We start from the raw sequence: 57,671 nt of genomic DNA, 5'->3' as shown, positions 1-57,671 counted from the left end.
CACCACCGACTGGTTCCGCACCGACGGCGAGGGCGGTAAGGAAGGCGACTTCGGACTCAACCGCTGGGCCGGGGAACGCTTCCGCAGCGAGTTCCTCTCCCGCGGGGACTCCCGCGATCCGCTGGTCTCCTATCGTGCCTACCGCGGTCGCGACCCGGAGATCGCCCCGCTGCTTCAGCGCCGGGGACTGAACTAGATCGTGGCCTCGGCGGTGGACGCGCCTCAGGGTCGAGCCGGTATCCTTGCCCACATGACGAACGATCCGCGGTCAGCGCTCAACCGACTCATTGCCGCCCTCGAGGCGCACCTGGACGCCGCCGCGACGGGCGATGAGGCCTCCCCGGCCGTCGTTGCGGCGGAGGACGCGCTTCAGGACGCCTTCTTCACCTATGACGACGCTCTGTTCACCGCCTACGGCATAGAACTGCCCTTCGACGCCTTCGACTCCGAGGAGGACGACGAAGCGGAGGACGATGAGGACGAGGGCGTCGACGACGACTACGACGATGAAGACGTGGACGAGGACGACTACGACGACTACGACGACCGTGAGGTCGACGAGGACGACTACGAGGGCTGACCGGCGCGGCGGGGCAGACGCTCAAAAGCGCTCGGGGTAGCCGACCTCGGGGGCCGTCACCTCGTCCAGGGCATGGCGGATCTGCACCGGCAGGACCAGATCCTCAGCCGCCAGGGCGCCGCGCAGCTGGCCCGGGGTGCGGGCCCCCACGATGGTGGAGGCGATTCCCTCGGCGTCGCGCGCCCAGGACAGGGCGACCTCCACCGGTTTGCGGTCCAGGCCCACGGCGGCCGTAGCCACCGCCTCCACGACGCCCTGATGCCGCTCACCCAGGTAGGGCGCCACGTAGGAGCGCAGGTGCGGGGAGGCACCACGGGAGTCCGGGGGAGTGGTGGCCCGGTACTTGCCGGTCAGCACTCCGCGTCCCAGCGGCGCGTAGCCGATGACGCCGAAGCCGAGCCCGCCCGCCGCCGGCACCAGCTCCCGCTCGATCCCGCGGGCCAGCAGCGAGTGCTCCACCTCCGCCGCGGCCATGCCGGGTCCGCCCGCCTCGCGCAGCAGGTCGGCTATGTGCACGCTCGCCCAGGCCGGATGATTCGACACGCCCACATATCGGGCGCGGCCGGAGGCCACCGCGGTGCGCAGGGCGTCGGCGGTCTCCTCCAGCGGAGTAGTCGCGTCCGGGACCTGCACCAGCCACAGGTCCAGGTGGTCCGTGCCCAGGCGTGCCAGCGAGTCGTCGAGGGTGTCCAGCAGGGTGCCGCGGGAGGCGTCGGCCGCCGTTGAACGCTCACCTGTGCGCCAGGTGCGCACACCGGCCTTGGACGCCAGCACCACGTCACGTCGGTCCACCGTCCCGGCCAGCAGGCCTCCGATGACCTCCTCCGAGGCGCCCTCGCAGTAGGAGGCGGCCGTGTCCAGCAGGGTGCCGCCGGCGTCGAGGAAGATCTCCAGCTGATCCTTGGCCTCGATCTCATCGGTGTCCCGGCCCCAGGTCATGGTGCCCAGCCCGATCGCTGAGACGCGCAGCCCGGTGCGCCCGAGCCTCCTGTGTTCCATGGGCCAACCGTATGGCCTGGACCGCGCCGGGCGGCGCAGGCCGACGACGGCGCGCCCCGCCTCCCGCGCCGTCGGCCGACGAGGCGGGAGGCGGGGCGGCGTGCGACTACTTGCGGACGGTGATGCTCCAGGAGGCCTCACCGGTCTTGGTGAACTCGGTGACGGTGTAGCCGTTGTCAGCCGCCCAGGCGGGCAGGGACTGGGTGCCTTGGGTGCAGTCGAAGGCAATGACCAGCTCGTCTCCGTCGGTCAGGTCGGCCATAGCCTCCTCTGCCTCCATGACGGGGAACGGGCAGACCAGGCCCTCGGTCTCCAACACGGTGCGCATATTCATGTTCCTTTCTGCGAGTGGGATGGGATGACCAGGGTGCGGGCTCAGCTCGCCACCAGCGCGCCCGCGGATTCTCCTGCGTGCTCAGGTGCCGGTGAGGCCGCGGTTGCACGTGCGGCGCGGCGCCGGTTGCGGGGCCGGATGAGGGTGACGTATGCGCTCGCGCCCACGCCTAGAACCTGGAAGACGAGCGCGGTCCAGCCCTGCCAGGACAACAGGGAGGTCTGCACCAGGGCATTGCCGATGGAGCAGCCTCCGGCCCAGGCGGCGCCCACGCCCATGAGCACGCCGCCGGCGATAGAGCGGCGGATAACGGTGGCGGAGGGGACGCGGACGCGGAACTCTCCCGCCGCACGGGCGCTGAGGTGGGAGCCGATGAGAATGCCGAGTACCAGCAGCACGCCCCAGTCGAGCCGGTCGTAATCGCCGGTGACCAGGAGGCCGACGAGGTTCGACGACGGCGTGGTGATCCCCAGCCCGTCCGGCCGTCCGCTCGCCCAGGAGGCCGGCCAGGCGATGATCGCCACCAGCCCGACCAGCGCGCCGGTGACCAGCGGATTCCAGGCGCGCTCGAACAACAGGTGGTTCAATCCCGTGCGCTGAGGAGTCAGCTGCAGGGGCGCGGGCTTGGCGGCGGCAAGACGGCGTTGCCACCGCACCAGGAGGGCAACGGCTGCCGCCAGCACGAGCACGCCGGTCCAGTCGGGCAGGCCGACGGTGGCCGGGAGGGTGGTCAGCTCGGTGGTCCACAGGCCCTTGACCCACGTAGTCACCGGCGCCAGGACGCCGGTCTTGGAGGCCGCCGCCGTGAGGGCGTAGGCGACGAGCGCGAACCAGGAGCCCACCAGGCCCTCCCCGGCCCGGTAATAGGTGCCGGTCGCGCAGCCTCCGGCCAGTACGATGCCGACGCCGAAGAGCAGGGAGCCGACCGCCGTCGCCACGACCGACAGCGTGGGCACCTCCGGTGCGATGGTGCCGGTCGCCGTGAGCATGACGACGCCGACGGCTTGCACGGCTACGGCCAGCAGGAAGGCAGTCATCCACCGCCAGGAGCCGGAGACCCACAGGTCTCGGAACGCGCCGGTGATGCAGAAGCGGCCGCGTTGGAGCACAAGCCCGAGGAGGCCGCCGACGATTAGTCCGGTGAGAATCATTGGAAGTCCTTGGTCCGACCGCCGAGGGCGGTCTGGTGGTAAAGGACGCAGGTGGGGCGACTGCTTCGGCGTAATGCGCCGTCGGCCACAGGCGTAACCCTCCCGCGACTGTGGGGAAAGGGGCTGAGGCCTGACCAGGGGTGCCTACCGGCGCGTGCCGCGGCGTCGGCGGGCCGGGGGAAGAAGCAGGGTATGCGTATTCGAGTGCTGCCTCACTGAGCCCTGGCCAGGTCGAGCATGCAGCAACACGCTCCGCGCCGGGCGCGAAGGTTGCGGGCTGCGATCTGGGAGCTCATGAGATTCATCTTCCGTGCAGGGGATTGCGATTGACGGCGGCCGCCGACTGTTAATGGGGGCCGTGGCCGAGATGCTAGGCGCGGTCGGCGACTGCGCGCCAAGGGCGTATCACTTTGCGAGACTGCCCGGTCGGGATCGCGCCTACGCCGCGGGTGCGCGCCTGGCGGTGAGCAGCCGTTCGACGCCGTCGGCGGGCAGTTCGGGAGTGGTCCCGCCGAATACCGGGCACTGGGCGTGGTAGGCGCACCAGTCGCACAGGCGGGAACGGCGCGGGGCGAATTCGCCCGCGGCGGCGCAGTCCTCCACCTCGTCCCAGATGCGAGCCAGCTTGGTCTCGGTGGTCTCCAGCTCGGGAAGCCGCGGATCGTGGGTGAGGGTGCGGCCATCCTTCAGGTAGACGAGCTGCAGGCGTGATGGGGCCCGTCCGCGCAGACGCCAGAGCACCAGGGCGTAGAAGCGCATCTGGAACAGCGCCTCCTCCTGGAACCGCGGGCCCGGGGAGCGCCCGGTCTTGTAGTCGACCACGCGCATGGCGCCGTTAGGGGCCACGTCCAGGCGGTCTACGAAGCCGCGCAGCAGCAGCCCGTCGCGCGTCTCCGCCTGCACGAACAGCTCCCGCTCGGCCGGCTCCAGCCGCGTGGGGTTCTCCAGCTGGAAATAGGCGCCGACCAGTTCGCGGGCCTCATTCAGCCAGGGGTCGACCTGGGCGGGGTCCGCGAACAGGGCCATCACTGCGGGGTTCTTCTCCCGGTGCGCCTCCCACTGGCCGGGCAGCATCGCGAGCGCGGCCTCGCGGGTGCGCTCGCGGGCCGGCAGGTCGTAGAGCCGCTCCAGGATCGCGTGCACGAGCGTTCCCTTATGGGTGGCCAGGGAGCCGGGCTCCGGGATACGGTCCACGGTGCGCAGGCGGAACAACAGCGGGCACTGCATGAAGTCCTTGGCCCGCGACGGCGACAGCGCGGTGCGCCCCGAGCCGCGACGGTTGCCGCACCCTCCGGGACCCGTGGCACGGGCGGAGTCACCAGGGCCCGTGGGGCGCACGCCGTCGGCGGGCGGTACGGCATCGACCTTGGTCGTCACGGCGGGTGCGGCGTCGGGCCGGCTGGGGTGCTCACTCATGTGGGCGAACCTACCGCCGCCCGGCGACATGAATGGGACTTGGACGGTTGGCCGTCCACAGCCACCGCCTCGCCCCCTGTCGTGAGCCGCCCCTGTGGACACCGGAACAGACCCCGACATGAACCTATTGACAGGACAAACTGTGGGACCTACGCTTTTTGTCACAGAATCGTCTACGCAAAGGAGCGGCTATGGACGAGGTGGTGTTGGAGGCGCGTTCGATCGCCAAGTCCTTCACGGGGGCCAAGGTCCTGGACGACGTGTCCCTCGACTTGCGCAGCGGCGAGGTGCACGCACTGATGGGGGAGAACGGTGCCGGGAAGTCGACCCTGATGCGGATCCTCATCGGCGTCCTGCGAGCCGACGCCGGTCAGGTGCTGATAGACGGCCGCCCGGTGCGCATCGGCTCGCCCCGCCAGGCGATGGACCTGGGAATCGCCATGATCCACCAGGAGCTCAACCCGGTGCTGGACATGCGCGTGTACGAGAACATCTTCATCGGTCGTGAACCGCGCAACTCCCTGGGGCTGGTGGACCTGCGGCGCATGCGTCGGGAGGCAGTCGAGCTGCTGAAGTCCATGGAGGCCGAACTGCCGGTCGATGCCTACATGCGCGAACTGTCCGTCGCACAGTGCCAGCAGGTCGAGATCGCCAAAGCGCTGTCCGCCCAGGCGCGGGTCGTCATCATGGATGAGCCAACCTCCGCGATCACCGAGGATGACGCCGAGAACCTGTTCGCACAGATCCGGCGTCTGCGAGACGCAGGGGTCGGCATCATCTACATCTCCCACAAGATGGAGGAGATCTTCCGCATTGCCGATCGCATAACGGTGCTGCGCGACGGCAGGCACGTAACCACCGGCGATGCGTCCGAATTCGACGATGCCGCCTTGATCAGGTACATGGTTGGTCGCAGTATCGACGACGTCTTCCCCAAGCGGGAGGTGTCTGTGGGGGAGCCCGTCTTGGAGGTGCGCCATTGGAGCGTACCGAGCCGGGTGCACGACGTCAGCCTGACGCTGCACCGCGGCGAGATCCTCGGCATTGGCGGGCTCGTGGGCGCGGGCCGATCCGAGTTGGTGGAGTCGCTGTTCGGATTCGGGCGGCACTCGGGCGGCACGGTGCTGCGCGACGGTCTTCAGGTGCACCTGAAGCGGCCCGCCGACGCCATCGGGCACGGCATGGCCCTGATCACCGAGGACCGCAAGCGCACCGGCCTGAACCTGGGTGGCACGGTGCTGGAGAACGTGACACTGCCCTCCCTGGAAAGGCTGTTCCCCGGCGGCCTCATATCTCCCCGGAGGGAACGGCGAACGGTGAGTCATTACATGCAGTCGCTGCAAGTCAAGGCGACCTCACCGAACCAGTACGTCGTGGAACTGTCCGGCGGCAACCAGCAGAAGGTCGTACTGGCCAAATGGATGCTGATGCAGCCCGATGTAGTCATCTTCGACGAGCCCACCCGCGGCATCGACGTTGGCGCCAAACGCGACATCTACGAGCTGATCGGCGACCTGGTTGAACAGGGCAGGGCGGTCATCCTCATCTCCTCCGAGATGGGGGAGCTGATTGGGCTCAGCGATCGAATCATGGTGCTGGCAGAGGGCCGCTGCACTGGAATGCTGGAACGCTCCGAATTCTCACAGGAGGCGATCATGGAGCTCGCCTCGCGATTCGAAGGATGAATCATGAATGCTGTTATGCAAAGGCTCAGAGGCTGGTCCGTCCGCGACGCGGGGATCCTGGTCGTATTCATGGCCCTGGTCTTCGCGTTGTGGCTGGTGTCTCCCGGGCACCACTTCCTCAGCGTGAACAATGTGCTGCTGATCCTGGTCCAGACCACGATCAACGGCATACTCGCAATGGGGATGATGTACGTCATCATCTCCGGGGAGATCGACCTGTCGGTCGGCTCTACCATCGCGCTGGCCGGAGTGGTCGCCGCCATGCTGGCGCACCCCGGTGAGTATCCGGTCGTGGTGCCGATCCTCGCGGCTCTGACAGTGGGCGCGCTGGTGGGACTGCTCAACGGAGTGGGCGTCGCCTATGGCGCGATCCCCTCATTCATCGTCACCCTGGGCACCATGACCGCGGTACGTGGGCTTGCGCTGATCGTCTCGGGCGGTGCCCCCGTCTTCAACGTGTCAGCCACTTTCGAGGCCGTCGCCAGCGCGAAGATCGGGCGCTTCCCGGTGATGGCGATCTATCTGGTGGTCATCTTCGCAATATGCGCCTTTGTACTGAGCCGGACTGTATACGGCCGGCGCGTCTACGCCGTGGGCGGCAATCCGGTCGCTGCCGAGGTCTCCGGCGTCGACGTCAAGCGATCCAAGGTGTCGGTCTTCGTCATCGCCGGCCTGCTGGCGGGCTTCTGCGGGGTATTGCTCGCCTCGCGTACGATCAGCGGCTCGCCCACGGCGGGCGACTCATACGAGCTGGATGCAATCGCCGCCGTCGTTATCGGGGGCGTGTCCATGTCCGGCGGGCGCGGTCGGGCCTCCGGGGTGCTCATCGGGGCACTGATGATTGCGGTGATCGCCAACGGGCTCGACATCCTCGGGATCGATGCCAACTTCCAGCGGCTGGTCAAGGGCGCCATCATCGTGGCGGCGGTGCTCCTGGACGTCAAGGCGCGGCGGCGTAGCTGAGCCGCCCGGTATCACACTGCGAACAGGAGAAGAACTATGAAGCGCGTAGTAGCCGTTCTCGGTGCGCTGATGGTGGCCGCGTCCATGGTCTCGGCCTGCACACTCGGCGCGACCGACGGACGCTTGCGGATCGCACTGGTGATGAGTCATATGACCAACTCGTTCACCACGACGGTAGCCAACTCGGCCGTAGCCGAGGGCGAGGAGCTCGGTATCACGGTGACCGTTTTTGACGGCAACAGCGACGCAGCCACGCAGATCAGCCAGATCGAGTCCGCCGTCGCACAGGGGTACGACGGCATCCTGGTCGAACCCGTTTCCAAGGAGGGCATCGCGCCGGGGCTCAAGGCGGCCAATGAGGCGGAGATTCCGATCGCTACCATCGTGCAGCAGGCCGAGCAGCAGGAACGGGCCGCCTCCTACATCGGCGGGGATGACACCGCTGCGGGCAAACTGCAGATGGAGAAGGTCATTGAGGCGATCGGTGAGGAGGGTGCGATCGCCGTCCTGTACGGCCCCATGGGATCGGACGGGCAGTTGCAGCGCAAAGCGGGCTACGACGCGGTGCTGGCGGAGCATCCGGGCGTGAGCGTGGTCCTGGAGCAGACCGCCAACTGGGACACTGCCCAGGCACTCACCGTCACTGAGAACTGGCTGTCCACCGGCACCCGTATCGATGCGATTGTCGCGCAGAACGACTCGATGGCGTTGGGCGCACTCAAGGCACTGACCAATGCTGGCGAACAGGGTGACGTGCATGTGTCCGGCGTTGACGCCACGGACGACGGCGTTGCATCCATCCGCAACGGTGGCATGGCCGGCACTGTCTCCCAGGACACGGCCGGCATCGGACGACTCGCGGTCGACACCATGGACAAGCTAATTAAGGGCGAGACGGTCGAGGCCGTCAACTACACCGAGGCGGTATGGATCACGGCCGACAACATCGACACGCTCGACTCAGACGGCTGACCGCGAATTAGGGGCTGGATCAGCAACCGACTTCTGTGAAGGTGCGAGTCGTTTACGCAGCGCCCGCCGATAGGGTCGGCGCATGACCGCACCTGTCGCCCGACGCCGTTCGGACTCCTGGACGCTGTTCACGCTCGGCGGCGCGCCCGTCGTCGTCGCCCCCACCTCGCTCCTGCTGGGCCTGCTCATCGCCGGCAGCTGGTACCCGGTGGTCTCCTCCGCACTTGCCGGCCATGGGGCCATCACCGTGCTCGGCACGGTCGCCGCCACGGTCTTGGGCGTGGGGGTGAGTGTCCTGATGCACGAACTCGCCCACGGCGCGGCCGGCACGCTGCTGGGGCGCCGGCCGGTGCGCTACGAGCTGTACCTGTGGGGCGGGCGCACCAGCTTCGGCCCCTCCAGCCGGTGGCGCCCCTGGAAGGACGTGATCACCTCCCTGGCCGGACCGGCCGCGAACCTGACGCTGTGGGCCGTCGGGCACGGCCTGCTGGACCGGATCGAGTCCGCACCCGTGTTCGTTGCGGCGTGGGCGCTGACCTGGGTCAACCTCGCCCTGGCCGTCTTCAACGCCCTGCCGGGCCTGCCGCTCGACGGCGGACACGCGCTGGCCGCACTGGTCGAGCAGCTGACCGGCCGGCGCGTTCTTGGTCAGCGTTTGGCCGCCGTCGGTGGGCTGATCGTGGTCGGCGGCGTCGCCTGGCGCTGGATTCTGGCGCCGCTGCTGGCTGGCAGGCAGCCAGACACTTTCAGCCTGTTCTTGGCGGTCATGATCGCCGGGCCCATCGCCACCACCTCTTGGCGAGTCCTCGGCCTGGGCCGAGGCACCCGCGCCGCCGCCCGACTCGACCTGCGCACCCTGACCCGTCCGGTTGCCGTCGTCCCCGCTGACACGCCCCTGACCGCCGCGCGTGAGCAGCTCGACGCCGGAGCCGGGCTTGTACTCGTCGCTGAAGGCTCCCGGATCCTGGGCACGCTCGACGCCCCCGCCCTAGCCGAGCTGGAGCGTTCCGGCCTGCCCGACGCCGCCGCGGTAGCGGTCAGCCAGGTATGCACCGTGCTGCCGGCGGCCGCCGTCACGACCCGGGCCACCGGGCAGCCGGCTGCAGATGCCCTGGCGCGGGCGCGCACGGTCTCTCGGTGGCTGGTGCTGGTGGAAGGGGGACGCGTCGCCGGCGCCGTCCCCACCGGGGCCCGCTGAGCCCGGGAGGGGGACTGCGCGGGCATTGGCGCGTTGAGGCATGGGGTGCGGGCCTTGGGGAGGTGGCGTTGGGTACGCCCCTTCGGTGTCTGCTACGCCGGTTAGACCTGTGCTGTAGGCTCCAGAGCCCTTTAACAGACAACTAACCGGCGTACTAGAGCCCTAACCGGCGTAGTAGACGACCCCGGGCACGGGCACACCGCCGGCCCCACCTCGCAGCCCAAGCACGCGTGCGGAGCACCCGGCCAAAACCTACGGCGCTGCGCGCTGCCACGAACGCCGCCAGCACCCGACCCAATCGCAGGCAACATCGCCGCATCCTCAAACACGAAGCGCCGCTTATGCTGCTGCCATGACCGACGTCGATCCAGTTGCCCGCGACGCCAACGACCGCTACTTCGCCGACAACCGCGCCAACTGGGACGATCGCGCGGTGCTGCATGAGGCCAGCGGCTACGGCATTGCAGAACTGCTCGCCTCCCCGACCGCTATCACGGCTGAAATAGCCCCAGACCGCGAGCGCCTGGGCGACCTGAGCGGCATGGACGTCGTCCACCTCCAATGCCACCTCGGCCTGGACACGGTGAGCCTGATCCGGCTGGGCGCCCACCGGGTGGTGGGGCTGGACCTGTCGGGCGAGTCGCTGCGCCGTGCCCGGTCCATCGCCGGGAGAGCCGGCGCCGACATCGAGTTCGTACAGGCAAACGTCTACGACGCCCGGCGGGCGCTGGCGGGGGACTTCGACCTCGTCTACACCTCCCTGGGGGTGCTGTGCTGGCTGCCGGACGTGGCGGCCTGGGCCCGCGTCATCGCCTCACTGCTGCGACCGGCGGGTCGCCTGGTACTGCGTGACGACCACCCGATCCTGCAGGCAGTGGGGGATGACACCACTCATGGTTTGACGCTCCACGAGCCGTACTTCCAGCGCACCGACCCCATGACCTGGGAGGACGAGGGCTCCTATATCGAGGCCGCCGACGGTGCTCCCGTCGTCACCCACCCGGTCAGTCACCAGTGGAACCACGGCGTCGGCGAGATCCTCACCGCCCTGCTCGATGCCGGCCTGGTGCTAGACGAGGTGACCGAGACCCGCTACTCCGCCTGGTGCCGCTGGCCCGAGCTCATGGAGCGCTGCCCGCAGGGCTACCGCTTCATTGATCCGGCGCTGCGTGACATGCTGCCGCTGCAGCTCGCCGTCGTCGCCCACCGGCCGAACTGAGTCAGTGACCCCGGTGGCGTTGCTTGGCCCGGCGACGGCGCTGCTCGTAGCGCTCCTGCTCGCGGCGACGCCGGTAGGCGGCCGACGCCCGGGAGCGCGCGGTGCCCTGCTCCTCGCGTGCCCGCGCCAGCGCCTCCTGCGACGCCGTCGACGGCGCGTGCCGGGACGCCTGCTGGGCCGCCTCGCGGGCGGCGCGCTCGGGATTGACGCGCCGCGTCCCGTTCCGAGAGGCGGCCTCGACTCCGGGGCCGGCCAGGGCCGCATCGATCAGCTCGCCGCCGTGCGCGAGCAGCCAGGCGTACAGCTCGGCGTCGCTGGGCAGGGCGCCGAGCACCTGGCGGGTGGCGTAGAGGCGGCCGCCGGTGGCGATGGTCAGGACCAGTACCCAGAACTGGCCGTCGAAGTAGACGCTGCTCTCCGCCGACGTGTGATGGGTGGGTTGGGACATGAGGACTCCTACGGGTGCGAATACGCACCCGGTGCAACTGGAGTCCTTGGCCCCGCGGCGGCTGGGCACGTGCCCGAATCGTCGCAGGACCGCGGTGACGAGCGCCTGATTGTGCGGGCCCCGTGGGGGAGCGGCGCCATCCGGACTTCCTCCGGACCGTGCAATTCGTGCAACCGGGTCGGCGCCCGCGGTGGCAGGCGCCGGTGACAGCGTAACGCCACCGTCGCCGGGGCTCACTACACTCGGGCCCGATGAGCAAGCAGACCAATCCCACCGTGCAGCCGCGCGTGGCCACTCAGCAGGTGCTGGGGCAGGCCGGGCGCCGCGGCCCCTTCCGCTACGGCGAACGCGTGCAGGTCACCGACTCCAAGGGACGCAAGCACACCTTCGTGCTCGACCCCGGCGGCTTCTTCCAGTCCCAGCGCGGCAGCTTCTACCACCGCGACGTGGTCGGCCGCGACGAGGGCACGGTCATCACCACCGAGTCCGGGCACGAGCTGCTGCTGCTGCGCCCCCTGCTGGCCGACTACGTGCTGTCCATGCCGCGCGGTGCCCAGGTCGTCTACCCCAAGGACGCCGGCCAGGTGGTCGCCTTCGCGGACATCTTCCCCGGTGCTCGCGTGCTGGAGGCCGGCGTCGGCTCCGGCGCCCTGACCATGAGCCTGCTGTCCGCGATTGGGGAGGAAGGCCACCTGCTGTCCATCGAGCGGCGCCAGGACTTCGCCGCGATCGCCGCCTCCAACGTGGACGCCTGGTTCGGTCGGCACCACCCCGCCTGGGAGCTGCGCACCGGCGACTTCGCCGACGTCGTGGCCGCACACGTTGCGGACGCGAGCGTGGACCGCGTGGTGCTGGACATGCTCGCCCCCTGGGAGAACATCACCGCCGCCGCCCGCGCGCTGGTGCCCGGGGGCGTATTCCTCGCCTACGTGGCCACAGTCCCACAGCTGTCGCGCACGGTGGAGGCACTGCGCCAGTCGGGATGCTTCACCGAGCCCGAGTCCTGGGAGTCTGCGGTACGCGGCTGGCACGTGGACGGGCTGGCGGTACGACCCGACCACCGCATGGTCGCCCACACCGGCTTCCTGGTCTCCGCGCGCCGCCTCGCCGCTGATTCCGCCCCGCTGACCCGCAAGCGCCCGCCGGCCCGCGGCGCCTACGACGACGCCGGCTACTGGACGCAACAGGACGTGGGGGAGCGCACCAGCACCGACCGCAAGGTCCGCCGGGTGCTGCGCGACTGCCGGGCCAAGCAGCCCGAGGACGCCACCCCGGTTGAGCCGGGCCTGCCCGGCCCGCAGGAGCAGGAATATGAGTGAATCCCAGCCCCTGGGCATGCCTGCCCGCGACTTCACCAGCCACCAGCTGCGCGAGGCACGCGCGGAGGCCGTCAGCCTCTCGGCCAAGAACGAGCGCCTTGTGACGGCCTTGAACGCTGCCCGCGAGCGTATCGCCGAGCTCGGCACGCAGCTCGACGCCGTCACCCGCCCGCCGGTAACCCTGGGACTACTCACCGGCCTGCCCGGCCCCGCCGAGGCCGAGGTGTCCCTGGGCGGACGCCACCTGCGGCTGGGGCTGCACCCCGATCTGCAGGCGGCCGAACTGAGCGTGGGACAGCGCGTGGCCGTCAACGACCAGATGCTGGTGGTCGACGCCCTGCCCGCCCCCGACACCGGGGAGGCGGTCACCCTGGACGAGGTGCTGGCCGATGCCGCCGCTGACGCCAATGCCGAGGCCACGGCTGCGCCCGCCGCACGCGCCCTGGTCACCACCGGCTCCGGTGCCACCCGGGTGGTGCGCCTGGCCGGGCACCTGGACGCCGCCGCGCTGCGTCCCGGCGACACCCTGGCCGCCGACCTGCGTGCCGACCTGGTGACCGCCCGCATCGCCCGCACCAGTGTCCAGCAGCTGGTGGTCGCCGAGACCCCGGACGTGTCCTGGGACGACATCGGCGGCCTGGGCCCGCAGATCCAGCAGATCCGGGACTCCCTCGAACTGCCCTTCGCCCACCCCGACCTGTACCGCAGCTACGGGCTGCAGGCCCCCAAGGGCATGCTCCTGTACGGCCCGCCCGGCTGCGGCAAGACCCTGATCGCCAAGGCCGTGGCCACCTCCCTGGCCCGCTCCACGGGCGCCGGCGCGCGCGACGCCGCCTTCCTGAACATCAAGGGGCCGGAGCTGCTGAGCAAGTTCGTCGGTGAGACCGAGCGACAGATCCGCGCCATCTTCGACCAGGCCCGCAAGGTCGCCGCCGAGGACCGGCCGGTGGTCATCTTCTTCGACGAGATGGAGGCCCTGTTCCGCACCCGCGGCAGCGGTGTCTCCTCCGACGTGGAGACCATGATCGTCCCGCAGGTGCTAACCGAGATAGACGGCGTGGAGTCGCTCAACAACGTGGTCATCATCGGCGCCTCCAACCGGGAGGACATGATCGACCCGGCGATCCTGCGGCCCGGCCGTTTCGACGTCAAGATCCGCATCGACCGTCCCGACGCCGAAGGTGCTGCGGAGGTCCTCGGCAAGCACCTGCGCTCCGACCTGCCCCTGGACCCGACGGAACTGGCGGCGGCCGGAGGCGACCGGGAGGCCGCCGCCACGGCCATGCGGCGCGCAGCCGTCGCCGACCTGTACGCCCGCACCCCCGACAAGGCCGTCCTGGAGGTCATCTACGCCTCCGGCGAGCGCGAGACGCTGCACCTGGCCGACTTCGTCTCCGGCGCCATGCTGGCCGCCATCGTGGCCCGTGCCAAGACCGCCGCCATCAAGGACGAGCTCGCCGGCGGGGACGGCGGCCTGTCCACTCGCCGGCTGCTGGAGGCGGTCGCCGTCGAGGCCCGCCAGAACGAGGAGATCACCGCCGCCGGACCGGAGTCCGTAAGCCGCGTCGTCGGCCACCGCGGCGAGCCCATCCGCGCGGTGCACCGCCTCCAGCCGACGCCGACGGCCCCCGCCCGTGCGGCAACCGCCCCGGCCGCCGACAAGGAGCAGGCATGAGCGCATCACCGCAGCCCGAGACAGCCGAAGCAACCGCACGGGCCTCTCACCGCGGGGCGACCGGCACCGGTCATTTCGCCCCGCTGCGGCGCCCGGTCGGACTGGAGACCGAGTTCGGGGTGCTGCAGCCCGGAAACCCCTACGCCAACTCGGTGGTCATGGCCAGCCGGATCGTCGCCGCCTACGGCGCCATTGCACGCCCCGACGCCGGCACCCGGGAGGCCGTCCGTTGGGACTACGAGGGTGAGGACCCGCTCGCGGACCTGCGCGGCGGCCGCCTGGAGCGCGCTGCCGCCCACCCCAGCCAGCTCACCGACGACCCCGCCCGGCCCGCCCCCTCCGGGGACGTCCCACCGGCCCCGTGGGGCAGCCGGCCGCGCCCCAGCGCCGCCGAGGCCGCCCTGCCGCAGGCCAGCACCGCCGTGCTGACCAACGGCGCCCGCCTGTACGTCGACCACGCCCACCCCGAGTACTCCTCCCCGGAGGTGCTCACCCCCCACGACGCCCTCGTGTGGGATCGCGCCGGCGAAGTGATCGCCCGCCGTGCCATGGCCGCCCTCGACCCGGAGGACGGGGAGATCGTCCTGTACAAGAACAATGTCGACGGCAAGGGCGCCGCCTACGGCTCCCACGAGAACTACCTGGTGCGCCGCGAGCTGCCCTTCGAGACCCTGGCCGCCGCCCTGATCCCGTTCTTGGTGACCCGGCCCGTGTTCGCCGGGGCCGGGCGGGTCGGCATCGGGCAGCGCAGCGAGACTCCCGGCTTCCAGATCAGCCAGCGCGCCGACTACGTGGGCACCGACATCGCCCTGCAGACCACCTTCAACCGGCCCATTGTCAACACCCGCGACGAGCCGCACGCCGACGCCGCCCGCTTCCGCCGCCTGCACGTGATCAACGGCGACGCCAACCGCTTCGACGTACCCATCTACCTGAAGGTCGCCACCACGAGCCTGCTGCTGTGGTACCTGGAGCGCGCCCACGACCGCGGCCAGGGCCTCGGCGCCCTCACGGACCTGCGGATCACCGCCGACCCGGTCGAGGAGCACTGGGCCATGTCTCACGACCCCGCCCTCACCTACGCGCTCGCCACCGCCCGCGGCCGGCTGACCGCGCTGGAGATCCAACGCGCCCACCTGGAGGCCATCGCCGCTGCCCTGCGCGAGGACTACGGCGGAACCGGGGCTGAATACGTCGGCCTGGCCACCGCCCGGGCGCTCGCGCTGTGGGAGGAGACGCTCGCCGCGCTCGAGGATTACGCGGCCTCCCGGGGCACCCCCGCCCAGGCCGAAGCCACCGCCCGAGCCGCGCAGCTGGTGGAATGGGTCGCCAAGCTCCAGCTGTGCGAGGGACTGCGCGCGCGCTCCGGCACCGGCTGGGACGATCCGCGCCTGGCGGCCGCCGACATCCAGTGGGCCGACCTGCGCGCCGGGCGCGGCCTGGCCGAGAGGCTCATCGCCGCCGGCCGCACCCGTAGACTGACCACCGACGCCGAGATCGAGGCCGCCGCCGACCGTCCGCCCGCCGGCACGCGCGCCGCCGTCCGCGGCACGGCGGTCGCCAACCACGCCGCCGTCGTCGCCGCCTCCTGGACCAGCCTCGTGCTGGACGTTCCCGGGCACGCCGAGCTGCTGCGACTGCCCCTGCCCGACGCCGTGACCGTCTCGGACGCCGAGTTGGCACGTATCCTGGGCGCCGTCCAAGATGCCGTCACCCCCGCAGAACCGGAAGACTCAGAAAGTCAGTCACGCCCATGAGCCTCAACGAACAGATCCAGCCCACCCCCGAGCCCGCCGTCCCCGACCCGGCGCCGGCCGTCGGCTCCGGGCAGACGCAGACCGCCGGCGTTGACGAGATCCTCGACGAGATCGACGCCGTCCTGGAGACAAACGCCGCCGCCTTCGTCCAGGGCTTCGTCCAGAAGGGCGGGCAGTGAGGGTGCAGGCCTGCCCGGCCAACCCCGTCGGCCGCCGCGCCCCCGCCCGGCGGATCATCGGCGTCGAAACCGAGTACGGCATCACCTGCGCCTCCACGAACGGCGGGCCCCCGCCGCTGGACGCCGACCATGCCGCCCGGGAGCTGTTCGCCCCCCTGATCGCCCGCGGCCGCTCCTCCAACGTCTTCACCCGCGGCGGCGCCCGCCTGTACCTGGACGTCGGCTCCCATCCCGAGTTCGCCACCGCCGAATGCGATCGCCTGACCGACCTGCTAGCCCAGGACCGGGCCGGCGAGCTCATCATGGCCGACCTGGCCCGGCAGGCCAACACCCGCCTGGCCGCCCAGGAGGTGCCCGGCCGCATCCACCTGCTCAAGAACAATCTCGACGCCGAGGGGAACGGCTTCGGCTGCCACGAGAACTACCTGGTGCGCCGCCGCGGCGACTTCTGGAACGACGCCCGCACCCTGGTCCCGCACCTGGTCACCCGGCAGATCCTGGTCGGGGCCGGCCACATCCTCACCGATCCGGTCGGCACCCGCCCCGCCCGGTACGTCTTCTCCCAGCGCGCCGACCAGATGGAGGACGCCGTCTCCTCGGCCACCACCCGCTCCCGGCCCCTGATCAACACTCGCGACGAGCCGCACGCCGACGCGGAGAAGTACCGGCGCATGCACGTGATCGTCGGGGACTCCAACATCGCCCAGGGCTCCACCCTGCTCAAGGTCGGCGCCATGGACCTGCTGCTGGAGTACCTGGAGGCCGGCGGCGACCTGAGCGACCTGCGCCTGGCCGACCCCATGCGGGCCATCCGCGAGACCTGCCACGACCTGACCGGCACGGTGCGCCTCGAGCTGGCCGACGGGCGCACCATCACCCCCGTTGACCTGCAGGCCGAGCACCTCGAGCGCGTGCGCGCACACGCCGACGCCGAGCTGGACCTGACCGACGCCCACCGACGCGTCCTGGACCTGTGGGAGCGCGGCCTGGAGGCGGTGCGCTCCGGCAACCCGGCACCGGTGGCCACCGAGCTGGACTGGGCCGCCAAGCACCAGCTGCTGACCCGCTACGCCCAGCGCGCCGGCACCGGCCTGGACGACCCGCGCGTGGCCCGCCTGGCCCTGGCCTACCACGACGTCGACCCCACCGACGGACTGCGCCTCCGGCTCGAGGCAGCCGGGCTGCTGGCCCGCATCGTCGACGAGCCCGCCTGCCGCGCCGCCGTCGACACGCCGCCGGCCACCACCCGCGCCCGCCTGCGCGGCGCCGCCGTCGCCCGCGCCGAGGACCTGCGTCGCGACCTGTCCGTCGACTGGGTGAACCTCAAGCTCGACGACGGCCACTCCCGGCCGGTCGCCCTGCGCGACCCCTTCGCCGCCGTCGACGCGCGCGTGGACGCACTGCTGGCCGCCATGGAGGACCCAGAGCCGCCGCGCTCTGGCATACTCATTAGCAGCCCATGAGTCCTTACGCCGATGAGACCACGCCCGTGCCCGCCTCGGGGCCGGACGGCAAGCCCTTGACCCGCCGCCAGCTGCGCGAGCTCGAGCGGGAGTTCGAGCGTGCCCGCCAGCACAGTCTTGAGGAGCACGGCGCGGCGCCGCCTCCGGCGGTCGTGCACGTGGACGGCGGCCCCGGCATACCCACGGCCGTCAGCTCTTTGACCGGTGCTCCGGAGACCAAGGAGGAGCCGCCGACCATCACCGGGGCCCAGCGCGCCATCGGCGCCGCCCTGGGACGGCCCCGACCCCGTGGACGCGTCGCCGTCGTACTGGCCGCCGTCGTCGTGGCCGCGATCGTGCTGGTGCCCGTCGTCGTCTCCCGCCTGGGCCACGGCGGCGAGGCGACGAGCGCCGCCACCAGCCAGGCAACCGCGGCGGACGCCCCGATCGACGCAGTGATGGAGGTAGCCGGCCGGGTCGGCTCCGTCCCGGTCGTCTCTCTGAGCATTCCGCTCGCTCCCGCCACCTCCGTCACCTCCGACACGCTGATCAACGGCGACGGCCGCGCCCTGTCCGCCGGTGACGCCGTGCTGCTGTCGGTCTCCACCTTCTCCGGCACCAGCGGGGCGAACACCACCGGCACCCCCACCGGCGTGCGCATCTACCGCGGCACCGTCAACGCCTCCGCACTCGGTGAGGTTCTTGCAGAGACCGTCACCGGGGCTACCGAGGGCTCCCGCCTGGTGCTGCGAGCCCCCGTGTCCGCCGCCGACGGCGCCGTCACCACCGAGATCACCGTCGTCGACGTGCTGCCGACCACCGCCTCGGGGCAGGAACGGGGACCCGCCGACGGCATGCCCACGGTCGCCTTCGCCGACGACGGCACCGTCTCCCTGTCCATCGACGGCCTGAGCGCTCCCACTCGGGCCGCCGCCTCCGTCCTGGTGGACGGCACGGGACAGCAGATCAACTCCGGCGACGTCATCATCGCCCGCTACGCCTTCGTCAACTGGTCCGATTCCAGCCCGGGCACCTCCAGCTACGGCGTCACGACCGTACCCGGCACGATCGACATGTCCAACACCATGTCCGGCATCGCCCAGCAGCTCGTGGATGTCACCGTGGGCAGCCGGATCGTGCTGGCGCTGCCGGCGGACCAGGCCGCCGGCGAGGACGCGCTGGCGGTGGTTATCGACATCCTTGCCGTCGCCGCCGACGGCACGCTCACCGAGGCCACCTCGTCCCCCACTGAAGGGGCCACACCGGATGCCGGGGAAGGCATCGTCCGGGTGACCCCCAGCCCCGAAGCGGCACAGCCGGCCGCAGCCGCACCAGTTGACGGGAACGACCCGGAGGAGCATTAGTCATGAGTGTTGTTGCCGTGCGCGTGATCCCGTGCCTGGACGTCAAGGACGGCCGGGTGGTCAAGGGCGTGCACTTCACCGGCCTGCGCGATGCGGGAGACCCGGTGGAGCTGGCCGCCCGCTACGACGCCCAGGGCGCCGACGAGATCACCTTCCTGGACGTGTCCGCCTCCGCCGAGGGACGCGCCACCATGCTGGAGGTTGTATCCACCACCGCCGAGCAGGTGTTCGTACCGCTGACCGTCGGCGGCGGGGTGCGCAGCGTGGACGACGTCGACCGCCTGCTGCGGGCCGGCGCCGACAAGGTCGGCATCAACACCGCCGCCATCGCCCGTCCGGAGCTGCTGACTGAGGTGGCCTCCCGCTTCGGCAACCAGGTGGTGGTCCTGTCCGTGGACGCCCGCCGCTGCCCGCCGGGCGTGATCACCCCGTCCGGGTACGAGGTCACTACCCACGGCGGCACCCGCTCCACCGGCATTGACGCCGTGTCCTGGGCGGCGCGCGCCGCAGAGCTCGGTGCGGGCGAGATCCTGCTGAACTCCATGGACGCCGACGGCGTCACCGGTGGCTTCGACCTGGAGATGCTCGACGACGTGCGCCGTGCGGTGCGCATTCCGCTGATCGCCTCCGGGGGCGCCGGCCGTCCCGAGGACTTCGCCGCCGCCGCCGATCACGGCGCCGACGCCGTGCTGGCCGCCAGCGTGTTCCACTATGGCACCATGACCATCCAGCAGGCCAAGGATGCGCTGCGGGCCTCCGGCCACCCCGTGCGCTGAGCGACGCGGCGCCTGCCCGGTGGGGGAGTCCTCCCCATGGGGTGCAGGCTGAACCCATGTTACGATTCGTGACACCCTAGGAAAGGCGTATCTATGACCAACTATGACCCCAACCAGAATCCCGGGAACAATCAGGGCTATCCCAACAATGGCCAGCCCCCGCAGTACCAGGGCTATCCCAACAACGGCCAGCCCCCGCAGTACCAGGGCCCCAATTACAACCAGCCCGCCGGCTACGGCATGAACCCCATGGGGATGTCGACCGAGAAGAACAACCTCGGCGGCTGGGCGCTGGGACTTGGCATCGCTTCGGTGTGCTGCGGGCTGTTCACCGGTATTCCGGCGATCATCCTGGGCTATCTCGGCATGCAGGCCGCCAACGAGGGCCGCGCCACCAACAAGGGCATGGCGATCGCGGGCATTGTCCTGGGCGGGCTGTCCATTGTGTGGACGATCATCAACCTTTCCACGGGCATGGTCACCGGCGTGCTCAACAACTGACCCGGTGCACCTGTGACCTGTACCCGTATTCCTGCTGGAGCCGCTTGTGACTCCGACAAGCGCCGCCGCGCCCTGATGGGCGCGGCGGCCGCCGTATCCTGCCTGCCCGGCGCGCTGATCATCGGCTCCAGGCTCCTGGGGCGGGACGGAGTGGACCTGTGCATCATGCACCGCATGACCGGCTACTGGTGTCCGCTGTGCGGAGGCACCCGTGCCACCCGCGCGCTCATGCACGGTGACTTGACTTCGGCGTGCGGCTACAACCCCTTCGCCCTGATGGTGCTGGCCCTGGGGGCCGCGGTGCTGGCGCGCTGGCTCATCAGCCGTCGTCGTGGTGCTCCCCGCCCCCTGCTGACCGCGCGGGAGGCCGTGGTCGTCTTCGCAGTGGCCGGCCTCTTCGCGGTGGCGCGCAACCTGCCGGGCATGTGGGCATACCTGAATCCTCTCCTGGGCCCGGCCGGATAAGCGGGGGCGTCTGGAGAATGCCCAGACCGTGCGAGAATTGACCGGTGACTGCCTCACCCGCGCCCCTGCCTGCCGAACTCGCCGCCCGACTCAAGCGGGACGCCAACGGCCTGGTGGCCGCCGTGGTCCAGCAGTACGACACCCGCGAGGTGCTCATGGTCGGCTGGATGAACGACGAGGCCCTGCGCCGCACCCTCACCGAGGGGCGCGTGACCTACTGGTCGCGCTCCCGGCAGGAGTTCTGGCGCAAGGGCGACACCTCCGGTCACTACCAGTACGTCAAGGCCGTGTCCCTGGACTGCGATGGCGACGCGCTGCTGGTCGAGGTGGACCAGGTCGGCGCCGCCTGCCACACCGGGACGCGCACCTGCTTCGAGGCCGGAGGAGACCTGGGCGCGGCGGTGGGAGAGCGTCCCTCCTGCCGGACCGATTTGCCTGAGCGGCCCTCCGCCGGGAACCATGAGGCGCGTAGGGGGTGATCGTCGGGTGAACGGCTTCGAAGAGCTTGCCGCCACGGCGCGCGCCTGCGTGGCGGCGCGTGAACGACGCGTCCCGCTCGAAGCGCTCAAGGAGGCCGTGCGTGCGGCCCCGGCGTGCCGTGATGCGGTCGCCGCCCTGCGTGGCGAGGGGCGGGCGGTGTCGGTGATCGCCGAGGTCAAACGCGCCACCGCCACCTTCGCGGACCTGTCCGGCATCGGGGACGTGGCCATCCTGGCGGGTTTCTACGCCGCCGGTGGGGCCGCCTGCGTCTCCGTGGTCACCGAGCCCGTGCGCTCCCACGGGCGCCTGGCCGATCTTGATGCCGTGCGCGCCGCTGTCGATGTGCCGGTGCTCGTCAACGACGTCGTGGTCACCCCCTACCAGGTGCACGAGGCCCGCGCCCACGGCGCCGACCTGCTCATGCTGGACGCCCGCCTGGAGCCCCTGATCCTGGAGTCGCTGATCGAACGCACCCACTCCCTGGGCATGGCGGCGGTGGTCGAGGCACACTCGCGGGCGGAGGCCTTGGCGGCTGCGCGTGCCGGTGCCCGCTTCGTCGCCGTCGACGCCCGTGATCCGCAGACCCGGCAGGTAGACCGCTCCCGCTTCGAGCGGGTCGCCGAGGTACTGCCCGCCTCCATCACCCGCATCGCCGCCGGCGGGGTGCGCGGCCCCCACGACGTCATGAGCTACGCGCGCGCCGGCGCCAACGTCGTGCTCGTCGGCGAGGCCGTCATCCGCTCCGCCGATCCCCAGCAGTTCGTCGCCGAACTGGTCGCCGCCGGCAGCCATCCGGCGCTCCTTCCCGCAACCCACCGAGAGGCGCCGTAAGTGCCCGTTACCCCGCTCGCCCCGGCCGCCGTACTGGCGGCCTCCATCCCCAGCCCCGCCCGCGGGGTGTGGCACCTGGGACCGTTCCCGCTGCGCGCCTATGCCCTGTGCATACTCGCCGGGGTGTTCGTCGCCGTCTGGTGGACCGACCGCCGCTACCGCGCCGCCGGCGGGGAAGCGGACCAGGTCCTCGACGTCGCCCTGATGGCGGTGCCCGCAGGCATTGTCGGCGCCCGGCTGTACCACGTGGTCACCTCGCCGGACGCCTACTTCGGCGCGCACGGCAACCCTGCGCTCATCCCGCAGATCTGGCGCGGTGGGCTGGGAGTGTGGGGCGGCATCTTCTTCGGCGCCCTGGCCGCGGCCTGGCTGCTGCGCCGCCGACGGCTGCGCTGGGCGCCGTTCGCCGACGCCGTCGCCCCGGCGCTGCTGGTGGCGCAGGCCATCGGCCGACTGGGCAACTGGTTCAACCAGGAGCTGTTCGGCTCCCCGACGACGCTGCCGTGGGGGCTGCGGATCGACGACGCGCACCTGCCGGCCGGTTACGCATCCGGCACCCTGTTCCACCCCACCTTCCTGTACGAGGCGCTGTGGAACCTGGCCGGCGCCGCCTTCCTGATCTGGCTGGAGCGGCGGCTGCGTCGGCGCGACGGGGCCGTGGGCGGGCGGCTGCTGTGGGCATACCTGATGGTGTATACGGCCGGGCGCGTGTGGATCGAGTGCCTGCGCATCGACGACGCCCAGCTGATCGCCGGGCTGCGGCTGAACGTGTGGACCTCGATCCTCATCTTCCTGGTCGGGCTGGTGTGCTTCGTCGTCGTCTCGCGCCGTCCGCTGCACGATGAGATCACCTGCGAGCAGCGGTGATCACGGTCCCAACCCGGAGGTGAGTGCGTCGGTTGCTCGTGCTCGGGCCGGGAGTCATTTAGGCTTGCCCCATGCGCAGAGCGAAGATCGTATGCACCCTTGGGCCCGCCACCGACTCTCCTGAGCAGGTGCAGGCGCTCGTGGACGCCGGCATGAACGTGTGCCGCATCAACCGTTCCCACGGCCGCGCCGAGGACCAGGAGGAGGTCATCGCCCGCGTGCGCGCCGCCGCCGAGGCCTCGGGCCGCGCCGTCGCCATCCTCGTGGACCTGCAGGGGCCGAAGATCCGCCTGGGCAACTTCGTCGACGACCAGAAGGTCATGCTCAATAAGGGCGACGAGTTCACCATCACCACCGACGACGTCCTGGGCACGGTCAAGCGCGTATCCACCACCTTCAAGGGGCTGCCCGGTGACTGCCGCCCCGGGGACCGCCTGCTGATCGACGACGGCAATGTGGCCGTCCGCGTCACCGCCGTCACCGACACCGACGTCGTCACCCGCGTGGAGGTGCCCGGCTACGTCTCCAACCACAAGGGCATCAACCTGCCGGGCGTGGCCGTGTCCGTCCCCGCCCTGAGCGAGAAGGACCGCGAGGACCTGCGCTGGGCCCTGAAGATCGGTGCCGACCTGATCGCCCTGTCCTTCGTCCGCAACGCCGAAGACATCAAGGACGTCCACGAGATCATGGACGAGGTCGGTGTGCGCATCCCGGTGATCGCGAAGATCGAGAAGCCGCAGGCCGTGGAGAACCTGCTGGACATCGTCTCCGCCTTCGACGGTATCATGGTTGCCCGCGGAGACCTCGGCGTGGAGATGCCCCTGGAGGCGGTGCCACTGGTGCAGAAGCGCGCCATCGAGCTCGCCCGTCGCCAGGCCAAGCCGGTGATCGTTGCCACCCAGGTGCTGGAGTCGATGATCCAGAACCCGCGCCCCACCCGGGCGGAGGCCTCCGACTGCGCGAACGCGATCCTGGACGGCGCCGACGCCGTCATGCTCTCCGGGGAGACCTCGGTGGGCGCCTACCCGATCGAGGCCGTGCGCACCATGGCCAACATCATCGAGAACGTGGAGGAGAACGGCGGCGAGCGCATCGCCCCGCTGGGCTCCTACCCGCAGACCCGGGGCGGCGCCATCACCCGCGCGGCCGCCGAGATGGGTGAGCAGCTGGACGCCACCTACCTGGTCACCTTCACCCAGTCCGGTGACACGGCGCGCCGCCTGTCCCGCCTGCGCTCAACCATCCCGCTGCTCGCCTTCACCCCGCTGCGCTCCACCCGCAACCAGCTGTCCGTCTCCTGGGGTGTACAGACCTACGAGGTCCCCGAGGTCAAGCACACCGACGACATGGTCGACCAGGTGGATGAGGTGCTGCAGGCCAAGCATCTGGCCCAGCCCGGCGACGAAGTGATCATCGTCGCCGGCATGCCCCCGGGCACGCCCGGCTCCACCAACTCCATCCGCGTGCACACCGTGGGCGAGCGCAGCGACTACCGGGTGTGACGAGTACTGTTGCAGCTGAGATCGCGTTACAGGCTGGCTGTTAGGGCACTGATCCTTCTCGACGTCAGCGTCGTCGGTTTTCTGCGCCCTGTGGTCCATCGCCGACAATGAGACGGTCAACCGTGCGGAAGTGCACGGATTCGACCCGCAGCAGCTACCGGCCAACCACAACTGGCTGTGGCTGTTCGCCAACGTCACGCTGGTGTGTCTGATCGTCCTCAACGTCATTCTGATCAGGGAATGGCGGCGGCAGCGCAGGCAGGAGCAGCTGGCCCGGTTCGGTCCTCACCCTGCGAACGGCAGGACCACTGCCCCGCACTGACCGTGTGGCCCGGTAACGCACAGTGCGCTACAGGGCCACACTTGTGTTGTGCGCACCGGCGGGCATCCGGCAAGAATGTGGTGAGCTGGCTCCTCCGGTTCGCAGGTGTAGCGGCGAGGTCAGACCTGAGTCCTTAACAGTTCAGTGGTGCTGCGGGTTTGAGGGTGTGATGGTTTCGGCACAGGGGGGTGGCGTGGGGGCGCTTGAGGACGTGGGTTAGGCCTCCAGGACGTGGGTTAGCCGTCGAGGACGCCCTGCCGGGAGGCGTTGTGGAGGGCCGGGCCACGTTGTCGCGGGCTAACCCACGTCCTCGAACCAACCCCGCCGGCCCACCCAAACCGGTTCTCTCTGGTTCGGGGGATGTGGTGGATGGTGTCGGCCACCTCCGACACCTCGCGGCCGAGGCCGACTGTGGCTGGGTACCGTGTTCGGTGGTACCACATCCGGTCCGGCGCCTCACGCTGGCCGACGCGGCCGGGCCGGCGAGACCGGGTCTGCACGCCAGACCCGGCCGAGCAAACCCGCCTTGTTCGTGGTTTCTCCTGGAAACAAGCGGAAGTTGCTTCCGGGTCCGAACCCGGAGGTATTGCTCCGGTGTGCAACGAGGGGCTCGTTGCACACGAGAGCAGTGTCACGACACCCGGGTCGCAGGTCGAGTCCGCACAATCACGCGGATACCGCCTCGGGGCCCACTCCAGGAGTGTGCAGACCCACCACGCGGGAGCCTGAACAACGCCACTCAGCACCCCCACCGACCACGCCAACCACCGACTCCAGCACCAGCGGCCACACCACCCTGGAGATCACAACGGCACCCGCACCACACCCTCAAACCGGAAGAGCCGGTTTTCGATGGGAGTAGACAGAATAGACGAATCGCCCGGAGCCGCTTTCGTTGCGGTTCCGGGCGAATCCGTACCTCCGGTGGGACTCGAACCCACAACCCTCCGATTTTGAGTCGGATGCCTCTGCCAATTGGGCTACGGAGGCGCGTTGGCTCACACGCGGGGCGGCGTGCGGGCCTCACGACGTCCGCAAGCATACTAGGATCGGGGCGTGAGCAACGAGTCCGCTACTTCCAAGTCCCGCAGAGTCCTTGTCGCCGAGGACGAGACTCTCATCCGCCTTGACATCGTCGAAACCCTGACCGATGCCGGCTACGAGGTCGTCGCCGAGGCCGCGAACGGCGAGGAGGCGATCCGTCTCGCTGACGAGCACGAGCCCGACCTGTGCGTCATGGACGTGAAGATGCCGGTGCTGGACGGCATCACCGCCGCCGAGCGCATTATCGACGCGCACGGCTGCGCCGTGGTCATGCTGACGGCCTTCTCCCAGACCGAACTGGTGGAGCGCGCCGGCGCCGCCGGGGCCATGGCCTACGTCGTCAAGCCCTTCACCCCGGCGGACCTGATCCCCGCCATTGAGATCGCCATGTCCCGGCACGAGGAGATCCGCTCCCTGGAGGCCGAGATCTCCGACCTGCAGGAGCGCTTCGAGACCCGCAAGCGGGTGGACCGCGCCAAGGGCCTGCTCATGGAGCGGATGGGCCTGAGCGAGCCCGAGGCCTTCCGCTGGCTGCAGAAGACCTCCATGAACCGTCGCCTGACCATGCGCGAGGTCGCCGACGCCGTCATCGAGCAGGTCGGCGGCGCCAAGAAGGAGTCCTGAAGGGAGTACTGGACTGTCCGCCGTCCGCGCGGGCAGGGCGCGGCTCCGGCTCAGGACCCGTCTACCTCCACGTACAGGCAGCGCAAGGTGCCGTGCGCAATGACGCGCCCATTCTCGTCGCTTACCTCCACCCGGTAGACGGCGGTGCGCCGCCCGCGGTGCAGCGGCGTGGCCACCGCGGTCACCCAGCCGCGCCGCGCCGGCCGCAGATGGCTGACCTGCAGGTCCGTGCCCACCGGGGCCGTGCCCGCGGGCGCCGCTTCCCGCGCCGCCACCGAGGCCGCCGTCTCCACCAGCGCCGCGTTGGCGCCCCCGTGCAGCACCCCGGTGACCTGCCGGGCGCCGTCCACCGGCATGCGCACCACCGTGTGCTCGGCCGAGCGCTCCTCCAACTCCATGCGCAGCGTGGACATGAGCGTGCCGGCCTCGGCGTCCGCCAGCCCGGAGGTCCCCAGGGCACTGGTCGCCGACACTGCGGAGCCGGACGGCCGCGGCACCGGGAAGGGACGCGCTGACTTGGCGGGGAAGGCTACGGGCACATCCGCGGAGGCGGATGCGTGATGCTGGTCTTTCATGCCCTTAGGCTGTCACGGTGAGCACCACCGAGACCAGCCCCGCCGCCCCGGACGCCGCCGGGCGGCTCCTCCTGATCGACGGGCACTCCATGGCCTTCCGCGCCTACTACGCCCTGCCGGTCGAGAACTTCACCACCACGACCGGGCAGTCCACCAATGCGGTCTACGGCTTCGTATCAATGTTCCTGTCCCTGCTCGAGCAGGAGCGGCCCACGCACGTCGCCGTCGCCTTCGACCTGCCCGGCGGCACCTTCCGCACCCAGGAGTACGCCGAGTACAAGAGCACCCGCGACGAGACCCCGCCGGCCTTCGCCGGCCAGGTGGAGCTGCTGCAGGACGTGCTGGAGGCCATGGGCGTGCCCACCGTGACCTCGCCCGGATACGAGGCCGACGACATCCTGGCCACCCTCGCCGCCCAGGGGCAGCGGGAGGGCATGGAGGTGCTGGTGTGCTCCGGGGACCGCGACTCCTTCCAGACGGTCACCGACCGGTGCACCGTCCTGTACCCGATCAAGGGCGTGTCCACGCTGCGCCGGATGACCCCGGCGGAGGTCGAGGAGCGCTACGGCGTGGCCCCGGAGCGCTACCCGCACCTGGCCGCGCTCGTCGGCGAGACCTCCGACAACCTGCCGGGCGTGCCCGGGGTGGGCCCCAAGACCGCCGCCAAGTGGATCCGCCTGTACGACGGGCTGGACGGCGTCATCGCCCACGCCGATGAGATAAAGGGCAAGGCCGGCCAGTCCCTGCGCGACCACCTCGACGACGTGCTGCGCAACCGCCGTCTCAACCATCTGCTCACCGATCTCGACCTGGGAATCGATCCCGCCGCCGACCTGAAGCTCACCGGGGCCGACCGCGAGGCGCTCGCCCGCATCATGGATGCGCTGGAGTTCCGCAACCTGCAGCACCGCTCCGAGCGGATCCTGCCCTTCGCAGACGCCGGAGGCGCCGGTACCGACACCGACTCGCCCGCCGCCCGCCTGGAGGCCGTCACCATTGCGGCGGTCGGCCACGACGTCGCCCCCGGAGACGTAGGGCAGTGGCTCGGCACCCACCTGCCGCCCCGCGAGCCCGTCACCCCGATCGGGCTGGACGTCGTCGGCGTCATGCGGCCCGGGCAGGGCGATGCGACCATGATCGCCCTCTCCGACGGCGCCGCCGCCCTCGTCGCCGACCTGTCCCTGCTCGACCCGGCCGACGAGGAGGCCCTGACCGCACTGCTGGCCGACGCCGACCGGCCCAAGGTCGTTGCCGATGCCAAGGGGTCCTGGCACGCCCTGCACGCCCGCGGCATCGACCTGGACGGCGTGGCGGCCGATCCCTCGCTCGCCGGCTACCTGTGCCGCCCCGAGCAGCGCTCCTACGACGTCGGCTCGCTGGCGCAGCGGTGGCTCGGCATCGATCTGGAGGCGCTGTCCGCACCGCAGGACGACCAGCCGCAGAGCGCCTTCGACCTCGAGTCCCTCGCCGACGACGCCCCCGCGGCCACCGCGCTCGCCGCCGCCCGCCGGGCGGCCGTGCTCCTGCCCCTGCAGCGGGCCCTGGAGGAGCAGATGCGTCAGCGCGGCGTCCTCGACCTGTACACCGACCTGGAGATGCCGGTGGCGGCGACCCTGACGGGGATGGAGGATGCCGGCATCGCCGTCGACGACGCCGTCCTGGCGGCGCGCCAGACCGAGCTCGACGCCCGGGTGACCCACGCCGCCGAGGGCGCCTTCGCGGCCGCCGGGCACGAGCTGAACCTGTCCAGTCCCAAGCAGCTGCAGACCGTGCTCTTCGACGAGCTGAAGATGCCCAAGACGCGGCGCACCAAGACCGGCTACACCACTGACGCCGACGCCCTGGCCTCCCTGTATGTCAAGACCAGTCACCCCTTCCTGGAGCACCTGCTCGAGCACCGCGATGCCATCAAGCTGCGGCAGACCGTGGAGGGGCTGCGCAAGGCGATCGCGCCCGACGGCCGCATCCACACCACTTTCCAGCAGACCATTGCCGCCACCGGCCGGCTGTCCTCCACCGACCCCAATCTGCAGAACATCCCCGCTCGCACCGAGGAGGGCATGCGCATCCGCGAGGCCTTTACCGTCGGCGACGGCTACGAGTGCCTGCTGACCGCCGACTACTCGCAGATCGAGATGCGCATCATGGCGCACCTGTCCGGCGACGAGGCCTTGATCGAGGCCTTCCGCTCCGGGGAGGACCTGCACCGCTATGTGGCGGCGATGGTCCACGGCATCGGGATCGACGAGGTGACCCCCCAGCAGCGCGGCCACGTCAAGGCCATGAGCTATGGGCTGGCCTACGGGCTGTCCACCTTCGGCCTGGCGCGCCAGCTGGGGGTGGACACCGCCGAGGCCGCCGGGCTGCGGGAGGCCTACTTCGCCCGCTTCGGTCGGGTGCACGACTACCTGGAGCACGTGGTCGAGCAGGCCCGCCGCGACGGGTGGACGCAGACCATGTTCGGCCGTCGGCGCTACCTGCCCGACCTGAACAGCGACAACCGGCAGCGGCGGGAGATGGCCGAGCGCGCCGCCCTGAACGCCCCCATCCAGGGCAGCGCGGCCGACATCGTCAAGCAGGCCATGGTCGACGTCGCCGAGAGCCTGACCGCGGCGGGCCTGCGCTCCCGCATGCTGCTGCAGATCCATGACGAGCTGCTGCTGGAGATCGCCCCGGGGGAGGCCGACGCCGTCGAGGAAATGGTGCGTGCCCGGATGGGCGGCGCGGCCGAGCTTTCCGTGCCCCTGGACGTATCCGTGGGCCGCGGCACCAACTGGCGCGCCGCCGCTCACTGAGCCGGTGGTGGCGTGTTCAGAGACACAGGGGTGAGATATTCCACGTGAATGTGGGCCGGGTTTGTGACACGCCCACAAGTCACGGATTGGGAACGTGCTGGTATGGTCTGACGCGCACGCCCCTGGGCGCCGTTCAAAGGCGGCCAGCCGTGGCGCGGCACTGGTCCGGGCCGGTCCGCGCGGCGGGGGACGTGTGGCATCTATTCACCCGACCCTTCTGTCCATATTCGGAGCAACTACTCAATGACCACAACCACGCCCAGCCCCGCCCCGGTCGCCGTCAACGACATCGGCTCGACCGAGGAGATCCTCGCCGCCGTCGACGAGACCATCAAGTACTTCGACGACGGCGACATCGTCGAGGGCACCGTTGTCAAGGTTGACCGCGACGAGGTCCTCCTCGACATCGGCTACAAGACCGAGGGCGTCATCCTCGCTCGTGAACTGTCGATCAAGCACGATGTCGACCCCGAGGAGATCGTCTCCGTCGGCGACGACATCGAGGCCCTGGTCCTCCAGAAGGAGGACAAGGAGGGTCGCCTGCTGCTGAGCAAGAAGCGCGCCCAGTACGAGCGCGCCTGGGGCACCATCGAACGCATCAAGGAGGAGGACGGCGTCGTCTCCGGCACCGTTATCGAGGTCGTCAAGGGCGGCCTCATCCTCGACGTCGGCCTGCGCGGCTTCCTGCCCGCCTCCCTGGTGGAGATGCGCCGCGTCCGCGACCTGCAGCCCTACGTCGGCCGCGAGCTCGAGGCCAAGATCATCGAGCTGGACAAGAACCGCAACAACGTGGTCCTGTCCCGCCGCGCCTGGCTGGAGCAGACCCAGTCCGAGGTCCGCACCAACTTCCTGCAGACCCTGCAGAAGGGCCAGGTCCGCACGGGCGTGGTCTCCTCCATCGTCAACTTCGGTGCCTTCGTGGACCTGGGTGGTGTGGACGGTCTGGTCCACGTCTCCGAGCTGTCCTGGAAGCACATCGACCACCCCTCCGAGGTCGTCGAGGTCGGCCAGGAGGTCACCGTCGAGGTGCTCGACGTCGACTTCGACCGCGAGCGGGTCTCGCTGTCGCTCAAGGCGACGCAGGAGGACCCGTGGCAGGCCTTCGCCCGCACGCACGCCATCGGGCAGGTCGTGCCCGGCAAGGTCACCAAGCTGGTCCCCTTCGGCGCGTTCGTGCGCGTGGAGGACGGCATCGAGGGCCTGGTGCACATCTCCGAGCTGGCCCAGCGTCACGTGGAGCTGCCCGAGCAGGTCGTCAAGGTCGGCGATGAGGTCTTCGTCAAGGTCATCGACATCGACCTGGACCGCCGCCGCATCTCCCTGTCGCTCAAGCAGGCCAACGACGGCGTGGACCCCAACTCCGAGGACTTCGACCCGTCGCTGTACGGCATGGCCGCCGAGTACGACGAGAACGGCAACTACAAGTACCCCGAGGGCTTCGACCCGGAGACCAACGAGTGGCTCGAGGGCTACGAGGCGCAGCGGGAGGCCTGGGAGGCCGAGTACGCGGCCGCGCAGGCCCGCTGGGAGGCTCACAAGGCCCAGGTCGCCCGCGCCCTGGAGGAGGACCAGGAGGAGGGCGAGGCCGCTCCGGCGGACGCCACCTCCTTCTCCTCGGCCCAGCCCGAGGCGACCGGCACTCTCGCCTCCGACGAGGCGCTCGCCGCACTGCGCGAGAAGCTGACCGGCAACTGAGACCGGCCGCGCAGGCGGCCGCTCGCATCGGCCGACGTGGCCGATGAACAAGCACGCTCGGGGCCCGTCCACCACCAGGTGGACGGGCCCCGATCACGCAAAGCCACCGACCATGGGAGTGATGATGACTACCTGGGACGAGTTCGCCGCCCTGATCCGGGATGCCGGTGACCCGCGCAGCCCGCGGGCGCAGCAGCGCATTTACGAGCTTGTGGTGGATACGCCTCCCGACGCCGAAGCGATGTCCGCTTCAGCCGTACCCGGCGCGGAGGCACTGGCCGCTGTCGACCGCACCTGGTTGGCCGGACTGGGGGAGGATCCCACCCGGATGCGGGACGAAATCGACGCTGCCATCGCGGCCTGCCGCACGCTGCGGCGACATGCCGGCCTATCCGCGCTACCGCTGCGCTACGCCGAGGTGGAGCTGTACGCCTACTACGGCCAGCGGGATGACGCCCTGGAGCACCTGCGCGTGGCTCGCCTGTTCTCCTTCGACACCGTGGATGTGGACGCCACCCTGGCCACCGCCCGCATACACGGCGACTATTCGGGCGTCATCCGCACCACCACGGCGGTCCCTACCCGTCCAGACGCGGATCCGGCGGCCACCGCCCTGGGACTGGCGGCCAGCCTGCTGCCCTACCTGGCGCAGCGGCGGCGGGTCGAGGCCGAGGACGCCCTGGCGGCGCTGGGGCAGGTGGACATACCCACGGCCCTGCGGCTGCGGCTGCTGGGCGACGAGCTGGAGTACCTGGGGCTGTCCGGCCAATGGGAGCGGGGCCTCGCCCGGCTGCGCCACACCGACGCCGTCACGGATGAGGCCAGCGCCTGGAGCCTGCTCAATGCGGCCGTCGGCGTGAGCCTGGTGCTCCGGGAGGCCAATCGGGCCGGATACGGCTCCAACGCCATCGGCTCCTCGCTGCGCTGGGACAATCCCTGGGCAGCCCCGCCCGCCGTCACCGGCTGGGACACGGTCGTCCACGCCTACGACGCCGTTACCGCCTTCGCCCGCGCCCTGGCGGCCCGCTTCGATGGGCGCAACGGCAACAACGCCATCTCCTACCGGACGGAGTCCCGCATGGCAGCCGAGGCGGCCGGCCTGGCCGCCCGCTCCTACGGCACCGTTACCGGACCCGCCGATGCGCGCGGAGCGACGAGTCGAAAGACCCTGCTGAAGAACGTCAATCAGTTGCTGGTGCTCGCTCGCGGCTACGGTCTGGAGGCGGTGCGCGAGCGGGCGCTGGTCACAGCGGAGACCATCAGCCGGTCGCTGAGCGAGGAAACCGACGATTCCCAGCTGGAGGCGATCGTCGATCTGCGTATCGCCTTCGCCCGCCTGTTGCTGGAACTGGGAGCCGACGAGCGCGCCGAGCGGGAGGCTCTGGATACCACCGAACTGTGCCTGTCGCAGGGGTGGGTGGAGCTGGCCTGCGCCAGCCTGGCCACCGCTGCCCGCGCCACCCACGTGCGCGGTGACCGGGCCGCCACCGCCACCCACTGCGAGCGGATGGGCGAGCTGATGGACACCTGGCCGATGGGGCGTGTCGGTGAGCGTATCGGGACCCTGGTGGAGGCGGTGGGACGTCCGGAGACGAGCTGCCTGGCCCTGGCGATTCTCGCTGAGCGGCTGGCGGCGGGGGCGGCGGAGGACCACTCCCGGGCGGCGGCGGCACGAGAGGCATGCAAACGCTGCCGCGAGCAGCTCGACTGCTCCAAGACGCCGCCGGAGGGCGTCCTCGCGCGCGTCCAGGCGGTCGAGGAGGCGATCGCCCCCTACGGCCGTGGCCGGGGTGGGCGCCACCGCGCCGATCCCGCACAGGCGCCCGAAACCGGCCAATAGTGCCCCGCCCGGACGTTAGGGTGTCCTGTAACACGCGACGAATTACGTATTCGCATCCTACGGCTAGGAGTACAAATGACCGCACCGCATCGCGCGCACGGCCGCAAACCGGGGGTCGCCCGGCGCACAGCTCTCGGCGCGGCACTGCTCGGTCTGGGCGGCTCGGGCGCAGCGTTGCTGGCGGGTTGCGTAGCAGACCAGAAGGCCGAGAAGCCGGTCCTGTACCTCTATCCCGTGACCGCAACGGATCTGACCGTCCGTCTCGACTACGACGGCCAGCTCACCCACCTTTACCCCGACGCGCCAACGAGCGACGGCCGGGTCGAGTGGGAGGTGACTGCGAGCCCCAACGGCGTACTTACCGACTCCTCTGGGCGCACCTACCCGTACCTGTTCTGGGAAGGGCACCCACGCCGGACCCTGACACAGGATGCCGGGACCGTGGTCGCGGCGGCTGAGGCCAACCAGTTCCTGGAGAGCCTGGCGGATGCCACGGGACTCAACGACTCGGAGGCAACGGATCTGATCACCTATTGGGCGCCCCGGCTTGCCGCTCGTGAACGGGCCCTGGTCACGGTGGCCACCGAGGGGTACGCGACCATGGCCCGCTACACGTTCAGCGATGCTGCTGGGCAGGAGATCATTCCGGATGTGGTCATCCGCCTGTTCCTGGTCATCGGTCCGGTTCCAAACGATCCTGTGTCCGAGCAGAAGCTGCCCGTGCCGCCACGGCGCACCGGCTTCACCGTGGTGGAATGGGGCGGGACCGAGCTCTAACCATGCGAGCGGGACAAGACGGGCATGATGTCGTCATGAGCATTGCCATGTCCAACGCCGCCTCCCGCAGCCCGCGACGCCCCCGACCCACCGGACGCGCCCTGTACGTGGGGCTGACCGGCGGTATCGGCGCCGGCAAGTCGGAGGTCGCGCGCCTGCTAGCCGCAAAGGGAGCCGTGGTCGTGTCCGCCGACGCCATCGCCCGGGAGGTGGTAGCACCCGGCACCGAGGGCCTGGCTGCCGTGGCGGCCGAGTTCGGGCAGCAGCTGCTGGATGCCGACGGCGCCCTGGACCGGGCCGCCCTGGGACGGATCGTCTTCACGGACCCGCTGCGCCGCGCCCGCTTGGAGGAGATCCTGCTGCCGCTCGTGGCCGCCGAGGCCTGGGCGCGCCTGGAGTCCGTGCCGGCCGGCCAGGTGGCCGTTTACGACGTGCCCCTGCTGGTGGAGGGGCAGATGGAGGGCATGTTCGACGTCGTCGTCGTGGTCGAGGCGGACCCGGAGACCCGGCTGGACCGCCTGGAGCGCCGCGGTCTGGGGCGTGAGCAGGCATTGGCGCGCATCGCCGCGCAGGCTTCCGATGCCGAGCGGCGCGCCGTCGCCGACGTGGTGCTGCCCAACTCCGGCACCCGGGAAGAGCTGGCGCGGGCCGTAGAGGAGCTCTGGCAGCGGCTCTCCACCGCGTAGGCCGGGAAGTGCTCCCCATAGGGATACCCGCGCGGGCGCAATAGCCTCATTGCCAGCCCCCGACCGGGCCGTCCGGTAATGGACCAAGGAAGGAATCCCGCCATGCGCGCTCCGCTTCTGACCCGACGAGCAGCCCTCGCGCTGACCTCAACGACCCTTATCGGCGGCCTGGCGGCCTGCGCCACCGCCGACCAGGACGATCGTGAAGACGATCGCGGTCACCGTGACCGGCAGACGGAACTGCCTGCGGACGAAAAGCCCGTGCTCTACCTATACCCGCCCCAAGAGGCCACCGTGGACGTGGAGCTGGCCTACGCCGGCGAACTGACCTTCACCTATCCCGAGCCGGCAGCCACATCCACGGGCGTGAGCTGGCAGGTCACCGCCAGCCCCGACGGGACCCTCACCGACGCCCAGGCGCGCAGCTACCCCTACTTGTTCTGGGAGGGCGTCAACCCCGCACCCATGACACAGACCGAGGGCTTCGTGGTCCGGGCGCACGAGGCCACCGCCTTCCTGGAGGACAAGCTCGCCCTGCTGGGGCTTACCGAGCGTGAGGCCGCCGAGCTCATCACCTTCTGGGGCCCGAGGATTCAGACCACCGACGAGGCTCTCATCACCTTCGCCGCCGAGCAGCACGCGGCTATCGCCGCCTACAGCTTCACGACCGACGGCGAGCCCCTCACCCCTGAGGTCTTCATCCGCGTCTACCTGGTGATCGGTGACGTCCCCGCCGATCCGGTGCCCGAGCAGGAATTGATCTCCGGCCCGGTCCGCCGCGGCTTCACCGCCGTGGAGTGGGGCGGCTGCGACCAGCGCACGACGCCCGCCTGAGGTGTGCTTCGAACACGTCGTAGGTACGACGTAGCCTGGTCCCATGCGTCCTGTCACCGACCTGCGTCGCGCCGAGAAGCCCTTCGAGGTCATCAGCCCCTACACCCCCTCGGGCGACCAGCCCGCCGCCATCGCCGAGCTGACCGAGCGCCTGAACGCGGGGGAGAAGGACATCGTGCTGCTGGGGGCCACCGGCACCGGCAAGTCGGCCACCACCGCCTGGCTGGTGGAGCAGGTGCAGCGCCCCACCCTCATCCTGGAGCCCAACAAGACCCTGGCCGCCCAGATGGCCGCCGAGTTCCGTGAGCTCCTGCCGAACAACGCGGTGGAGTACTTCGTCTCCTACTACGACTACTACCAGCCGGAGGCCTACGTCCCCCAGACGGACACCTTCATCGAGAAGGACTCCTCCATCAACGACGAGGTCGAGCGGCTGCGTCACTCCGCCACCAACTCGCTGCTCACCCGGCGCGACGTGGTGGTGGTCTCCTCCGTCTCCTGCATCTACGGCCTGGGCACCCCCCAGGAGTACGTCGACCGCATGACCCCGCTGCACGTGGGGGAGCAGATCGACCGCGACGAACTGCTGCGCCGCTTCGTCACCATGCAGTACACCCGCAACGACGTCGACTTCACCCGCGGCACCTTCCGCGTGCGCGGCGACACGGTCGAGATCATCCCCATGTACGAGGAACTGGCCATCCGGGTGGAGTTCTTCGGCGACGAGATCGACGCCCTGGCGACGCTGCACCCGGTCACCGGCGACGTCATCGACCGGGTGGACGAGGTCTACGTGTTCCCCGCCTCCCACTACGTGGCCGGGCCCGAGCGCATGGAGCGCGCCATCGCCGGCATTGAGGAGGAGCTGGCCGAGCGCCTGGCCGTCCTGGAGCGCGACGGCAAGCTGCTGGAGGCGCAGCGGCTGCGCATGCGCACCACCTACGACTTGGAGATGCTCCGTCAGATCGGCACCTGCGCGGGCGTGGAGAACTACTCGATGCACATTGACGGCCGCTCCCCGGGCACGCCGCCCAACACGCTGCTGGACTACTTCCCAGAGGACTTCCTGCTGGTGATCGACGAGTCCCACGTGACCGTCCCTCAGATCGGCGCCATGCACGAGGGCGACGCCTCCCGCAAGCGCACCCTGGTGGAGCACGGCTTCAGGCTGCCCTCCGCGCTGGACAACCGGCCGCTGACTTTCGCCGAGTTCGAGGACCGGGTGGGGCAGACCGTCTACCTGTCCGCCACCCCCGGCGAGTACGAGACCAGACGCTCCGACGGCGTTGTCGAGCAGATCATCCGTCCCACCGGGCTGGTGGACCCCAAGATCGTGGTCAAGCCCACCGAGGGCCAGATCGACGACCTGCTCGAGGAGGTCCGCCGCCGGGTGGACAAGCACGAGCGGGTCCTGGTCACCACCCTGACCAAGCGCATGGCCGAGGACCTGACCACGTATCTGGCCGACAGGGGCGTACGGGTGGAGTACCTGCACTCCGACGTAGACACGCTGCGCCGCGTGGAGATCCTTCGCTCGCTGCGGCTGGGCGAGTTCGACGTGCTGGTGGGCATCAACCTGCTGCGCGAGGGCCTGGACCTGCCGGAGGTGTCGCTGGTGGCCATCCTCGACGCCGACAAGGAGGGCTTCCTGCGCTCAGCCACCTCACTCATCCAGACGATCGGGCGGGCGGCCCGCAACGTCTCCGGCGAGGTGCACATGTACGCCGACCAGGTCACCCCCGCCATGGCGGCGGCCATCGAGGAGACCGAACGGCGCCGCACCAAGCAGCTGGCCTACAACGCCGAGCACGGCATCGACCCGCAGCCGCTGCGGAAGAAGATCGCCGACGTCACCGACATGCTCGCCCGTGAGGACGTCGACACCGCCGAGCTGCTGGCCGGCGGCTACCGCGGGCACGAGGAGAAGCAGGTCGTCTCCCGCCGCAAGCGGGCCGCCGAGGCCACCGTGCGCGAGAAGCTGGCCGGGGCCGCGCAGAGCGACCTGGCCGGGCTGATCGAGGAGCTGACCGCGCAGATGCACGCGGCCGCCGAGGACCTGCACTTCGAGCTGGCCGCCCGGCTGCGCGACGAGATTCAGGACCTGAAGAAGGAGCTGCGGGACATGCGGGCCACCGCCTGAGGCGGCCGCGCCGGGCCGTGTCGGGACCACCCCCGCGCGGCGGCGTCGGCAAGAACACACCGCTTCGGGGCGCCGTGGGGTAGCGGGGCCGCCTGCTGCGGGCGCTAGACTCGGCGTACAAGCCCATACGGAGGGGAGTACTCCCAGCAACGGCGACGTCGTCATCACGGCGGACCGGAACGGCACCGCACCGCGGCAGCCCCGGCCCCCGGCGTCGCAGGCCAGATGATGAGCGCGATCCGCGCCCTGGCGGGAGGAGACCTCCGGTACCAGACCGTACCGGAGGTACATGTAGTGGATGTCCACGCCCTCGGCTGGCTCGCCCTGGCCGCCATCATCATCACGATGATCACGATCGACATCGTCGGTCACGTGCGCACCCCCCACGAGCCCACCCTCAAAGAGGCCGCCCAGTGGTCCATCGGCTACATCGCCATGGCCGTGGTATTCGGCGGTATCGTCTGGGCCGTCTGGGGAAGCACCTACGGCCAGGAGTACTTCGCCGGGTACATCACCGAGAAGGCGCTGAGCATCGACAACCTCTTCGTCTTCGTCATCATGATCGCCGCCTTCCGGGTGCCCCGGAAGTACCAGCAGGAGGTGCTGCTGGCCGGCATCATCATCTCCCTGGTGCTGCGCTTCGCCTTCATCATGGCCGGCGCCGCCCTGATCGCGAACTTCTCCTGGGTGTTCTACCTGTTCGGCGCCTGGCTGCTGTGGACCGCCCTCTCCCAGGCCCTTGAAGGCGTGGAGGAGCCCGACGCGCACGAGGACGAGGAGTACCATCCCACCGGCCTTGTGCGCCTGGTGGCGAAGGTGGTGCCCATGACTGACGGCTTCGTCGGCGGCAAGCTCATTCACCGGCACGCCGGTCGCACCATGATCACCCCGATGCTGCTGTGCGTGATCGCCATCGGCACCGCGGACGTCATGTTCGCCGTCGACTCGATCCCGGCGATCTACTCCCTGACCAGCGAGCCCTACCTGGTCTTCGCCGCCAACGCCTTCTCCCTGCTGGGCCTGCGCCAGCTGTACTTCCTCATCGACGGGCTGCTGGACCGGCTCATCTTCCTGCACTACGGGCTGGCCGCCATCCTGGCGTTCATTGGCCTCAAACTGGTCAACCACGCGCTGCACACCAACGAGCTGCCGTTCATCAACGGCGGTGAGCCCTGGGAGGTCATCCCCGAGCCGGACATCGGCTTCTCGCTCGGCTTCATCGTGGTGGTCATCCTGATCACCGTGGCCGCCTCCATGCTTGTGTCCCGGCGGCGCTCGCGCCGGGAGGGGCGCGCGGCCGCGGGAAAGGCCCCCGAGGTCGGTACGCATCAGGAGACCGCGGTGACGGCGCAGTCCGGTGCCTGAGCCGCGGACACGCTGGGAGTCTCCCAGGAAGTTCCGCGTCGGGTAGGACATGCTGAGCCAGTGACCAGAACACCCACCACGACCGCGCCCGCTGAGACTCTGGATACGTCCGGGCTGACGGCGGGCGAGGTAGCCGAGCGCGTGCGCGCCGGAAAGACCAACGCCTACCGGGACACCACCTCCCGCTCGGCCGCCGCGATCCTGCGCGCCAACGTCTTCACGGTCTTCAACGCCATCCTGGGCGCCGCCCTGGTGCTGATCCTGCTGTTCGGCTCCTGGAAGGACGCCCTGTTCGGCTTCGTGCTGCTGCTGAACACGGCCACCGGCACCATTGCGGAGGTACGCGCCAAGCGGGCCCTGGACCGCCTGTCCGTGCTGGACGCGCCGCGCGCCCACGTGCTGCGCGACGGTGTCGAGCAGGACGTGGACGTGGCCGCGGTGGTGCTCGACGACGTGCTGCGGCTGCGCGGCGGCGAGCAGGTACCCGCCGACGCCGTGGTGCTGACCAGCGACAACCTGGAGGTGGACGAGTCCATCCTCACCGGCGAGTCCGACCCGGTGCGCCCCGACACCGACGACCGGGTCATGTCCGGCACCACCGTCACCGCCGGCACCGCCCTGGTACGCGCCACCGCGGTCGGCGCCGACGCCTACGCCCGCCGGCTGGCCCGGGAGGCCCGCCGCTACTCGGTGGTCACCTCCGAGCTGCAGGAGGGCACCAACCGGGTGCTGCGCTGGATCTCCTGGGTGATCGTGCCTGTGGCGCTGCTCCTGGTGTGGTCGCAGCTGCGGCAGAACGGCGGCGTGGCGCAGGCTCTGACCTCCGGGCAGTGGCGCGTCGCGCTGGTCGCCGGAATCGCCGGCGTGATCGGCATGGTGCCGCAGGGCCTGGTGCTGCTCACCTCCGTCAACTTCGCCACCGCCTCCCTGGCGCTGGCCCGCCGCAACGTGCTGGTGCAGGAGCTGCCAGCCGTGGAGGTGCTGGCCCGCGTGGACACCCTGTGCCTGGACAAGACCGGCACCATCACCACCGGCGCCATCCGCCTGGAGGAGGTCACCGCCCCCGACGGCGCCGCCCCGGTGCGGGAGGTGCTGGAGGCACTGGCCGCACTCAGCGACGGCGAGGACCCCAACGCCACCGCCGTCGCCATCGCCCGCGGACTGGCGGATCAGCGGTACCTGGGGGAGCAGGCCGCCGCGGCCGGGGCCCGCGCGGTTCAGGCCGCCGTGCCCTTCTCCTCCCGCCGCAAGTGGTCGGCCGTCCGCTACGACGACGTCACCTGGGTGCTGGGCGCCCCCGAGATCGTCCTGGCCAGGACTCCCGGAGCCGAGGCCGCGCTGGCGCGGGTACGCGAGCGCGCCGTCGACGGCGCCCGGGTGGTGGCGCTGGCGCGCTCAGGCGAGTCCTGCGGCACCGGCGCCGACGACCACTTGCTGCCCGGCGGCCTGGAGCCCGCGGCGCTGGTGGTGCTGGCCGAGGAGATTCGCCCCGACGCCCCCCAGACCCTGGACTACTTCCGGCAGCAGGGAGTGGAGGTCAAGGTGATCTCTGGGGACAACCCGGACACGGTGGCCGCCGTCGCCCGCCGGGCGGGCGTGACCGGCCCGGACGGCGGGGAGCCGGTCGCCGTCGACGCCCGCACCCTGCCGCAGGAGGCGGACCCGGAGGGGCCGGAGGCCGCCCGTCTGGCCGACGCCCTGGAGGGCGCGAGCGTGCTGGGGCGGGTGACTCCCGAGCAGAAGCGCGCCTTCGTGCGGGCGCTGCGCAGCCGGGGCCGGGTGGTGGCCATGACCGGCGACGGCGTCAACGACGCCCTGGCTCTGAAGGACGCCGACCTGGGCATCGCCATGGGCAACGGCGCGCCCGCTACCAAGGCGGTGGCCCGCCTGGTGCTGCTCAAGGGGGAGTTCTCCGCCCTGCCGGGCGTGGTGGCGCAGGGACGGCGGGTCATGGCCAACACCGAGCGGATCGCCTCCCTGTTCCTGGCCAAGACCGTCTATGCCTCGCTGATAGCCGTGGTCGTGTCCCTGACCGCCATCGCCTACCCGTTCCTGCCGCGGCAGCTGACGATCGTGTCCTCGCTGACGATCGGTATCCCGGCCTTCATCCTCGCACTGGCGCCCAATAGCCGCCGCTACCGGGCCGGCTTCCTGGGGCGGGTGCTGACCCTGGCGGTGCCCGCCGGGCTGGTGGCCGGCTGCGCCACCCTGGCGGTCCGTACCTGGCTGGTGGCCGTGGGGGTTTCGAGCGAGCAGGTGACCACCGGCGCCACGCTGGTGCTGGTGTGCTCCGGGCTGTGGCTGCTGACGCTGACGGCCCGGCCGCTGCTGGGGTGGCGGCTCGGCCTGGTGGCGGCGATGGCGGGCATCGCGGTGCTGGGCGTGTTCGTGCCCGTGGTGCGCGCCTTCTTCCTGCTGGCGTGGCCGACGGCGACCACCTGGTGGATCATCCTGGCTGTCTCCGCCGCCGCCGTGGCCGGCATCGAGGCGGTCTACCTGCTGCGCCCGCGCCTGGTGGCGTACCTGCACGCCCGGGGCCTGGTGAACTGAGCCGGGCGCGGGCGGTGGGCGCCGGCTCCGGCCCTCAGGACAGGACGCCGATCACCGGGTTCCACTCGTGGGGGATGCGCTCGGCGATGAAGCCCTCCCGGTTGAAGGGGTCCTCCTCCAGCAGGGCCAGGGCGCCGGCGGCGTCGTCGGCGCGCACCACGATGAGCGCGTCGTGCGTGCCCACGTAGGGGCCGGCGGCCAGCAGTCGGTCCTGCTCGGCCAGCGCGGCGTTGAAGGCGCGGTGGGTGGGGCGGAGGGCGGCCATGGCCTCGTCCTGGTCGGTGACGTAGTGGTACTCGACGGCGAAGATCTTGCTCATGCCGCCAGCCTAGCCACCAAGCGTCCCGGACGTCGGCCTTCGGGATTCGCGTCCTTGATTGGCTACGCTCGGTGCCGTACAGAGTCGTATTCCCGAGTGGACCATCGAGGCGCCGCAGTCCCCAGTTCCCCGCGAGGTCGTGAATGTGGGGGCCTGCCGCTCGGGTGGCCCACCGACAGGAGCTGGCCGCTGTGCGCCGAGTGCGGTCTGCCGATGTCCTTCCTCCTCCAGGCGGGGGAGTCCGCGCAGCTGCCTCACCTGTCGGCGGATCAGGCGATGTTCGTGTTCAAGTGCGAGCGGTACAGCATCTGCTCCTTCTGGGAGCCGGACACGGGCTGCAACTGTGTCGCGCTGGTCGACTTCGGCGATCTGAGTGACACAGCGGCTCCTGCGCCAGCGGGCACTCCGGTGCTGCTCGAGCTGTGGGCACGGCGGTGGCGCGTGCATGACGACGGCGTGGATGCGTCCCTCGAACCCGCCTTCTTCGATGCCCGGCATAACGCGATGCCCGAGGACAGCGCATACCCGCACGACTTCAATTTCGCGCTCCAGACCAAGGTCGGCGGCCTTCCCTACTGGACGGCGAATGGGCCCGCGGTGCTGCTGCACCCCGATATGGCTCTCACCGATGGCGGGAACTGGCACCTGGTGCTCCAGCTCGACACCGCGCTGGAGGTGGTAGACCCCATCGACGCGGTGCAGGCCTACGCCGACTCACACCCCATAGGCCCCGCGCGCGAGGGCGCCGCGGAGGTCTATCCGGAGGACGGAAGTGTTGGGATCGCGAATTTCTGCCTGGACGGAATCGGCTATGTGCTCGTCGACAGCTCTTCGCACTCACGACAACCGGTGTTCCTGATCAACCGTTGACAGGGGCGGCTCATCATGGCTGTTGCTAGTGCCGTACGCGCACTCCACGACCCTGGGGTACAGATCACGACCACCCCGGGGTCGTGGAACGTACCCCGAGGTCGTGTTTTGCATTCCTGTGTGCTCAAGGAGGCGCCGAAGGACCGCATCAGGGGCGCCAGCGGCGGGTGGCACGTCCGGTGGCACGCGCCGCGCTGATGCTGGCAACGGCAGCTACCAGCATCGTAATCGCCAAGCAGACGGCCGCGTAGGCCGGACTGGGACGCCACAGGACACTGTCATTGTTCGTGGCAACTCTCGCCTGGCCTAGGGGCAGAATCAGGTAGAGGACCGTCGCGGTCACGCCGGACACGAGCACGATCACGCCGGTGCGCCAGCGGGCCGTCGAGGCCGCGCATGACACCGAACCGGACAGGGCCCCCACAGACGCCAGGTTGCGGGCGGCGCGCGCGGAGTCATGCGCCAGTGCCAGCCCGAGCACGATCGCCAGTACCGACAGCCCCACGGCGCCCAGGGTCACGGTCCAGCGGGAGCGGATGTACTGCACCTGACCGGCGGTAATCCACTCCTGCGGCTGGCAAAACACCTGCACACCAGGGGCATTGGCGTGCAGCATCCGCTCGATCCTGCGCATATCTAGGTCCGCGCCGTTCACCGACATGAGGTAAACGCCGCTGCCGGTCTCGTAACCGCGCATGATTTGGCCGGGGGCGGCCGTCGGAGTGATCTCAATGTCGGTTGCACCGGCGAGTTCGTACACCTGCCCGAGGACGGGAACGTTCGTCAACAGTTCGGTGGCCGAGACCTGCTGCTGGGCGCATTCCAGACCCCAGGAGGACAGCAGCTCGCAGCTGGCTTCGATATGGGGCATCGGCTCTGTGTCGGCCGCGTCCGCCTCGTCGAAGTCGGTTCCGGCCGAGAATGCATCGACACCATCGGGCAGGAGCGCAACCAGATCCTCGGGAGCAGCGGCCGCATCCAGATGGTCAAGGACGGCGACTTTCTCACCCCACCTGTCCAGTGTCTCTACCGACTCGAAGTACTGCGGGGACATGGAACTTGCCCACAGCTGGATCTGGCCTCCGGCCAGCAGTGCCAGCGTCATCGCCAGTGCCAGATGGCTACTGGCCTTGGACAAGGACACCAACTGGCGGCCCGCGATCAGGCGCCCGGCGTGACCGCGACGGTAGCCCCAGCGGGCCAGCATTCGACCGCACCAGGCGGACAGCGCCGTCACCACGCCGGGCAGCGCCAACACGGTGACCAACACGCCGATCGCATATGCGAACTGCTTGAGTATGGAGGATGGATTCCACAACGGGAACCAAACTGCCAGAAGCAAGCCGCAGATGAGCAGCAGCGACGGGCTGGCTTTTTTCCAGCGACGGTGACGCCGCCGGGGCGCTGTTGCCTGGCGGCCGTGCCCGCGGCCGAGCAACACAATGGTGACGGCGAGCACCGCGCCGATCAGCAGTGCGGCAACAATGGGGGCGGCCAACCGCCGCGTATCCGCGGCCGGGAACCAGGCGTCCACCCAGGGCACGCGCACATCCATGCACATGGCAACGCCGGTGAGCGCCCCCGCGAGCACAAAGCCGCCTAGCATTCCCGGCCAGGTCTCCGCCAGGTCGATAACCGCCAGGTCACGGCGGCGCAGGCCGGAGGTCACCAGGGCAGTGATACGCCGCCGGTTCTCCTCCCCGCGCAGCGAGGAGGCGGAGGCGGTTGCGCCGAGGCCGGGCAGGAGCAGCACCCCGGCCACCAGCAGCAGGACCTCCGCCACGGGCGAGGCGTTCAGCGAGCCTGAGCCTGCGTAGGCGCCACCCTCAATCGTGGCGCCGAAGCCGCAGATCGGCTCCATCGCATCCGCGTTGAGTGCCTGTTCGGTCGGGCGCAGGTACACGCGCCTCTCCTGCGGCACTTCCAAGCCGTCCAGGCCGATCTGAGCTGAGACGGGGCCGAACAGCCCCTCCAACTCGCCGGTCAGGTCCCGGGCGAGGGCGGGGGAGACCACGGCCTCGCCGGGCTTCGGCCACTCTGCAACGCCGGGAGGCAGCGGGGCGTCGTGGCTCAGCGGGGAGATGACGATGACGGTGGCCGGGCGGTTGTTCACCTGGGTGAACCCGCCGAAGCGGTACAGGACGGTGGCCTCCTGCGCGTCGCACAGCTGCGGGGCAATGGACTCGGCGCGTTCCCGGTGCAGGGCATCCCCGAACCAGGTCAGTGCGAGGCCGGCCAGGCTCAGGCACAGCAGACAGGTCCCCAGGAACAACGCCACGGTCTGAGTACGTGCGAGCAGCCGGGACTCCGAGTGCCGCAGGCTGGTGCCGATGCGCAGCAGACCGGACAGCAGACGGCGGTTCATCGGCCCGCCGCCTGCCCGGACTGGTGAACCGTCGCGGTCAGTTTCCCGTCGGCCAGCGCCATGACATGATCTGCGCGCTGTGCAACCACGGGGTCGTGGGTGACCAGCAGGATGGCGCAGCCCAGCTGCTGCGGTAGGGAGACCAGCGTGTCCATGACGCGGTCCCGGTTGGCGGGGTCCAGCGAGCCGGTGGGCTCGTCAGCGATGAGCAATTGTGGGGAGTTGATGAGTGCGCGGGCGATGGCGATGCGCTGGCGCTCACCGCCGGAGAAGGAGGAGGTGGCCCGCTCCTGCACGGTAAGTCCCAGTTCGGCGAGGATCGCGTGGGCGCGCTCCTCGGCGTCGGTGGCGGGCACGCCCGCCACCAGCGCTGGCACGATGATGTTCTCCACGGGGGTCAGCTCATCGATGAGGTAGCCGTCCTGGAAGACCATGCCGATGTGCTCGCGGCGGATGCGGGCGGTGCTGGCGCTGTTGCCGGCCTGCATGGCCTCGCCGCAGATGGTGATGGAGCCGGCGTCGGCGCGCAGCAGTCCGAGGATGGCGGACAGCAGGGTGCTCTTGCCGGAGCCGGAGGGGCCGATGAGCGCGGTGGTGCTGCTTGCCTGCAGAGTCAGATCCAGGGCGTCTAGGACGGTGCGCTCTCCGAAGGAGACGGTGAGGCCTTGAACCGCAAGCACTGGCTCGGTGCCGGGCTGTGGAATCACAGATGACGGTTGCGCGGTCATGAGGAGATCCGTTGTCACTGGTCGGGGATGCGGCACCGTCTGTGTGCCAGGTCAACGATAGGCGTGAGCTGGCACGAAACCGGCCCGGCGCGCGGAGCCGCTCCGCATGGATGGCGGTGCCGACGCCGTCGCAGCCCGAAGTGACTGCGACCGGGGGCAAAGACCGTGTCCCACGCAGTCGAACGGGTGTACGAAGACGGGTCCTTGGCCCTACACTCTGACCCCGTGAACGACTCCCTCATCATCCGTGGCGCCCGCGAGCACAACCTCCAGGGCATCGGCCTTGATCTCCCGCGCGACAAGATGATCGTCTTCACCGGGCTGTCCGGCTCGGGCAAGTCCTCTCTCGCCTTCGACACGATCTTCGCCGAGGGGCAGCGCCGCTACGTGGAGTCGCTGTCCTCCTACGCCCGCCAGTTCCTCGGCCAGATGGACAAGCCCGACGTTGACTTCATCGAGGGCCTGTCCCCGGCCGTGTCCATCGACCAGAAGTCCACCTCCCGCAACCCCCGCTCCACGGTCGGCACCGTCACCGAGGTCTACGACTACCTGCGCCTGCTGTACGCGCGCGCCGGCGTCCAGCACTGCCCCGTGTGCGACGCCGTCATCTCCTCCCAGACGCCCCAGCAGATCGTCGACCACATCCGCCACATGGAGGACGGCACCCGCTTCCAGGTGCTCGCCCCCGTGATCCGCGGCCGCAAGGGCGAGTACACCGAGCTGTTCGCCGAGCTGCAGGGCCGCGGCTTCTCCCGCGTCCGCGTCGACGGCGCCACCCACCGCCTGGGGGAGGTGCCCGCCCTGAACAAGAAGCTCAAGCACAACATTGAGGTCGTGGTCGACCGGCTGGTGGTGCGCGAGGGCATCCGCCAGCGCCTGACCGACTCGGTGGAGACCGCCCTGGGCCTGGCGGACGGCCTGGTCATCATCGACCTGGTGGACCTGGCCGAGGACGATCCCGGCCGCGAGCACCGTTACTCCGAGAAGCGCGCCTGCCCCAACGAGCATCCGCTCCAGCTGGACGAGATGGAGCCGCGCACCTTCTCCTTCAACGCCCCCTACGGCGCGTGCCCCGCCTGCACCGGTATCGGCAGCCGCCTGGAGGTGGACCCCGAGCTCGTCGTCCCCGACGAGGAACTCACCCTGGCCGAGGGCGCCGTGGCCCCCTGGGCCAGCCACCAGAAGTACTTCACCCGGCAGCTTCAGGCGCTCGGCGAGGAGCTCTCCTTCGACGTCGACACCCCCTGGCGGGCCCTGCCCGAGCGCGCCAAGGACGCGATCCTGCGCGGCAAGGATTTCGAGATCAAGGTCCGCTACCGCAACCGCTGGGGGCGTGAGCGCATCTACTCCACCGGCTTCGAGGGGGCCCTCAACTACGTCATGCGCAAGCACGACGAGACCGAGTCCGAATGGTCCAAGGACCGCTATGAGGGCTACATGCGGGAGGTCCCGTGCCCGGTCTGCCACGGTGCCCGGCTCAAGCCGGAGGTGCTGGCCGTGCGCGTGGGCGATAAGTCCATCGCCCAGCTGTGCGATCTGTCCATCAGTGAGTGCCGGGACTTCCTGGCGGGCCTGGAGCTGAGCGGCCAGGCCGCCCAGATCGCCGGCAGCGTCCTGAACGAGATCGCCGCCCGGCTGGGCTTCCTCGTCGACGTCGGCCTGGACTACCTGAGCCTGTCCCGGGGCGCCGCCACCCTCTCCGGCGGCGAGGCGCAGCGCATCCGCCTGGCCACCCAGATCGGCTCCGGCCTCGTCGGCGTACTCTACGTGCTCGACGAGCCCAGCATCGGCCTGCACCAGCGGGACAACAGCCGCCTCATCGAGACCCTGGAGCGGCTGCGGGACCTGGGCAACACCCTGATCGTCGTCGAGCACGACGAGGAGACCATCCGCTCGGCCGACTGGGTGGTGGACATCGGCCCCGGGGCGGGGGAGAAGGGCGGCCAGGTCGTCTACGCCGGTGAGGTGGCGGGCCTGCTGGACGCCCCCGGCTCCATCACCGGCGACTACCTTTCCGGCCGCCGCGCCATCGAGATTCCCGCCCACCGCCGCAAGCCCGTCAGGGGAAAGGCCGTGACCGTCGTCGGCGCCCGCGAGAACAACCTCAAGGACGTCACCGTCACCTTCCCGCTGGGAGTGTTCACCGCGGTCACCGGCGTCTCCGGCTCCGGCAAGTCCTCCCTGGTCAACTCGATCCTCTACCAGGTGCTCGCCAACCGCCTCAACCGGGCCCGCGGCGTGCCCGGGCGGCACAAGACCGTGCGCGGCCTGGACAACCTGGACAAGGTCGTGCACGTGGACCAGTCGCCCATCGGCCGCACTCCGCGCTCCAACCCGGCCACCTACACCGGCGTGTGGGACCACATCCGCAAGATCTTCGCCTCCGTGCCCGAGTCCAAGGTGCGTGGCTACGGCCCCGGCCGCTTCTCCTTCAACGTCAAGGGTGGCCGCTGCGAGGCCTGCAAGGGCGACGGCACCCTGAAGATCGAGATGAACTTCCTGCCGGACGTGTACGTGCCCTGCGAGGTGTGCGGCGGCGCCCGCTACAACCGGGAGACCCTGGAGATCCGCTACAAGGACGCCACGGTCGCCGACGTCCTGGACATGACCATCAGGCAGGCGGCCGACTTCTTCGCCGCCACCCCCATCATCGCCCGCCACCTGAACACGCTGGTGGAGGTGGGCCTCGGCTACGTGCGCCTGGGGCAGGCCGCCACCACCCTGTCCGGCGGCGAGGCCCAGCGGGTCAAGCTCGCCACCGAGCTGCAGCGCCGCTCCACCGGCCGCACCATCTACGTGCTTGACGAGCCCACCACCGGACTGCACTTCGAGGACATCCGCAAGCTCCTGGGCGTGCTGCAGGGGCTGGTGGACAAGGGCAACTCCGTGGTGGTGATCGAGCACAACCTGGATGTCATTGCCAACGCCGACTGGATCATCGACATGGGTCCCGAGGGCGGCAAGGACGGCGGCACCGTCGTGGCCACCGGCACGCCGGAGGACGTCGCCCTTGCCGAGGGCTCCTGGACGGGCCGCTACCTCAAGGACATCCTGGCCCAGCGGCGAGCGGCGAGCTGACCGGGGACGCCCCGGGCCCTGTCTGCGCCGCCTGCCCCGCCTGCTCCTGCGCGAAGTGGTTGTAGGCCAGGGACAGGCCGAAGCACACCACTCCGGCGACGACCAGCGCCAGGATGCGCGTGAGCGAGTTCTGGCCGGCCAGGTCCACCACCGCCAGCTTGAGCACCACCAGCAGCACCAGGGTGAGCCCGTAGTGGCGCAGCGTGGCGGCCCGCAGCCGGAAGCCGACGGCAATGCACACGGTCCCGGTCGCCAGCACCACGCCGGTCACCAGCAGCGAGGCTGCGGCCGCACCGGTCAGTATCATCACCGCCCACCACAGCGCCAAGCTCTGCGACGCAGCGATCGCCAAGGTGACGCCGGTACGCCGCAGCCAGGGCAGCAGCATGCGTCCGCCCACGATCACCAGCGCCAGCGCCACGGCCACCAGCGGCGCCTCCAGCAGCGGTGAGCCCAGGGAGTCGGCCCGCATCAGCACCGTTGCGCCGAGCATCGTCAGCAGGGCGTCTCCCAGCCAGGCCAGTGTCGGCGGGGCAGGGCGCAGCGGGGTGCGCAGGTCGGCAGCGCCCTCCAGACGGCCGGCTCGCTGACCAGACAGTAGGATGCGCGGGGAGCACTTGGAGGTGAACAGGCCCAGGCCCGCCAGCCCCAGCGCCGCCGCACCCGCCAGCAGCGGTGCCGGCATCCGGCCCGCTTCTCCGCCGCCGGCGCCCCCGAGCAGGCGGTCCAGCAGCCAGGGGAGGATCAGCACCAGGTCGGCGGCAAGTGCCCACGCCGCACCGGCCAGCCACGTCGGTCGATCCGCGGACTCTCCCGACTGCGGGGGCGGCGGTGCCAGCAGCGCCTCCAACGGCGCGGTCGGGGCGACGGCGATCAGTACCGCCAGCACGGTCAGCATCAGGGTGCTGCGCGCGGGGGACAGTCCCGCGACCAGCGCCGCCGCACCAGTCGCCGGTAGCAGGATCACGGGGGCGCTGTGGCCGAGGCGCACCACGGGCACGGCGGCCAGTGCGGTGGCCGCCACCGCCGTCGGCAGCAGGTCAAGACTCACCGCGAAGACGGTCGCCGCGATTCCGGTCACCGTCCCCAGATTCACGGGCGCGACCGCGCGCATCCATTCCTGGGCCTTCGTACGGGGGAGCAACCCCGCTGTGGACACGCATGCCAGGGCCAGGAAGACCAGGGCGATGCCGTTGCGGGCGGATGCGGTCACGCCCTCGGCGTATCCGAGCAGGAGTACCGCCAGCGCCTGGACGATCCCGGCGGCCGCCCATTCGTAGCCGATGACGCTGCCTGCGCCCGCCCTGGCCAGCAGGCGCGTCGAGTGGTGGGTCTGTACCAGGAGCACGGCGCCGGGCACGGTCAGCAGCACGATCCCCGGCAGTGGCTGGGCGAGCAACAGCCGGGCCGGGCCGGTCAGCAGCACGGTCGCCGTCACCACCATGGAGGTGCTCGGCAGCCAGGGCGCCAGGCGCATGCCCGGGGTGAACCGCGGCGCCGCGGCCGCCACCACTGCCAGGGCGACGACGTAGCAGTCGATCAGCATCCAGGTCAGCGCCGCCTGCTCCGGGTGGGCGGCCACCTGCGAGGTGGCGAAGCCGACGGTGACCATCGCCCCCAGCATGGAGATGATCGCGGTGAAGAACTGGCCAGTGGCGCAGGAGACCAGCAGCAGCACGAAGGCCCAGGCAACCATGAGTACGAAGGCGGCGACGCCGGGCAGGCCGGCGATCAGCGCGGCACCGATTACGGCGACGAAGCCGAGCGCACCGCCCGTGCCCGTGAGGGTGGCCGCCGTCACCCGTTGCCGCTCCCGCCGGTTGACCAGGATCGTGCCCGAGGCGACCATGGCGACGGCGATGACGCCGAGCGCCCCGACCTTGACGGCGTCGGGAATCCGGTCCCAGACCAGGGCGATCAGGCTCACTGCGGCGGACACGATCAGAAAGGCGGCTGCCCCGGACAGCACGTACCGGCCGATGTTCCCCTCCCGGCGGCGCTCCTGCTGGGGCTGGGGCGGCCGGGTGGCGAGTGGGCCGGCGCCGGTGACGCTCATGCCGCCAACGTGAGGGGCTGGTGCCGTCGGGCCGTTCTGCGACAAGGCGGCGGGTTTCTTTGCCACAGGCCCGACTGGCGGATACGTCGCCAGAGCCGGAGTTCGCGGCCGCGCAGGGGAGGCTTCGGGTACGGATCGTGCCGGGGGCGGCTGCGGCGGCGTGTGCTGCATCGGGGCGGGGCGTGGCTGTGACGGCGCCGGGGCGGGCCTTCGGCGCGCACCGGTCTCGTCGGGGGCCACACGGGCCGCCACCCAGTCGACCTTGCGCTCCAGGGAGGCCAGGCGTCCGATGATCTCATCGAGCCGTTCGCTGTTGGTGTCCATGATTCAAGGATCCGGTAGCGGTGGGGCGAAGTCACGCCACGCCGGTGGGCAGTACTACCCCTGCGGACACCATCCAGTACGCGGCCACAGCCGTCGGAGACGGGCGCCGCTCACCTACTGCGGGGGTGGTTGATCCTGCGGTCCTGGCATCGCCCGAGTCGGCCCGGGCCTGGCCCGGCGCGCCTGCTCGTGAGCGAACCGGTTGTAGGCCAGCGACAGGCAGAAGCAGGCCAGGCCGGCTACCAGCAGCGCCAGGATCTGAGTGATCGAGTTGCCGTCGGCCAGATCCAGCACCGCCAGCTTGACCACCACCAGCATCACGAGGGTCAGACCGTAGTGCCGCAGGGCGGTCGCCCGCGCCCGGAAGCCAATCACTATGCACGCAGTTCCGCTTGCCAGGACCAGCGCCGTCACCAGCATGGAGGTCGGTGGAACGCCGGTGAGGATCAGCGCCGACCACCACAGTGCCGCGCTCTGGAGGACGGCGATGGCCAGGGCTGCCCCCGTGCGTCCCAGCCAGGGCAGCAGGAGACGGGCACCGGCCACGGTGAGTGCCAGGCCCAGCACCACCAGGGGAGCGGCCGCCGGCACGCCTCCTGCGGAATGAGCCCGGTAGTCGGCCTCGGCAAGGGTCGCGGCCGCCTGCAGAGCCAGCAGGCCGAAACCTATCCTCGCTATGACCGGGACCTGGCGCACCAGCGGGGTACGCGGGCCGCCTGCTCCCTCCAGGGCACCGGCCCTTGCTCCCGAGACCAGCTTGAGCGGGGTGCAGCCTTGAGTGAACAGGCCCAGCCCCGACACCGCCAGGGCGCATGCTCCCGCCCACAGCGGCGCGGCGACGGTGTCCGGGGCCAGCAGCCTCAGCAACGACGGCAGCACCACCACCAGATCGGCGGTCATCAGCCAGGCCGCCGCCGTCAGCAGGCCGGTGCGCAGCCGCCGCGTCCGCGCCGGAAGCGAGTCGGGCGGATCGGCCAGTCGGCTCTCCAGCCAAAGGCCCAGGCCGATCGCGGCGACGACGGCCACGAGCACGAGTGCCACGGTGTCTCTGGCCGGCTGGGCTCCGGAGGCGAGCGCGAACGCCGCCAGTCCGGTCGAGGGCAGCACCGCCACCGGTGCACTCCGCCCGCCGCGCACTAAGGGTGCGGAGGCAGGTGCCAGAGCCAGCACCGCCGGCAGGAGCAGCCGGGGGTCCACTGCAACGGCGGCGGCCCCGACGCCCACCAGGGCCCCCAGATTCACGCCCACCACGTTCTGCGGCCAGGGTGTCTCGCCGCCGTCGGGGAGCAGGGCTGCGGTGGAAACGACCGCCGCGGTCAGGAGCACCACGGCCGTGAGGCTGCCAGTGCCCGCGGCGGCCGCGGGGTGCAGCCCGAAGCGCAGCACGGCAAGAACCAGGGCGACGCCCACGCCCGCCCACTCCCAGGCGGCCGCGTAGCGTCCGGCCGCGCGCGACAGCAGGCGTCCCGAGTGATGCGCCTGAACCAGCAGAACGACGGCGGGCAGGCACAGCAGCGTCACGCCGATCGGCGACCCGGCGGACAGCAGGCCGGCCGGCCCGATCACCAGTGCCGTGGCCGTCACCACCATCGAGGTGGTGGGCAGCCATGCGGCCAGGTGCATGCGCGGCGAGTAATGCGGCAGCAGCGCACATACCGCCGCCAGAGCGATCAGGTAGCCGCCCACGAGCGTCCATGCCAGTGCCGCCTGTCCGGGATCGGCGCCTGCCTGCACGCAGGCGAAGCCGATCGTCACCAGGGCGCCGAGGGTGGAGACGACGGCGGTGAAGAACTGCTGCGCCGTCCAGGACACCAGCAGCAGCACGAACCCCCAGGCGGCCATCAGCACCAGGGCCACGGGGGCGGGCAGGTCCATGAGCAGGACCGCGCCGATGATGGTTACGAACCCCAGCGCGCCACCGGTTCCGGTGATCGTGGCCGCCGCCACCTGCTGGCGGGGCCTGCTCTCCGCGAGAGTGGTTCCTGCCGAGGCCATTCCCAGCGAGAGCAGGCCCAGGCCGCCGACCTTCCAGGAGTCGGGGATCTGCTCCCAAACGAGCGCGATCAGGCTGACCGCGGCCAGCAGTACCAGCAGCGCCGCCGCGCCGGACAGCAGGTACGAAGCGACGTTCCCCTCCCGCTGCGGGGCTGCGTAGGCCTCGGTTGGTGCCCTGGCCGGGGTGCTGGGCGCACCCGGCGGGGGCGCCGGCCACTGCTGCCGGGCGCGTGGGGACGCATAGGGATCCGATATGTAGGGATCGAAGGCGTCGCTCGGCGTCGTCGCCATCGCGGCGGTGGCCTCCGCTGGCTCCGGTACCCTCGGATGCGGGGAGGCGGGCAGGTGCCCGGCGGGTTGCGGGGGCGCCGCCGGCGGGGATGACAGCTGGGTGAGCCTGCCCTCCAAACCGTCGACCTTGCGCTCCAAGGCGTCCAGGCGCTCGATCAGCTCGTCGAGTCGCGCACGCGCTTGGGAATCCATGAGTCAAGGATCCGGGATTGTCGCGGTGCTGTCACGGTTTTGGTGAGGGGACCTGCTCGCAGTGGGATAGCCTTTGTCCATGAGCACCACCGGATTGGCCGCCGCCCGGGCAAAGATGCTTGACGCCGGCGTCGCCCAGCAGGCCATTGATGTTTTCAGCCACTACTACCGGGCCCTCGAGGAGGGCGCCACCGGACTCGTCCCCGAGGACACCATCGAGCCACTCACGGACATCGACTCCATCGACGACGTCGAGGTTGACGAGGCCGCCGCCCGGGAGGCGCTGAGCAAGACCGTTCTGATCAAGCTCAACGGCGGGCTGGGCACCTCCATGGGCATGGATCGGGCCAAGTCGCTGCTGCCCGTGCGCGACGGCAAGACCTTCCTGGATCTGCTGGTCGACCAGGTCATGGCCGCCCGCGCCCGCTACGACGTCACCCTGCCGCTGATCTTCATGGACTCCTTCCGCACCCGCGAGGACACGCTGGCCGCCCTCGCCGCCCACCCGGGCATCGAGGTGGAGGGCATCCCACTGGACTTCCTGCAGAACCGCGAGCCCAAGCTGCGCGCCGACGACCTCACCCCGGTCGACTGGCCGGCGGACCCGAGCCTGGAGTGGTGCCCGCCCGGGCACGGCGACATCTACACGGCGCTGGTCTCCTCCGGCGTGCTCGACGCACTCCTGGAGCGGGGCTACAAGTACGCGATGACCTCCAACTCGGACAACCTGGGCGCCGCCCCCAGCGCCCGCATCGCCGGCTGGTTCGCCGCCTCCGGCGCCCCCTATGCGCCCGAGATGTGCCGCCGCACCCCCGCCGACGTCAAGGGCGGCCACCTGGCGGTGCGCAAGGCGGACGGCCGCATCATCCTGCGCGACACCGCCCAGACGCCGCCGGAGGAGATGCACTACTTCACCGACCAGTTCCGCCACCCCTTCTTCCACACCAACAACCTCTGGTTCGACCTGGAGGTGCTGCGGGACACGCTCACCGAGCGTCACGGCATCCTGGGCCTGCCGCTGATCCGCAACACCAAGACGGTGGATCCCTCCGACCCGGACTCCACGCCGGTCATCCAGCTGGAGACCGCCATGGGCGCCGCCGTGGAGGCCTTCGACGGCGCCACCGCGGTGGAGGTGCCGCGCAGCCGGTTCCTGCCGGTGAAGACCACCAACGACCTGTTGCTGGTGCGCTCGGACGTGTACGAGGTCGACGCCGACGGGCTGCTGCAGCAGGTCCCCGAGCGGGCCTGCGTGGTGGACCTCGACCCGCGCTACTACAAGCGGATCGCCGACTTCGAGGCGCGCTTCCCGCACGGGGTTCCCTCCATCCGGGAGGCGAACAGCCTGACGGTGCGGGGCGACTGGACCTTCGGGGCCGACGTCGTCGCCACCGGAGAGGCGGTCGTGGCCGAGGAGGGCGCGCCCGGTACGGTGGCGGACGGTGCCCGGGTGGGCTGAGGCGCCCGCCTGCGAGCACCGCATCGTTTGAACCCGTAGATGCGTGAGGCCCCCGGACCAGACGGTCCGGGGGCCTCACGTGCTTCCGGTGGGCGATACTGGAATCGAACCAGTGACCTCCTCGGTGTGAACGAGGCGCTCTAACCCCTGAGCCAATCGCCCGGTGCGGTGCAGACATTAGCGGTGATGGGGGCCTTCCGGCAAACGCGGGGCCGGTGAGGTGGATCACCGTGCGCGCATTTGCCTGAAGACCCCGGACGGGTGTTATGGTTCAGCCGCGCTCAGGGGAACGCATGAACCCCGCGAGCGACGAATATGCGGATGTGGCTCAGTTGGTAGAGCATCACCTTGCCAAGGTGAGGGTCGCGGGTTCGAGTCCCGTCATCCGCTCCGAGGCGCCGGGTCCTCCCAGCCTCTCAACGGTGGGTTGGCCGAGAGGTTAGGCACCGGCCTGCAAAGCCGTTTACACCGGTTCGAATCCGGTACCCACCTCGGGCGATTGGCGCAGCGGTAGCGCGCTTCCCTGACACGGAAGAGGTCACTGGTTCGATCCCAGTATCGCCCACCACTGTCTTCCGGCGCTCAGTCCGCCGGGAACCAGGCCTCCAGCACCTCCAGCACGCCGTCGTCGTCATTGCTGGGCGCGGTGAAGCGGGCGGCGGCCCGGGCCACCCGAGAGGCGTTGCCCATGGCGATGCCGTAGCCGACGCAGGCCAGCATCTCCGCGTCATTGCTGGAATCCCCGAAGGCCGCAACCTGCCCCCGACCGAGTCGCCAGTGCGCCAGCAGCACCTCCAGGCCGGAGGCCTTGTGCCGCCCGGGCACGATCAGGTCCACACTGTCGTGCCCCGACACCACGGGCACCATCGCCCCGCCCAGCGCAGCCTGCAGCCGGTCCAGGAAGGCCTGCTCGAAGCCGCGCTCATCCACCAGGGCGATCTTGGACACCCGCTGGCCGTTGATGTCCGTGGTGCGTGCGACGTACCGGTAGTCGGGGTGGTAGAAGGTCAGCAGCTCGCGCATCTCGGGTGACTCCGCCTGGCGCAGGTAGGCGCCGTCGGGTCCGGAGGCGATGAAGGCCGGTCCGCCGCCGTCGAGCACCGCCAGTGCCCGCTCCAGCGCGCCCATGGGAGCGCAGGTCTCCAGGATCCGGACCCCGTCGGCCAGGACGATCGCGCCGTTGTCGGAGACGACCCCGTCGGGAGCCAGGCCGTCCGCGGCCGGGAAGAAGCTCAGCAGCTGTGCCTCCTGGTTGCCGGAGGCGACCACGAAGCGCACCCCGGCGGCACGCATGCGGCGGCGCAGGGCCGTGAAGCGGGGATGGTCGTAGGTGGAGCCGGTGCGCAGGAAGGTACCGTCCATGTCCACCGCCACCACTCGCAGATCCGGCGGGCGTCCCACCGGGGGAGCGGGCAGGGTGATCTCCTCTCCGTCGACGTCGACCCCGAGCCCCGGTCCGGAAGTGGGGATGCCGTCCTGGTGCATCTCAGAACTCCTCAATCAGGCCGAGGCGCACGAAGGCCTTGGCCAGGCCGTCGTCCTCGACGTCGTCTGTCACCAGGTCTGCGGCCGCCTTCACCTCCGGGGCGGCGTTGCCCATGGCCACACCCACCCCGCAGTAGCGCAACATCTCCAGATCCACGGCGCCATCGCCGAAGGCCACCGCCTCGGCGGGGGAGGCGCCCAGACGGCTCAACAGCAGTTCGATAGCCGCCACCTTGTTGGCCGCCGGCAGGGCGAGATCACCGAACAGGGCGGCGTGCCCGCGCCCGCCCCAGGACCCCACCAGCAGCTCCGGAAATGCGCGCCTGGCCGCCTCAAGATCCTCCGGGGCGGACAGGACGAAACTGATCTTGTTGATGTCCTCGCGCGTCAGCTCCTCGGTGAGCACCAGGCCGGGCAACACGTCCGCGACCTGTAGGGCGGCGGCGTCCTCCCGCCCCTTTCCGGCGGCGTAGGCGCGGACTGCGGCGCGGGCGCGTTCGGGGAAGGACGGCGGCGCGTACAGTCCCGAGTTCGCCTCCAGGTAGAAGGTAAGGCCCCGAGCCTGCAGCCAGCCGACAATGCGGGCGCAGTCGTCTCGGGACAGGTGGCGGTGCAGCAACACCTCGCCGTGGTCCTCCACATAGGCTCCGTTGCCGCCGATCATGCCGTCCAGGCCGATGCTCCAGATCTTCTCGGGCATCTCGGCGCGGGAGCGGCCGGTAGTCACGTACACGCGGTGCCCGGCGGCGCGGGCGCGGCGGACCGCCCGGACGGCCGAGTCGGGCAGCTCGGTGGCGTAGGTGACCAGGGTGCCGTCCACATCCAGCAGGATGATGCGGGACTGTGCGGAAGATGCGCCAGGTCGCGAGTCGGCGGCAGGGAGGGCGGGCGTCGGGCTGGTCGGGGCCGGCCCGACGGTCGGCTGGCCAGCGGGTGAAGACGATACGGACACGGGTGACTCCTGGACGGCGTCGGCAATGCGAGTGCCGATGCGCGAGGGACGCTGAGACAACGCTCACAGCATAGGCGGCGGCTCGGTCCCGGGCCAGGACGTCCCGCCGTCCCACCGTCCCGCCCTGGCCGCTACTTCCCCGAGATCGGTAGAAGTTACGTGCCCAGATCGGTAGAAGTTACGTGCC

Annotated in this window: 47 protein-coding genes and 5 tRNA genes (1 of these 52 running past the window's edge); 37 read left to right on the top strand and 15 right to left on the bottom strand. The window is 70.4% G+C overall.

The window, feature by feature from the left end; genetic code table 11:
• Together BLR49_RS08430 and BLR49_RS08425 are read left to right on the top strand one after the other, a co-directional pair.
• Positions 1 to 196 carry the 3' portion of a M3 family metallopeptidase gene (locus tag BLR49_RS08430; RefSeq protein WP_092536345.1) on the top strand. 1,868 nt of this gene lie to the left of the window's left edge, so only the last 196 of its 2,064 coding nucleotides appear in the window; the start codon falls outside the window, past its left edge; its stop codon occupies positions 194 to 196.
• Positions 197 to 250: 54 nt separating this feature from the next.
• Positions 251 to 580, top strand: a complete 330-nt coding sequence (locus BLR49_RS08425) for a DNA primase (protein ID WP_092536342.1) — start codon at positions 251 to 253, stop codon at positions 578 to 580.
• 21 nt (positions 581 to 601) lie between these two features.
• Here the strand turns inward: BLR49_RS08425 and BLR49_RS08420 are convergent, their stop codons facing one another.
• The 4 genes from BLR49_RS08420 to BLR49_RS08405 form a co-directional block, all read right to left on the bottom strand.
• The gene (locus BLR49_RS08420; RefSeq protein WP_092536339.1) at positions 602 to 1,579 is read right to left on the bottom strand and encodes an aldo/keto reductase; all 978 of its coding nucleotides are present in this window, start codon (positions 1,577 to 1,579) and stop codon (positions 602 to 604) included.
• A 106-nt stretch (positions 1,580 to 1,685) separates the two neighbouring features.
• On the bottom strand, positions 1,686 to 1,907 hold the full coding sequence (locus BLR49_RS08415; RefSeq protein WP_092536336.1) for a sulfurtransferase TusA family protein: 222 nt from the start codon (positions 1,905 to 1,907) through the stop codon (positions 1,686 to 1,688).
• A gap of 47 nt (positions 1,908 to 1,954) precedes the next feature.
• On the bottom strand, positions 1,955 to 3,064 hold the full coding sequence (locus BLR49_RS08410) for a YeeE/YedE family protein (RefSeq protein ID WP_092536333.1): 1,110 nt from the start codon (positions 3,062 to 3,064) through the stop codon (positions 1,955 to 1,957).
• A 438-nt stretch (positions 3,065 to 3,502) separates the two neighbouring features.
• Positions 3,503 to 4,480, bottom strand: a complete 978-nt coding sequence (locus BLR49_RS08405; protein ID WP_176765822.1) for a RecB family exonuclease — start codon at positions 4,478 to 4,480, stop codon at positions 3,503 to 3,505.
• Positions 4,481 to 4,671: 191 nt separating this feature from the next.
• Here BLR49_RS08405 and BLR49_RS08400 point away from each other — a divergent pair, with 191 nt between their 5' ends.
• The 5 genes from BLR49_RS08400 to BLR49_RS08380 all read left to right on the top strand — a co-directional run bounded on the left by BLR49_RS08400 (position 4,672) and on the right by BLR49_RS08380 (position 10,517).
• Positions 4,672 to 6,165 carry a sugar ABC transporter ATP-binding protein gene (locus BLR49_RS08400; protein WP_092536330.1) on the top strand — a complete coding sequence of 498 codons (1,494 nt, stop codon included), beginning with the start codon at positions 4,672 to 4,674 and terminating at the stop codon, positions 6,163 to 6,165.
• Between the two features lie 3 nt (positions 6,166 to 6,168).
• Positions 6,169 to 7,128 (top strand): ABC transporter permease, encoded by a 960-nt coding sequence (locus BLR49_RS08395; RefSeq protein WP_218121331.1) that lies wholly within the window; start codon positions 6,169 to 6,171, stop codon positions 7,126 to 7,128.
• A 36-nt stretch (positions 7,129 to 7,164) separates the two neighbouring features.
• Positions 7,165 to 8,100 carry a sugar ABC transporter substrate-binding protein gene (locus BLR49_RS08390; RefSeq protein ID WP_092536324.1) on the top strand — a complete coding sequence of 312 codons (936 nt, stop codon included), beginning with the start codon at positions 7,165 to 7,167 and terminating at the stop codon, positions 8,098 to 8,100.
• Between the two features lie 82 nt (positions 8,101 to 8,182).
• Positions 8,183 to 9,298, top strand: coding sequence for a site-2 protease family protein (locus tag BLR49_RS08385; RefSeq protein WP_092536321.1), 1,116 nt, complete (start codon positions 8,183 to 8,185; stop codon positions 9,296 to 9,298).
• A gap of 352 nt (positions 9,299 to 9,650) precedes the next feature.
• Positions 9,651 to 10,517 (top strand): class I SAM-dependent methyltransferase, encoded by an 867-nt coding sequence (locus tag BLR49_RS08380; RefSeq protein WP_092536318.1) that lies wholly within the window; start codon positions 9,651 to 9,653, stop codon positions 10,515 to 10,517.
• Between the two features lies 1 nt (position 10,518).
• Here BLR49_RS08380 and BLR49_RS08375 read toward each other — a convergent pair whose 3' ends face one another.
• Positions 10,519 to 10,965: a YjdF family protein gene (locus BLR49_RS08375; protein WP_092536315.1), complete on the bottom strand. Its 447-nt coding sequence runs from the start codon at positions 10,963 to 10,965 to the stop codon at positions 10,519 to 10,521.
• Positions 10,966 to 11,216: 251 nt separating this feature from the next.
• Between BLR49_RS08375 and BLR49_RS08370 the strand changes: the two genes are divergently transcribed.
• The 14 genes from BLR49_RS08370 (at position 11,217) to BLR49_RS08305 (ending at position 24,445) form a co-directional block, all read left to right on the top strand.
• Positions 11,217 to 12,284 (top strand): tRNA (adenine-N1)-methyltransferase, encoded by a 1,068-nt coding sequence (locus BLR49_RS08370; RefSeq protein ID WP_092536312.1) that lies wholly within the window; start codon positions 11,217 to 11,219, stop codon positions 12,282 to 12,284.
• Positions 12,277 to 13,959, top strand: a complete 1,683-nt coding sequence (arc, locus tag BLR49_RS08365; protein WP_092536309.1) for a proteasome ATPase — start codon at positions 12,277 to 12,279, stop codon at positions 13,957 to 13,959. The genes BLR49_RS08370 and arc overlap by 8 nt, the downstream gene beginning before the upstream one ends.
• Positions 13,956 to 15,716, top strand: a complete 1,761-nt coding sequence (dop, locus tag BLR49_RS08360) for a depupylase/deamidase Dop (RefSeq protein WP_092536306.1) — start codon at positions 13,956 to 13,958, stop codon at positions 15,714 to 15,716. Before arc ends, dop begins: the two co-directional genes overlap by 4 nt.
• Positions 15,713 to 15,895, top strand: a complete 183-nt coding sequence (locus tag BLR49_RS08355; RefSeq protein ID WP_086615948.1) for a ubiquitin-like protein Pup — start codon at positions 15,713 to 15,715, stop codon at positions 15,893 to 15,895. The genes dop and BLR49_RS08355 overlap by 4 nt, the downstream gene beginning before the upstream one ends.
• Positions 15,892 to 17,358 (top strand): Pup--protein ligase, encoded by a 1,467-nt coding sequence (gene pafA / locus BLR49_RS08350; RefSeq protein ID WP_245690567.1) that lies wholly within the window; start codon positions 15,892 to 15,894, stop codon positions 17,356 to 17,358. Before BLR49_RS08355 ends, pafA begins: the two co-directional genes overlap by 4 nt.
• A complete protein-coding gene (locus BLR49_RS08345; protein WP_143013731.1) occupies positions 17,355 to 18,701 on the top strand; it encodes an FKBP-type peptidyl-prolyl cis-trans isomerase in 1,347 nt (448 codons plus the stop codon). The genes pafA and BLR49_RS08345 overlap by 4 nt, the downstream gene beginning before the upstream one ends.
• Before the next feature lie 2 nt (positions 18,702 to 18,703).
• On the top strand, positions 18,704 to 19,477 hold the full coding sequence (gene hisF / locus BLR49_RS08340; RefSeq protein WP_092536297.1) for an imidazole glycerol phosphate synthase subunit HisF: 774 nt from the start codon (positions 18,704 to 18,706) through the stop codon (positions 19,475 to 19,477).
• Between the two features lie 93 nt (positions 19,478 to 19,570).
• Complete coding sequence (locus BLR49_RS08335) at positions 19,571 to 19,978, top strand: DUF4190 domain-containing protein (protein WP_092536294.1); 408 nt, start codon at positions 19,571 to 19,573, stop codon at positions 19,976 to 19,978.
• Between the two features lie 12 nt (positions 19,979 to 19,990).
• Positions 19,991 to 20,443 carry a DUF2752 domain-containing protein gene (locus BLR49_RS08330; RefSeq protein WP_245690566.1) on the top strand — a complete coding sequence of 151 codons (453 nt, stop codon included), beginning with the start codon at positions 19,991 to 19,993 and terminating at the stop codon, positions 20,441 to 20,443.
• Positions 20,444 to 20,487: 44 nt separating this feature from the next.
• Positions 20,488 to 20,922, top strand: a complete 435-nt coding sequence (hisI, locus tag BLR49_RS08325; protein ID WP_176765821.1) for a phosphoribosyl-AMP cyclohydrolase — start codon at positions 20,488 to 20,490, stop codon at positions 20,920 to 20,922.
• Between the two features lie 7 nt (positions 20,923 to 20,929).
• Positions 20,930 to 21,754: an indole-3-glycerol phosphate synthase TrpC gene (locus BLR49_RS08320; RefSeq protein WP_245690565.1), complete on the top strand. Its 825-nt coding sequence runs from the start codon at positions 20,930 to 20,932 to the stop codon at positions 21,752 to 21,754.
• On the top strand, positions 21,755 to 22,621 hold the full coding sequence (gene lgt / locus BLR49_RS08315) for a prolipoprotein diacylglyceryl transferase (protein ID WP_245690564.1): 867 nt from the start codon (positions 21,755 to 21,757) through the stop codon (positions 22,619 to 22,621).
• Between the two features lie 71 nt (positions 22,622 to 22,692).
• The gene (gene pyk, locus BLR49_RS08310) at positions 22,693 to 24,123 is read left to right on the top strand and encodes a pyruvate kinase (RefSeq protein ID WP_092536285.1); all 1,431 of its coding nucleotides are present in this window, start codon (positions 22,693 to 22,695) and stop codon (positions 24,121 to 24,123) included.
• Positions 24,124 to 24,253: 130 nt separating this feature from the next.
• Complete coding sequence (locus tag BLR49_RS08305) at positions 24,254 to 24,445, top strand: hypothetical protein (RefSeq protein ID WP_092536283.1); 192 nt, start codon at positions 24,254 to 24,256, stop codon at positions 24,443 to 24,445.
• Between the two features lie 916 nt (positions 24,446 to 25,361).
• Here the strand turns inward: BLR49_RS08305 and BLR49_RS08300 are convergent.
• Positions 25,362 to 25,435, bottom strand: a tRNA-Leu gene (locus tag BLR49_RS08300).
• 66 nt (positions 25,436 to 25,501) lie between these two features.
• On the opposite strand from BLR49_RS08300, the gene BLR49_RS08295 reads away from it, so the two are divergent.
• The gene (locus BLR49_RS08295) at positions 25,502 to 26,113 is read left to right on the top strand and encodes an ANTAR domain-containing response regulator (RefSeq protein WP_092536280.1); all 612 of its coding nucleotides are present in this window, start codon (positions 25,502 to 25,504) and stop codon (positions 26,111 to 26,113) included.
• A 50-nt stretch (positions 26,114 to 26,163) separates the two neighbouring features.
• Here the strand turns inward: BLR49_RS08295 and BLR49_RS08290 are convergent, their stop codons facing one another.
• Positions 26,164 to 26,688 carry a PaaI family thioesterase gene (locus tag BLR49_RS08290; protein ID WP_092536277.1) on the bottom strand — a complete coding sequence of 175 codons (525 nt, stop codon included), beginning with the start codon at positions 26,686 to 26,688 and terminating at the stop codon, positions 26,164 to 26,166.
• A gap of 17 nt (positions 26,689 to 26,705) precedes the next feature.
• On the opposite strand from BLR49_RS08290, the gene polA reads away from it, so the two are divergent.
• The 9 genes from polA (at position 26,706) to BLR49_RS08245 (ending at position 41,370) form a co-directional block, all read left to right on the top strand.
• Entirely contained in the window at positions 26,706 to 29,483 is a 2,778-nt protein-coding gene (gene polA / locus BLR49_RS08285; RefSeq protein WP_092536274.1) for a DNA polymerase I, read from the top strand.
• A gap of 243 nt (positions 29,484 to 29,726) precedes the next feature.
• Positions 29,727 to 31,178, top strand: a complete 1,452-nt coding sequence (gene rpsA / locus BLR49_RS08280; RefSeq protein ID WP_092536272.1) for a 30S ribosomal protein S1 — start codon at positions 29,727 to 29,729, stop codon at positions 31,176 to 31,178.
• A 124-nt stretch (positions 31,179 to 31,302) separates the two neighbouring features.
• Entirely contained in the window at positions 31,303 to 33,018 is a 1,716-nt protein-coding gene (locus BLR49_RS08275) for a hypothetical protein (protein ID WP_092536477.1), read from the top strand.
• Between the two features lie 75 nt (positions 33,019 to 33,093).
• Positions 33,094 to 33,795: a transcriptional initiation protein Tat gene (locus BLR49_RS08270; protein WP_245690563.1), complete on the top strand. Its 702-nt coding sequence runs from the start codon at positions 33,094 to 33,096 to the stop codon at positions 33,793 to 33,795.
• A 107-nt stretch (positions 33,796 to 33,902) separates the two neighbouring features.
• Positions 33,903 to 34,481: a dephospho-CoA kinase gene (gene coaE / locus BLR49_RS08265; protein WP_092536471.1), complete on the top strand. Its 579-nt coding sequence runs from the start codon at positions 33,903 to 33,905 to the stop codon at positions 34,479 to 34,481.
• Positions 34,482 to 34,583: 102 nt separating this feature from the next.
• Positions 34,584 to 35,315: a transcriptional initiation protein Tat gene (locus BLR49_RS08260; RefSeq protein ID WP_245690562.1), complete on the top strand. Its 732-nt coding sequence runs from the start codon at positions 34,584 to 34,586 to the stop codon at positions 35,313 to 35,315.
• Between the two features lie 43 nt (positions 35,316 to 35,358).
• Positions 35,359 to 37,455, top strand: a complete 2,097-nt coding sequence (gene uvrB, locus BLR49_RS08255; RefSeq protein WP_092536267.1) for an excinuclease ABC subunit UvrB — start codon at positions 35,359 to 35,361, stop codon at positions 37,453 to 37,455.
• Positions 37,456 to 37,749: 294 nt separating this feature from the next.
• Positions 37,750 to 38,820, top strand: a complete 1,071-nt coding sequence (locus tag BLR49_RS08250; protein WP_092536264.1) for a TerC family protein — start codon at positions 37,750 to 37,752, stop codon at positions 38,818 to 38,820.
• A 60-nt stretch (positions 38,821 to 38,880) separates the two neighbouring features.
• Positions 38,881 to 41,370 (top strand): HAD-IC family P-type ATPase, encoded by a 2,490-nt coding sequence (locus tag BLR49_RS08245; protein ID WP_176765820.1) that lies wholly within the window; start codon positions 38,881 to 38,883, stop codon positions 41,368 to 41,370.
• 34 nt (positions 41,371 to 41,404) lie between these two features.
• On the opposite strand, the gene BLR49_RS08240 is transcribed toward BLR49_RS08245, so the two are convergent.
• Entirely contained in the window at positions 41,405 to 41,689 is a 285-nt protein-coding gene (locus BLR49_RS08240) for a YciI family protein (RefSeq protein WP_092536258.1), read from the bottom strand.
• 276 nt (positions 41,690 to 41,965) lie between these two features.
• Here BLR49_RS08240 and BLR49_RS08235 point away from each other — a divergent pair, with 276 nt between their 5' ends.
• Complete coding sequence (locus BLR49_RS08235; RefSeq protein WP_143013730.1) at positions 41,966 to 42,559, top strand: hypothetical protein; 594 nt, start codon at positions 41,966 to 41,968, stop codon at positions 42,557 to 42,559.
• Positions 42,560 to 42,707: 148 nt separating this feature from the next.
• Here the strand turns inward: BLR49_RS08235 and BLR49_RS08230 are convergent, their stop codons facing one another.
• Positions 42,708 to 44,924: a hypothetical protein gene (locus BLR49_RS08230; RefSeq protein WP_092536252.1), complete on the bottom strand. Its 2,217-nt coding sequence runs from the start codon at positions 44,922 to 44,924 to the stop codon at positions 42,708 to 42,710.
• A complete protein-coding gene (locus tag BLR49_RS08225; RefSeq protein ID WP_092536249.1) occupies positions 44,921 to 45,652 on the bottom strand; it encodes an ABC transporter ATP-binding protein in 732 nt (243 codons plus the stop codon). The genes BLR49_RS08230 and BLR49_RS08225 overlap by 4 nt, the downstream gene beginning before the upstream one ends.
• Before the next feature lie 225 nt (positions 45,653 to 45,877).
• Between BLR49_RS08225 and uvrA the strand changes: the two genes are divergently transcribed.
• Entirely contained in the window at positions 45,878 to 48,730 is a 2,853-nt protein-coding gene (gene uvrA, locus BLR49_RS08220) for an excinuclease ABC subunit UvrA (RefSeq protein ID WP_092536246.1), read from the top strand.
• Here uvrA and BLR49_RS08215 read toward each other — a convergent pair.
• Positions 48,693 to 50,786, bottom strand: coding sequence for a 6TM ABC transporter family protein (locus BLR49_RS08215; protein WP_092536244.1), 2,094 nt, complete (start codon positions 50,784 to 50,786; stop codon positions 48,693 to 48,695). The two genes, uvrA and BLR49_RS08215, sit on opposite strands and share 38 nt — an antisense overlap.
• 438 nt (positions 50,787 to 51,224) lie before the next feature.
• Positions 51,225 to 53,588 carry a hypothetical protein gene (locus BLR49_RS08210; protein ID WP_092536241.1) on the bottom strand — a complete coding sequence of 788 codons (2,364 nt, stop codon included), beginning with the start codon at positions 53,586 to 53,588 and terminating at the stop codon, positions 51,225 to 51,227.
• A gap of 79 nt (positions 53,589 to 53,667) precedes the next feature.
• Between BLR49_RS08210 and BLR49_RS08205 the strand changes: the two genes are divergently transcribed.
• Positions 53,668 to 55,047: a UTP--glucose-1-phosphate uridylyltransferase gene (locus BLR49_RS08205; protein WP_092536239.1), complete on the top strand. Its 1,380-nt coding sequence runs from the start codon at positions 53,668 to 53,670 to the stop codon at positions 55,045 to 55,047.
• A gap of 89 nt (positions 55,048 to 55,136) precedes the next feature.
• Here BLR49_RS08205 and BLR49_RS08200 read toward each other — a convergent pair.
• Positions 55,137 to 55,209 (bottom strand) — tRNA-Val (locus BLR49_RS08200).
• 155 nt (positions 55,210 to 55,364) lie between these two features.
• On the opposite strand from BLR49_RS08200, the gene BLR49_RS08195 reads away from it, so the two are divergent.
• From BLR49_RS08195 to BLR49_RS08185, 3 genes are all read left to right on the top strand, one after another.
• A tRNA-Gly gene (locus tag BLR49_RS08195) sits at positions 55,365 to 55,437 on the top strand.
• Positions 55,438 to 55,468: 31 nt separating this feature from the next.
• Positions 55,469 to 55,539, top strand: a tRNA-Cys gene (locus tag BLR49_RS08190).
• Between the two features lies 1 nt (position 55,540).
• Positions 55,541 to 55,615 (top strand) — tRNA-Val (locus BLR49_RS08185).
• Between the two features lie 14 nt (positions 55,616 to 55,629).
• Here BLR49_RS08185 and BLR49_RS08180 read toward each other — a convergent pair.
• Together BLR49_RS08180 and BLR49_RS08175 are read right to left on the bottom strand one after the other, a co-directional pair.
• Positions 55,630 to 56,532 (bottom strand): Cof-type HAD-IIB family hydrolase, encoded by a 903-nt coding sequence (locus BLR49_RS08180; protein ID WP_092536236.1) that lies wholly within the window; start codon positions 56,530 to 56,532, stop codon positions 55,630 to 55,632.
• 1 nt (position 56,533) lies between these two features.
• Positions 56,534 to 57,544 (bottom strand): HAD family hydrolase, encoded by a 1,011-nt coding sequence (locus BLR49_RS08175; RefSeq protein WP_245690561.1) that lies wholly within the window; start codon positions 57,542 to 57,544, stop codon positions 56,534 to 56,536.
• Positions 57,545 to 57,671: the final 127 nt, after the last annotated feature.

Source organism: Actinomyces ruminicola (assembly GCF_900103885.1).
Taxonomy (GTDB): domain Bacteria; phylum Actinomycetota; class Actinomycetes; order Actinomycetales; family Actinomycetaceae; genus Actinomyces; species Actinomyces ruminicola.
Note: the sequence above shows the minus strand (reverse complement) of the source record. Positions and strands in the feature narration are given on the sequence as shown.

Coding starts and splice junctions, on each gene's coding strand:
- BLR49_RS08425 (WP_092536342.1), top strand. CDS start 251: ATGACGAACGATCCGCGGTCAGCGCTCAACCGACTCATTGCCGCCCTC.
- BLR49_RS08420 (WP_092536339.1), bottom strand. CDS start 1,579: ATGGAACACAGGAGGCTCGGGCGCACCGGGCTGCGCGTCTCAGCGATC.
- BLR49_RS08415 (WP_092536336.1), bottom strand. CDS start 1,907: ATGCGCACCGTGTTGGAGACCGAGGGCCTGGTCTGCCCGTTCCCCGTC.
- BLR49_RS08410 (WP_092536333.1), bottom strand. CDS start 3,064: ATGATTCTCACCGGACTAATCGTCGGCGGCCTCCTCGGGCTTGTGCTC.
- BLR49_RS08405 (WP_176765822.1), bottom strand. CDS start 4,480: ATGAGTGAGCACCCCAGCCGGCCCGACGCCGCACCCGCCGTGACGACC.
- BLR49_RS08400 (WP_092536330.1), top strand. CDS start 4,672: ATGGACGAGGTGGTGTTGGAGGCGCGTTCGATCGCCAAGTCCTTCACG.
- BLR49_RS08395 (WP_218121331.1), top strand. CDS start 6,169: ATGAATGCTGTTATGCAAAGGCTCAGAGGCTGGTCCGTCCGCGACGCG.
- BLR49_RS08390 (WP_092536324.1), top strand. CDS start 7,165: ATGAAGCGCGTAGTAGCCGTTCTCGGTGCGCTGATGGTGGCCGCGTCC.
- BLR49_RS08385 (WP_092536321.1), top strand. CDS start 8,183: ATGACCGCACCTGTCGCCCGACGCCGTTCGGACTCCTGGACGCTGTTC.
- BLR49_RS08380 (WP_092536318.1), top strand. CDS start 9,651: ATGACCGACGTCGATCCAGTTGCCCGCGACGCCAACGACCGCTACTTC.
- BLR49_RS08375 (WP_092536315.1), bottom strand. CDS start 10,965: ATGTCCCAACCCACCCATCACACGTCGGCGGAGAGCAGCGTCTACTTC.
- BLR49_RS08370 (WP_092536312.1), top strand. CDS start 11,217: ATGAGCAAGCAGACCAATCCCACCGTGCAGCCGCGCGTGGCCACTCAG.
- arc (WP_092536309.1), top strand. CDS start 12,277: ATGAGTGAATCCCAGCCCCTGGGCATGCCTGCCCGCGACTTCACCAGC.
- dop (WP_092536306.1), top strand. CDS start 13,956: ATGAGCGCATCACCGCAGCCCGAGACAGCCGAAGCAACCGCACGGGCC.
- BLR49_RS08355 (WP_086615948.1), top strand. CDS start 15,713: ATGAGCCTCAACGAACAGATCCAGCCCACCCCCGAGCCCGCCGTCCCC.
- BLR49_RS08345 (WP_143013731.1), top strand. CDS start 17,355: ATGAGTCCTTACGCCGATGAGACCACGCCCGTGCCCGCCTCGGGGCCG.
- hisF (WP_092536297.1), top strand. CDS start 18,704: ATGAGTGTTGTTGCCGTGCGCGTGATCCCGTGCCTGGACGTCAAGGAC.
- BLR49_RS08335 (WP_092536294.1), top strand. CDS start 19,571: ATGACCAACTATGACCCCAACCAGAATCCCGGGAACAATCAGGGCTAT.
- pyk (WP_092536285.1), top strand. CDS start 22,693: ATGCGCAGAGCGAAGATCGTATGCACCCTTGGGCCCGCCACCGACTCT.
- BLR49_RS08290 (WP_092536277.1), bottom strand. CDS start 26,688: ATGAAAGACCAGCATCACGCATCCGCCTCCGCGGATGTGCCCGTAGCC.
- rpsA (WP_092536272.1), top strand. CDS start 29,727: ATGACCACAACCACGCCCAGCCCCGCCCCGGTCGCCGTCAACGACATC.
- BLR49_RS08275 (WP_092536477.1), top strand. CDS start 31,303: ATGACTACCTGGGACGAGTTCGCCGCCCTGATCCGGGATGCCGGTGAC.
- BLR49_RS08270 (WP_245690563.1), top strand. CDS start 33,094: ATGACCGCACCGCATCGCGCGCACGGCCGCAAACCGGGGGTCGCCCGG.
- BLR49_RS08260 (WP_245690562.1), top strand. CDS start 34,584: ATGCGCGCTCCGCTTCTGACCCGACGAGCAGCCCTCGCGCTGACCTCA.
- uvrB (WP_092536267.1), top strand. CDS start 35,359: ATGCGTCCTGTCACCGACCTGCGTCGCGCCGAGAAGCCCTTCGAGGTC.
- BLR49_RS08240 (WP_092536258.1), bottom strand. CDS start 41,689: ATGAGCAAGATCTTCGCCGTCGAGTACCACTACGTCACCGACCAGGAC.
- BLR49_RS08235 (WP_143013730.1), top strand. CDS start 41,966: ATGTTCGTGTTCAAGTGCGAGCGGTACAGCATCTGCTCCTTCTGGGAG.
- BLR49_RS08230 (WP_092536252.1), bottom strand. CDS start 44,924: ATGAACCGCCGTCTGCTGTCCGGTCTGCTGCGCATCGGCACCAGCCTG.
- BLR49_RS08225 (WP_092536249.1), bottom strand. CDS start 45,652: ATGACCGCGCAACCGTCATCTGTGATTCCACAGCCCGGCACCGAGCCA.
- BLR49_RS08215 (WP_092536244.1), bottom strand. CDS start 50,786: ATGAGCGTCACCGGCGCCGGCCCACTCGCCACCCGGCCGCCCCAGCCC.
- BLR49_RS08210 (WP_092536241.1), bottom strand. CDS start 53,588: ATGGATTCCCAAGCGCGTGCGCGACTCGACGAGCTGATCGAGCGCCTG.
- BLR49_RS08205 (WP_092536239.1), top strand. CDS start 53,668: ATGAGCACCACCGGATTGGCCGCCGCCCGGGCAAAGATGCTTGACGCC.
- BLR49_RS08180 (WP_092536236.1), bottom strand. CDS start 56,532: ATGCACCAGGACGGCATCCCCACTTCCGGACCGGGGCTCGGGGTCGAC.